At 56.4% G+C, this 57,671-nt stretch carries 52 protein-coding genes, 1 pseudogene and 1 other annotated feature (1 of these 54 cut by a window edge); of the genes and pseudogenes, 17 read left to right on the top strand and 36 right to left on the bottom strand.

The genetic code is table 11. The annotated features are described in order from the left end of the window. Together rapA and rluA are read left to right on the top strand one after the other, a co-directional pair. Window positions 1-743: the 3' portion of an RNA polymerase-associated protein RapA gene (rapA, locus tag ACMWLG_RS09500; protein ID WP_045400978.1), read on the top strand. It extends 2,164 nt beyond the left edge of the window; 743 of the gene's 2,907 nt are visible here — the last part of the coding sequence; its start codon lies off the left edge, out of view; the stop codon is at window positions 741-743. A gap of 12 nt (window positions 744-755) precedes the next feature. Next, complete coding sequence (gene rluA / locus ACMWLG_RS09495; protein WP_008502014.1) at window positions 756-1,415, top strand: bifunctional tRNA pseudouridine(32) synthase/23S rRNA pseudouridine(746) synthase RluA; 660 nt, start codon at window positions 756-758, stop codon at window positions 1,413-1,415. Window positions 1,416-1,443: 28 nt separating this feature from the next. Here rluA and djlA read toward each other — a convergent pair whose 3' ends face one another. Next, window positions 1,444-2,259 carry a co-chaperone DjlA gene (gene djlA / locus ACMWLG_RS09490; protein ID WP_023310366.1) on the bottom strand — a complete coding sequence of 272 codons (816 nt, stop codon included), beginning with the start codon at window positions 2,257-2,259 and terminating at the stop codon, window positions 1,444-1,446. Between the two features lie 239 nt (window positions 2,260-2,498). Between djlA and lptD the strand changes: the two genes are divergently transcribed. From lptD to apaH, 6 genes are read left to right on the top strand one after another with little or no spacing between them, the layout of a single operon-like run. Beyond that, window positions 2,499-4,850, top strand: coding sequence for an LPS assembly protein LptD (gene lptD, locus ACMWLG_RS09485; RefSeq protein ID WP_045400974.1), 2,352 nt, complete (start codon window positions 2,499-2,501; stop codon window positions 4,848-4,850). A 53-nt stretch (window positions 4,851-4,903) separates the two neighbouring features. Further along, complete coding sequence (surA, locus tag ACMWLG_RS09480; protein WP_023310364.1) at window positions 4,904-6,190, top strand: peptidylprolyl isomerase SurA; 1,287 nt, start codon at window positions 4,904-4,906, stop codon at window positions 6,188-6,190. Then, entirely contained in the window at window positions 6,190-7,176 is a 987-nt protein-coding gene (gene pdxA / locus ACMWLG_RS09475) for a 4-hydroxythreonine-4-phosphate dehydrogenase PdxA (RefSeq protein WP_023334475.1), read from the top strand. Before surA ends, pdxA begins: the two co-directional genes overlap by 1 nt. Continuing rightward, on the top strand, window positions 7,173-7,994 hold the full coding sequence (rsmA, locus tag ACMWLG_RS09470) for a 16S rRNA (adenine(1518)-N(6)/adenine(1519)-N(6))-dimethyltransferase RsmA (RefSeq protein ID WP_023334474.1): 822 nt from the start codon (window positions 7,173-7,175) through the stop codon (window positions 7,992-7,994). The genes pdxA and rsmA overlap by 4 nt, the downstream gene beginning before the upstream one ends. Before the next feature lie 3 nt (window positions 7,995-7,997). Then, entirely contained in the window at window positions 7,998-8,375 is a 378-nt protein-coding gene (gene apaG, locus ACMWLG_RS09465; protein WP_032642599.1) for a Co2+/Mg2+ efflux protein ApaG, read from the top strand. Window positions 8,376-8,379: 4 nt separating this feature from the next. After that, window positions 8,380-9,228, top strand: coding sequence for a bis(5'-nucleosyl)-tetraphosphatase (symmetrical) ApaH (gene apaH / locus ACMWLG_RS09460; RefSeq protein ID WP_045400970.1), 849 nt, complete (start codon window positions 8,380-8,382; stop codon window positions 9,226-9,228). Between the two features lie 39 nt (window positions 9,229-9,267). Here the strand turns inward: apaH and folA are convergent, their stop codons facing one another. The 13 genes and pseudogenes from folA to ACMWLG_RS09395 all read right to left on the bottom strand — a co-directional run bounded on the left by folA (window position 9,268) and on the right by ACMWLG_RS09395 (window position 24,566). Next, window positions 9,268-9,747 (bottom strand): type 3 dihydrofolate reductase, encoded by a 480-nt coding sequence (folA, locus tag ACMWLG_RS09455; RefSeq protein ID WP_008502023.1) that lies wholly within the window; start codon window positions 9,745-9,747, stop codon window positions 9,268-9,270. 114 nt (window positions 9,748-9,861) lie between these two features. Beyond that, complete coding sequence (kefC, locus tag ACMWLG_RS09450) at window positions 9,862-11,727, bottom strand: glutathione-regulated potassium-efflux system protein KefC (protein ID WP_045400968.1); 1,866 nt, start codon at window positions 11,725-11,727, stop codon at window positions 9,862-9,864. After that, a complete protein-coding gene (gene kefF, locus ACMWLG_RS09445) occupies window positions 11,720-12,250 on the bottom strand; it encodes a glutathione-regulated potassium-efflux system oxidoreductase KefF (RefSeq protein ID WP_023310358.1) in 531 nt (176 codons plus the stop codon). Before kefF ends, kefC begins: the two co-directional genes overlap by 8 nt. 103 nt (window positions 12,251-12,353) lie before the next feature. Continuing rightward, the gene (locus ACMWLG_RS09440; RefSeq protein ID WP_023310357.1) at window positions 12,354-12,587 is read right to left on the bottom strand and encodes a YgdI/YgdR family lipoprotein; all 234 of its coding nucleotides are present in this window, start codon (window positions 12,585-12,587) and stop codon (window positions 12,354-12,356) included. Between the two features lie 138 nt (window positions 12,588-12,725). After that, window positions 12,726-15,950 (bottom strand): carbamoyl-phosphate synthase large subunit, encoded by a 3,225-nt coding sequence (carB, locus tag ACMWLG_RS09435; protein WP_023310356.1) that lies wholly within the window; start codon window positions 15,948-15,950, stop codon window positions 12,726-12,728. Window positions 15,951-15,968: 18 nt separating this feature from the next. Then, a complete protein-coding gene (gene carA / locus ACMWLG_RS09430; protein ID WP_010427050.1) occupies window positions 15,969-17,117 on the bottom strand; it encodes a glutamine-hydrolyzing carbamoyl-phosphate synthase small subunit in 1,149 nt (382 codons plus the stop codon). A gap of 453 nt (window positions 17,118-17,570) precedes the next feature. Beyond that, window positions 17,571-18,392 carry a 4-hydroxy-tetrahydrodipicolinate reductase gene (gene dapB / locus ACMWLG_RS09425; protein WP_045619425.1) on the bottom strand — a complete coding sequence of 274 codons (822 nt, stop codon included), beginning with the start codon at window positions 18,390-18,392 and terminating at the stop codon, window positions 17,571-17,573. Window positions 18,393-18,597: 205 nt separating this feature from the next. Beyond that, entirely contained in the window at window positions 18,598-19,548 is a 951-nt protein-coding gene (ispH, locus tag ACMWLG_RS09420) for a 4-hydroxy-3-methylbut-2-enyl diphosphate reductase (RefSeq protein ID WP_045355108.1), read from the bottom strand. A gap of 1 nt (window position 19,549) precedes the next feature. Beyond that, window positions 19,550-19,999 (bottom strand): FKBP-type peptidyl-prolyl cis-trans isomerase, encoded by a 450-nt coding sequence (fkpB, locus tag ACMWLG_RS09415; protein ID WP_003856450.1) that lies wholly within the window; start codon window positions 19,997-19,999, stop codon window positions 19,550-19,552. Between the two features lie 52 nt (window positions 20,000-20,051). Beyond that, complete coding sequence (gene lspA, locus ACMWLG_RS09410; protein ID WP_023310352.1) at window positions 20,052-20,552, bottom strand: signal peptidase II; 501 nt, start codon at window positions 20,550-20,552, stop codon at window positions 20,052-20,054. Next, entirely contained in the window at window positions 20,552-23,368 is a 2,817-nt protein-coding gene (ileS, locus tag ACMWLG_RS09405) for an isoleucine--tRNA ligase (RefSeq protein WP_045619426.1), read from the bottom strand. Before ileS ends, lspA begins: the two co-directional genes overlap by 1 nt. 45 nt (window positions 23,369-23,413) lie before the next feature. Continuing rightward, window positions 23,414-24,340 carry a bifunctional riboflavin kinase/FAD synthetase gene (ribF, locus tag ACMWLG_RS09400; RefSeq protein ID WP_023310350.1) on the bottom strand — a complete coding sequence of 309 codons (927 nt, stop codon included), beginning with the start codon at window positions 24,338-24,340 and terminating at the stop codon, window positions 23,414-23,416. A 7-nt stretch (window positions 24,341-24,347) separates the two neighbouring features. After that, window positions 24,348-24,566: pseudogene (locus ACMWLG_RS09395) on the bottom strand (DUF2575 domain-containing protein). Between the two features lie 101 nt (window positions 24,567-24,667). On the opposite strand from ACMWLG_RS09395, the gene rpsT reads away from it, so the two are divergent. Then, entirely contained in the window at window positions 24,668-24,931 is a 264-nt protein-coding gene (gene rpsT / locus ACMWLG_RS09390; RefSeq protein WP_003856458.1) for a 30S ribosomal protein S20, read from the top strand. Window positions 24,932-24,988: 57 nt separating this feature from the next. On the opposite strand, the gene nhaR is transcribed toward rpsT, so the two are convergent. The 4 genes from nhaR to dnaK form a co-directional block, all read right to left on the bottom strand. Next, window positions 24,989-25,888, bottom strand: coding sequence for a transcriptional activator NhaR (gene nhaR / locus ACMWLG_RS09385; RefSeq protein WP_045400961.1), 900 nt, complete (start codon window positions 25,886-25,888; stop codon window positions 24,989-24,991). A gap of 58 nt (window positions 25,889-25,946) precedes the next feature. Next, window positions 25,947-27,122 (bottom strand): Na+/H+ antiporter NhaA, encoded by a 1,176-nt coding sequence (gene nhaA / locus ACMWLG_RS09380; protein WP_045400958.1) that lies wholly within the window; start codon window positions 27,120-27,122, stop codon window positions 25,947-25,949. A gap of 171 nt (window positions 27,123-27,293) precedes the next feature. Further along, on the bottom strand, window positions 27,294-28,439 hold the full coding sequence (gene dnaJ / locus ACMWLG_RS09375) for a molecular chaperone DnaJ (RefSeq protein WP_045400956.1): 1,146 nt from the start codon (window positions 28,437-28,439) through the stop codon (window positions 27,294-27,296). An 87-nt stretch (window positions 28,440-28,526) separates the two neighbouring features. Next, on the bottom strand, window positions 28,527-30,440 hold the full coding sequence (dnaK, locus tag ACMWLG_RS09370) for a molecular chaperone DnaK (protein WP_023310346.1): 1,914 nt from the start codon (window positions 30,438-30,440) through the stop codon (window positions 28,527-28,529). Window positions 30,441-30,736: 296 nt separating this feature from the next. Between dnaK and satP the strand changes: the two genes are divergently transcribed. Beyond that, a complete protein-coding gene (gene satP, locus ACMWLG_RS09365; RefSeq protein ID WP_023334461.1) occupies window positions 30,737-31,303 on the top strand; it encodes an acetate uptake transporter in 567 nt (188 codons plus the stop codon). On the opposite strand, the gene ACMWLG_RS09360 is transcribed toward satP, so the two are convergent. The 3 genes from ACMWLG_RS09360 to tal form a co-directional block, all read right to left on the bottom strand. Further along, window positions 31,280-32,602 (bottom strand): MFS transporter, encoded by a 1,323-nt coding sequence (locus ACMWLG_RS09360; protein WP_023310344.1) that lies wholly within the window; start codon window positions 32,600-32,602, stop codon window positions 31,280-31,282. The genes satP and ACMWLG_RS09360 overlap by 24 nt on opposite strands. A 121-nt stretch (window positions 32,603-32,723) precedes the next feature. Continuing rightward, window positions 32,724-33,311, bottom strand: coding sequence for a molybdopterin adenylyltransferase (gene mog / locus ACMWLG_RS09355; protein WP_045400953.1), 588 nt, complete (start codon window positions 33,309-33,311; stop codon window positions 32,724-32,726). A gap of 110 nt (window positions 33,312-33,421) precedes the next feature. Further along, window positions 33,422-34,375, bottom strand: coding sequence for a transaldolase (gene tal, locus ACMWLG_RS09350; RefSeq protein WP_023310342.1), 954 nt, complete (start codon window positions 34,373-34,375; stop codon window positions 33,422-33,424). A 262-nt stretch (window positions 34,376-34,637) separates the two neighbouring features. Between tal and ACMWLG_RS09345 the strand changes: the two genes are divergently transcribed. Further along, window positions 34,638-36,068, top strand: a complete 1,431-nt coding sequence (locus ACMWLG_RS09345) for an alanine/glycine:cation symporter family protein (protein WP_023310341.1) — start codon at window positions 34,638-34,640, stop codon at window positions 36,066-36,068. Between the two features lie 66 nt (window positions 36,069-36,134). Beyond that, on the top strand, window positions 36,135-36,908 hold the full coding sequence (gene yaaA, locus ACMWLG_RS09340) for a peroxide stress protein YaaA (protein ID WP_045400951.1): 774 nt from the start codon (window positions 36,135-36,137) through the stop codon (window positions 36,906-36,908). A 31-nt stretch (window positions 36,909-36,939) separates the two neighbouring features. On the opposite strand, the gene ACMWLG_RS09335 is transcribed toward yaaA, so the two are convergent. The 7 genes from ACMWLG_RS09335 to yjjY all read right to left on the bottom strand — a co-directional run bounded on the left by ACMWLG_RS09335 (window position 36,940) and on the right by yjjY (window position 43,816). Then, window positions 36,940-37,242, bottom strand: a complete 303-nt coding sequence (locus tag ACMWLG_RS09335) for a DUF2502 domain-containing protein (protein WP_045400948.1) — start codon at window positions 37,240-37,242, stop codon at window positions 36,940-36,942. 303 nt (window positions 37,243-37,545) lie between these two features. Next, window positions 37,546-38,832, bottom strand: a complete 1,287-nt coding sequence (gene thrC, locus ACMWLG_RS09330; protein ID WP_045400946.1) for a threonine synthase — start codon at window positions 38,830-38,832, stop codon at window positions 37,546-37,548. 3 nt (window positions 38,833-38,835) lie between these two features. Beyond that, window positions 38,836-39,765 carry a homoserine kinase gene (thrB, locus tag ACMWLG_RS09325; RefSeq protein ID WP_023310337.1) on the bottom strand — a complete coding sequence of 310 codons (930 nt, stop codon included), beginning with the start codon at window positions 39,763-39,765 and terminating at the stop codon, window positions 38,836-38,838. A gap of 1 nt (window position 39,766) precedes the next feature. Further along, complete coding sequence (thrA, locus tag ACMWLG_RS09320; RefSeq protein ID WP_045355097.1) at window positions 39,767-42,229, bottom strand: bifunctional aspartate kinase/homoserine dehydrogenase I; 2,463 nt, start codon at window positions 42,227-42,229, stop codon at window positions 39,767-39,769. A gap of 24 nt (window positions 42,230-42,253) precedes the next feature. Then, window positions 42,254-42,371: a sequence feature (Thr leader region), on the bottom strand. Next, window positions 42,310-42,378: a thr operon leader peptide gene (gene thrL / locus ACMWLG_RS09315; protein WP_015572623.1), complete on the bottom strand. Its 69-nt coding sequence runs from the start codon at window positions 42,376-42,378 to the stop codon at window positions 42,310-42,312. Its footprint overlaps the feature before it by 62 nt. Window positions 42,379-42,589: 211 nt before the next feature. Continuing rightward, a complete protein-coding gene (locus tag ACMWLG_RS09310) occupies window positions 42,590-43,276 on the bottom strand; it encodes a tRNA/rRNA methyltransferase (RefSeq protein WP_045619430.1) in 687 nt (228 codons plus the stop codon). A gap of 399 nt (window positions 43,277-43,675) precedes the next feature. Continuing rightward, complete coding sequence (gene yjjY, locus ACMWLG_RS09305) at window positions 43,676-43,816, bottom strand: protein YjjY (RefSeq protein ID WP_085928893.1); 141 nt, start codon at window positions 43,814-43,816, stop codon at window positions 43,676-43,678. A gap of 95 nt (window positions 43,817-43,911) precedes the next feature. Between yjjY and arcA the strand changes: the two genes are divergently transcribed. Continuing rightward, a complete protein-coding gene (gene arcA, locus ACMWLG_RS09300; protein WP_003856501.1) occupies window positions 43,912-44,628 on the top strand; it encodes a two-component system response regulator ArcA in 717 nt (238 codons plus the stop codon). 46 nt (window positions 44,629-44,674) lie between these two features. Here the strand turns inward: arcA and creA are convergent, their stop codons facing one another. After that, the gene (gene creA / locus ACMWLG_RS09295; RefSeq protein WP_032660778.1) at window positions 44,675-45,148 is read right to left on the bottom strand and encodes a protein CreA; all 474 of its coding nucleotides are present in this window, start codon (window positions 45,146-45,148) and stop codon (window positions 44,675-44,677) included. 211 nt (window positions 45,149-45,359) lie between these two features. Here creA and robA point away from each other — a divergent pair, with 211 nt between their 5' ends. After that, window positions 45,360-46,229, top strand: a complete 870-nt coding sequence (gene robA, locus ACMWLG_RS09290) for an MDR efflux pump AcrAB transcriptional activator RobA (protein WP_023310333.1) — start codon at window positions 45,360-45,362, stop codon at window positions 46,227-46,229. Here the strand turns inward: robA and gpmB are convergent. Beyond that, window positions 46,226-46,873, bottom strand: a complete 648-nt coding sequence (gene gpmB, locus ACMWLG_RS09285; RefSeq protein ID WP_023310332.1) for a 2,3-diphosphoglycerate-dependent phosphoglycerate mutase GpmB — start codon at window positions 46,871-46,873, stop codon at window positions 46,226-46,228. The genes robA and gpmB overlap by 4 nt on opposite strands. A gap of 50 nt (window positions 46,874-46,923) precedes the next feature. On the opposite strand from gpmB, the gene yjjX reads away from it, so the two are divergent. Next, window positions 46,924-47,439 (top strand): inosine/xanthosine triphosphatase, encoded by a 516-nt coding sequence (gene yjjX, locus ACMWLG_RS09280; RefSeq protein WP_045400938.1) that lies wholly within the window; start codon window positions 46,924-46,926, stop codon window positions 47,437-47,439. A 27-nt stretch (window positions 47,440-47,466) separates the two neighbouring features. On the opposite strand, the gene trpR is transcribed toward yjjX, so the two are convergent. After that, window positions 47,467-47,796 carry a trp operon repressor gene (trpR, locus tag ACMWLG_RS09275; RefSeq protein ID WP_023310330.1) on the bottom strand — a complete coding sequence of 110 codons (330 nt, stop codon included), beginning with the start codon at window positions 47,794-47,796 and terminating at the stop codon, window positions 47,467-47,469. Window positions 47,797-47,851: 55 nt separating this feature from the next. After that, complete coding sequence (sltY, locus tag ACMWLG_RS09270; protein ID WP_023310329.1) at window positions 47,852-49,789, bottom strand: murein transglycosylase; 1,938 nt, start codon at window positions 49,787-49,789, stop codon at window positions 47,852-47,854. A 227-nt stretch (window positions 49,790-50,016) separates the two neighbouring features. Here sltY and ettA point away from each other — a divergent pair, with 227 nt between their 5' ends. After that, window positions 50,017-51,684, top strand: coding sequence for an energy-dependent translational throttle protein EttA (ettA, locus tag ACMWLG_RS09265; protein ID WP_006810191.1), 1,668 nt, complete (start codon window positions 50,017-50,019; stop codon window positions 51,682-51,684). A gap of 91 nt (window positions 51,685-51,775) precedes the next feature. On the opposite strand, the gene ACMWLG_RS09260 is transcribed toward ettA, so the two are convergent. After that, window positions 51,776-52,675, bottom strand: coding sequence for a LysR family transcriptional regulator (locus tag ACMWLG_RS09260; RefSeq protein ID WP_045400935.1), 900 nt, complete (start codon window positions 52,673-52,675; stop codon window positions 51,776-51,778). A 108-nt stretch (window positions 52,676-52,783) separates the two neighbouring features. Here ACMWLG_RS09260 and ACMWLG_RS09255 point away from each other — a divergent pair, with 108 nt between their 5' ends. After that, window positions 52,784-53,785, top strand: coding sequence for a zinc-binding alcohol dehydrogenase family protein (locus tag ACMWLG_RS09255; protein WP_045400932.1), 1,002 nt, complete (start codon window positions 52,784-52,786; stop codon window positions 53,783-53,785). A 96-nt stretch (window positions 53,786-53,881) separates the two neighbouring features. Here ACMWLG_RS09255 and nadR read toward each other — a convergent pair whose 3' ends face one another. From nadR to serB, 3 genes are all read right to left on the bottom strand, one after another. Continuing rightward, window positions 53,882-55,114, bottom strand: coding sequence for a multifunctional transcriptional regulator/nicotinamide-nucleotide adenylyltransferase/ribosylnicotinamide kinase NadR (nadR, locus tag ACMWLG_RS09250; RefSeq protein WP_006810194.1), 1,233 nt, complete (start codon window positions 55,112-55,114; stop codon window positions 53,882-53,884). A 37-nt stretch (window positions 55,115-55,151) separates the two neighbouring features. Beyond that, window positions 55,152-56,537 carry a DNA repair protein RadA gene (gene radA / locus ACMWLG_RS09245; RefSeq protein WP_023293325.1) on the bottom strand — a complete coding sequence of 462 codons (1,386 nt, stop codon included), beginning with the start codon at window positions 56,535-56,537 and terminating at the stop codon, window positions 55,152-55,154. Between the two features lie 74 nt (window positions 56,538-56,611). Beyond that, complete coding sequence (gene serB / locus ACMWLG_RS09240; protein ID WP_023310325.1) at window positions 56,612-57,580, bottom strand: phosphoserine phosphatase; 969 nt, start codon at window positions 57,578-57,580, stop codon at window positions 56,612-56,614. Between the last annotated feature and the right edge of the window lie 91 nt (window positions 57,581-57,671).

Here is a 57,671-nt window from a genome sequence, read left to right as displayed (position 1 = left end):
TGTTCGACATCGTCGGCATCAACCAGGACGATCGCGGCGAGAACCTGATTGTCCTGACCCCGTCCGATCACATGCTGGTTCCGGATTTCCCGGGCCTGCCGGAAGATGGCTGCACCATCACCTTCGAGCGTGATGTGGCGCTGTCCCGTGAAGATGCCCAGTTCATCACCTGGGAACACCCGCTGATCCGCAATGGGCTGGACCTGATTCTCTCCGGCGATACCGGCAGCAGCACTATCTCCCTGTTAAAAAACAAGGCGCTGCCGGTGGGAACGCTGCTGCTGGAGCTGATTTACGTTGTGGAAGCGCAGGCGCCGAAACAGCTGCAGCTCACCCGCTTCCTGCCGCCAACGCCCGTCCGCCTGCTGCTGGACAAAAACGGCACTAACCTGGCAGGACAGGTTGAATTCGAGAGTTTCAACCGACAGCTGAGCGCGGTAAACCGCCATACGGGCAGCAAGCTGGTGAACGCGGTACAGCAGGATGTGCACGCGATTCTGCAACTGGGCGAAACCCAGATTGAAAAAGCGGCCAGAGCGCTGATTGACGCCGCGCGCAGTGAAGCCGACGAGAAACTGTCTGCGGAGCTGTCCCGTCTGGAGGCGTTAAAAGCCGTCAACCCGAACATCCGCGACGACGAACTGGCAGCGATTGAAAGCAACCGTCAGCAGGTGCTGGAAAGCCTCAATCAGGCTAGCTGGCGCCTGGATGCCCTGCGTCTTATCGTTGTGACGCATCAGTAACCGGAGCGCAAGATGGTGATGGAGCCGTACAATCCGCCGCAGGATCCCTGGCTGGTCATTCTGTATCAGGATGAACACATTATGGTGGTCAACAAGCCCAGCGGGCTGTTGTCCGTGCCGGGTCGTCTGGACGAGCACAAAGACAGCGTGATGACGCGCATTCAGCGCGATTATCCTCAGGCGGAGTCTGTCCATCGCCTGGATATGGCCACCAGCGGCGTGATTGTGGTGGCGCTGAACAAAGCGGCGGAACGCGAGCTGAAGCGCCAGTTCCGCGAGCGCGAGCCGAAGAAGCAGTATGTCGCCCGCGTCTGGGGTCACCCGGCGCAGGCCGAAGGGCTGGTGGATTTACCGCTGATCTGCGACTGGCCGAACCGGCCAAAGCAGAAGGTGTGTTATGAAACCGGCAAGGCCGCGCAGACCGAGTACGAAGTGCTTGAGTACGCGCCGGATAATACCGCGCGCGTCCTGCTAAAGCCGATTACCGGACGCTCGCACCAGCTGCGCGTGCATATGCTTGCGCTGGGTCATCCGATTCTGGGCGACAGGTTTTACGCGCCGCCTGAAGCGCTGGCCTTAGCGCCACGTCTGCAGCTGCACGCGCAGACGCTCACCATCACCCATCCGGCCTTCGGTAACGCGATGACGTTTAAAGCCCCGGTGGACTTCTAAAAAAAAGCCCGACATCGTCGGGCTTTTTCTATTTGAAACCTTTCTTCTCTTTAATCAGTTCGTACGCTTTCTGAATTTCCTGCGCTTTTTGCTTTGCCATCTCCATCATTTCTGGCGGTAAGCCTTTCGCGACCAGCTTGTCCGGATGGTGCTCGCTCATAAGCTTACGATAGGCACGTTTGATCGTGGTCTGATCGTCAGAGGGCTTAACGCCAAGCACATTGCAGGCATCTTCCAGCGTTGGACCACGCTGCGCCTGCTGCCAGGCACCGCCGGACGACTGCTGGTGATAGCCACCGCCAAACTGTGCCCCGCCCTGCATCATGCGCAGGAACTGGTCGAACTGCATGCGGGAGATGCCCAGCTCTTCCGCAATGACGTACAGCACGTCACGTTCGTTAGGGTGAAGTGAGCCGTCTGCGAAGGCCGCCTGGATTTGAATTTCCAGAAACATCCGAATTAAATCAAAACGTCCAAAGCAGATGCTGCGGAACTGACGCATTTTTTCGCGAAGCGGATAATTATCCGACTTACCGATGCGAAACGCATTTTGCGCTGCCAGACGGGAGTCGCCGTGCAGGTTCATGCGATCCATAAAAACGCTGGCAATCTGAATATCGGCTTCTGTGACACGCCCTTTGGATTTGGTTAAGTGCCCCATGACCTCAAAGGTGGTGGAGAAAAAGAGTGACTGACGCTCGCGCTGATTGGCAAACCAGGCCATTTTGCGGCTGCGCGCCTTATCAAACATATGGCCGATAATAAGCCCAAGCACAATCCCCCAGAACCCGGCACCCATGATGATGGCGAACGCAACGCCGATTATTTTACCCCAATACTGCATATACTCCCCGGATAGTCATATTCCTGGCCGACGCAACGTCATCATCACTGTGTTCAAGTCACGGTCAATTGAAGGACATCGCCTATAATTTGCTTTATCATACTCGTCATTCGATAGCGAGCCTAACACTCTGGCACGCAAACGGGCAGGATTAACGCTGGTACTGCGCAGATGAGTAAGATAGTCTCTGAGCGTTTGTAAGCCGTAGCCACTGATGACGGAACAATAAAATACAACGTATGAAAAAACGTATCCCCACCCTCCTGGCCACAATGATTGGCTCCGCCCTGTACAGTCAACAGGGGCTGGCGGCCGATCTCGCCTCGCAGTGTATGCTTGGCGTCCCAAGTTATAATCGCCCACTGGTGAGTGGCGATACAAATAGCTTGCCGGTAACCATTACTGCCGACAGTTCGAAAGGGACTTACCCTGACAATGCCACGTTTACGGGCAATGTAGATATTAACCAGGGCAATAGCCGCCTGCAGGCAGACGAAGTGCAGCTGCACCAGAAGCAGCCGGAAGGTGCGGCCGAGCCGGTACGAACGGTGGATGCGCTGGGTAATGTGCACTATGACGACAATCAGGTCATCCTGAAAGGTCCGAAAGCCTGGTCAAACCTGAATACTAAAGATACTAACGTCTGGAAAGGTGATTACCAGATGGTGGGTCGCCAGGGGCGCGGCGACGCTGACCTGATGAAACAGCGCGGTGAAAACCGCTATACGATCCTGGAAAACGGTACGTTCACATCATGTCTGCCGGGTTCAAATACCTGGAGCGTGGTCGGGAGCGAGGTTATCCATGACCGCGAAGAACAGGTCGCAGAGATCTGGAACGCCCGCTTTAAGCTGGGTCCAGTACCCATATTCTACAGCCCTTATCTGCAGCTTCCCGTCGGTGACAAACGTCGCTCCGGTTTCCTGATCCCGAATGCCAAGTACAGCACGTCGAACTACTTTGAGTTCTACCTGCCGTATTACTGGAACATCGCGCCAAACATGGATGCGACGATCACGCCGCACTATATCCACAAGCGCGGCAACATCATGTGGGAGAACGAGTTCCGCTATCTGACCCACGCCGGTGCGGGTCTGATGGAGCTGGATTATCTGCCGTCCGATAAAGTCTTCCAGGACGAGCATCCGACCGAAGGCGACAAGCACCGCTGGTTATTCTACTGGCAGCATGCCGGGGTAATGGATCAGGTATGGCGCTTTAATGTTGACTACACCAAAGTTAGCGATTCGTCTTATTTTAATGACTTCTCGTCCAAATACGGCTCAAGTACCGATGGCTATGCCACGCAGAAATTCAGCGTAGGCTATGCGGTACAGAACTTTGACGCAACCGTCTCGACCAAGCAATTCCAGGTATTTTCTGACCAGTCCACGCCTACATATGGGGCAGAGCCACAGCTGGACGTTAACTGGTATCAGAATGACGTGGGTCCATTCGACACCCGGGTTTACGCTCAGGCGGTACATTTCGTTAACACGGATTCGGACATGCCTGAAGCGACGCGTGTTCACCTTGAGCCGACGATCAATCTGCCGTGGTCTAACGACTGGGCGAGCCTGAATACCGAAGCCAAGCTGATGGCGACTCACTATCAGCAAAAAAATATCGATAATTACAATGCCAGTAGAAATGCCAACCTTGAGGAGTCGGTCAACCGAACGCTTCCGCAGTTCAAAATGGACGGGAAGCTGATCTTCGAGCGTGATATGGCTCTGCTGGCGGATGGTTATACCCAAACGCTTGAACCGCGTATGCAGTATTTGTACGTGCCGTATCGCGATCAGAGCAAAATCCAGAACTACGACTCCTCTTTACTGCAGTCTGACTACAGCGGCCTGTTCCGTGACCGTACTTACGGCGGTCTTGACCGCATCGCGTCTGCTAACCAGTTAACGACCGGCGTCACAACACGTGTTTATGATGATGCTGCCGTTGAACGTTTTAACGTTTCTGTTGGTCAAATCTACTATTTCACCGAGTCACGCACCGGTGATGACAACATTAACTGGGAGAAAGATAACAAAACGGGATCGCTGGTCTGGGCGGGAGATACTTACTGGCGTATGACCGATCGTTGGGGTCTGCGCGGTGGTGTGCAATATGACACTCGCCTCGATAATATTGCCACAAGTAGTGCGGCTATTGAGTACCGTCGCGATGAAGACCGTATGGTGCAGTTGACTTATCGTTACGCCAGCCCGGAATATATTCAGGCAACATTGCCATCATATGCTGGTGCAGAACAGTATAAAGACGGTATCTCGCAGGTGGGTGGCGCAGCGAGTTGGCCAATCGCCGACCGCTGGTCAATCGTAGGCGCATACTACTTCGACACTAACGCCAATAAACCTGCTGACCAGATGGTGGGTCTGCAATATAACTCCTGCTGTTACGCGCTGCGTGTCGGCTACGAACGCAAGCTTAACGGCTGGGATACTCAAAACAATCAGAGCAAATACGATAACGTGATTGGCTTTAACTTCGAGTTACGCGGCCTGAGTTCCAACTACGGTCTGGGTACGCAGAAAATGCTGCGCTCGAATATTCTGCCGTACAGTAGCGCCTTGTAATGTGCTTGATTTGCAACGTAATCCGCTTTGCGGTTAATTGAAATGGAAAAAGTATGAAGAACTGGAAAACGCTGCTGCTCGGTGTCGCTATGGTTGCGAATACCAGCTTCGCGGCCCCCCAGGTTGTTGATAAAGTCGCTGCTGTGGTGAACAACGGCGTCGTGCTTGAAAGTGACGTTGACGGTCTGATGAAATCGGTGAAGCTCAATTCGGGCGAAGCCGGTCAACAGCTTCCGGATGACGCCACGCTGCGCCACCAAATCCTGGAGCGTCTGATCATGGATCAGATCGTTCTGCAGATGGGGCAGAAAATGGGTGTGAAGGTCACTGACGAGCAGCTCGATCAGGCGATCGCTAACATCGCGAAGCAGAACAATATGTCTTTAGACCAGATGCGCAGCCGCCTGGCCTATGACGGCATCAGCTACGCCACCTACCGTAACCAGATCCGTAAAGAGATGCTGATTTCGGAAGTGCGTAACAACGAAGTGCGTCGCCGCGTTACCATCCTGCCTCAGGAAGTTGACGCGCTGGCAAAACAGGTGGGTAACCAGAACGATGCGAGCACAGAGCTGAACCTGAGCCACATTCTGATCCCACTGCCAGAGAACCCAACGTCCGATCAGGCTGCGGAAGCCGAAAGCCAGGCGCGTTCTATTGTTGAACAGGCGCGTAACGGCGGCGACTTTGGCAAGCTGGCGATCACCTACTCCGCTGATCAACAGGCGCTGAAAGGCGGCCAGATGGGCTGGGGCCGTATTCAGGAGCTGCCATCCATCTTTGCCCAGGCGCTGAGCACGGCGAAGAAAGGGGATATCGTCGGTCCTATTCGTTCAGGCGTGGGCTTCCACATTCTGAAGGTGAACGATCTGCGCGGCCAGAGCCAAAATATCTCCGTCACCGAAGTTCACGCTCGCCACATTCTTCTGAAACCGTCACCGATCATGACTGACGATCAGGCGCGTGTGAAGCTGGAACAGATCGCAGCTGACATTAAGAGCGGTAAAACCTCATTTGCGAAAGCAGCAAAAGAGTTCTCTCAGGATCCAGGCTCTGCTAACCAGGGCGGCGACCTGGGCTGGGCGGCTGCGGATATCTACGATCCTGCCTTCCGCGATGCGTTGATGAAGCTGAACAAAGGCCAGATCAGCGCGCCGGTCCACTCTTCATTCGGCTGGCATCTGATCGAGCTGATGGACACCCGTAACGTTGATAAAACGGATGCGGCACAGAAAGACAGAGCCTACCGTATGCTGTTTAACCGTAAGTTCTCTGAAGAAGCAGCAACCTGGATGCAGGAACAACGCGCCAGCGCTTACGTGAAAGTTCTGAGCAACTAATGAAACAGCATCGTGTTGTTATCACGCCCGGCGAACCCGCCGGGATTGGGCCTGACCTCGTTGTCCAGCTCGCCCAGCGCAGCTGGCCGGTAGAACTGGTTGTCTGCGCCGATGCAACACTGTTACAAGACCGGGCAACGCTGCTCGGTCTGCCTTTAACGCTCATCCCTTACGTTGAAGGCCAACAGCCTGCACCCCAGCAAGCCGGTACGCTCACCCTTCTTTCAGTTCCCCTTCGTACGCCGGTCATCCCGGGCCAGCTCAGCACGGAAAACGGTCACTATGTCGTTGAAACCCTTGCGCGCGCCTGCGACGGTTGCCTGAAGGGCGAATTTGCCGCTCTGATCACCGGCCCCGTCCACAAAGGCGTCATCAACGAAGCGGGTATACCCTTTACCGGGCATACGGAATTCTTCGAAGAGCGCTCGCACAGCCCGAAAGTGGTGATGATGCTGGCGACGGAGGAGATGCGCGTTGCGCTGGTGACCACCCATCTGCCGATCAAAGCCATTCCTGACGCGATCACCCCTGAACTCCTGCGCGAGATCATCGGGATTTTGCATCACGATCTGCAGACAAAATTTGGGATCCCGCAGCCGCACGTGCTGGTCTGCGGCCTGAATCCGCACGCCGGAGAAGGCGGGCACATGGGGACCGAAGAGATCGACACCATTATTCCGGTGCTCGACGAAATGCGGGCGAAGGGGATGAACCTCAGCGGGCCGCTGCCTGCGGATACCCTTTTCCAGCCGAAATACCTGGATAATGCCGACGCCGTGCTCGCGATGTACCACGATCAGGGCCTGCCCGTGCTAAAATACCAGGGCTTTGGCCGCGGAGTGAATATCACCCTCGGTTTACCCTTTATTCGAACGTCCGTTGACCACGGTACTGCGCTGGATCTGGCAGGCCAGGGGAAAGCGGATGTCGGCAGTTTTATTACGGCGCTTAATCTCGCCATCAAAATGATTGTTAATACTCAATGACTAATCGAGTCCACCAGGGCCACTTAGCCCGTAAACGTTTCGGGCAAAACTTCCTTAACGATCAGTTCGTGATCGAAAGCATTGTCTCGGCTATTAATCCGCAAAAAGGTCAGGCGATGGTCGAAATCGGCCCGGGCCTTGCCGCGCTGACCGAGCCGGTAGGCGAACGCCTCGACGCGCTGACCGTCATCGAACTGGACCGCGATCTGGCCGCACGCCTGCAAACGCACCCGTTCCTCGGGCCGAAGCTGACCATCTATCAGCAGGACGCCATGACCATGAACTTTGGCGAACTGTCGGAAAAAATGGGCCAGCCGCTGCGCGTCTTCGGCAACCTGCCGTACAACATCTCCACGCCGCTTATGTTCCACCTCTTTAGCTATACTGATGCCATTGCCGACATGCACTTCATGTTGCAAAAAGAGGTTGTTAACCGTCTGGTTGCAGGCCCGAACAGTAAAGCGTATGGTCGTTTAAGCGTGATGGCACAGTATTACTGCAACGTGATCCCGGTACTCGAAGTACCGCCGTCAGCGTTCACACCGCCACCGAAAGTGGATTCAGCTGTTGTGCGCCTTGTGCCGCACAAGACGAAACCGTATCCGGTTAAAGATCTGCGCGTACTGAGCCGCATTACCACTGAAGCCTTTAACCAGCGCCGTAAAACGATCCGTAACAGCCTGAGCAATTCGTTTACCGTTGAGGTGTTAGCCGAGCTGGGGATCGACCCGGCAATGCGTGCGGAGAATATTTCCGTAGAGCAGTACTGCAAGCTGGCTAATTACATCAGCGATAATGCGCCGCCGAAGGAGAGTTAAGCCATGATTGATTCGCCCCGCGTATGTGTCCATGTACAAAGCGTCTATGTTGAATCACAGTCCTCTCCGGAGGAAGAACGTTTTGTTTTCGCTTACACCGTGACCATTCGTAATCTGGGGCGGATGCCCGTGCAGCTGCGCGGGCGCTACTGGCTTATCACTAACGGCAATGGCCGCGAAATCGAAGTTCAGGGTGAAGGTGTGGTCGGTGAGCAGCCCCATATCGCCCCTGGCGAAGAGTACCAGTACACCAGCGGCGCGGTGATTGAAACGCCGATGGGTACCATGCAAGGCCATTATGAAATGGTCGACGTCGATGGCAATGATTTCCGCGTTGCCATTCCTGTGTTCCGTCTCGCCGTAACCACACTCATTCATTAATCTAATGTCTACATATCTGATTGGCGACGTTCACGGTTGCTACGATGAACTGATCGCATTATTAAAACAGGTCGACTTTACGCCAGGACAGGACACGCTCTGGCTGACGGGCGATTTAGTCGCGCGTGGCCCCGGCTCCCTTGAAGTATTACGTTTCGTCAAATCGCTGGGCGACAGCGTGCGCATGGTGCTAGGCAATCACGATCTGCATCTGCTGGCGGTTTTCGCCGGGATCAGCCGCAACAAACCTAAAGATCGCCTCACCCCACTGCTGGAAGCGCCGGACGCGGACGATCTGATTAACTGGCTGCGCCGTCAGCCCCTGCTGCAGATCGACGAAGAGAAAAAGCTGGTCATGGCGCATGCCGGGGTCACCCCACAATGGGATCTTGAGACGGCAAAAACCTGCGCGCGTGACGTTGAAGCGGTGCTGGCGAGCGACTCGTATCCTTTCTTCCTTGATGCCATGTACGGCGATATGCCGAACCACTGGAGCGAGGAACTGAGCGGTCTGGCCCGTCTGCGCTTTATCACCAACGCGTTCACCCGCATGCGTTTCTGCTTCCCGAACGGACAGCTGGATATGTATTCCAAAGAGACGCCGGAAAGCGCGCCCGCTCCGCTCAAACCGTGGTTTGCCATTCCGGGGCCGGTGACAAGCGAGTACAGCGTGGTGTTTGGTCACTGGGCTGCGCTGGAAGGAAAAGGAACACCGGAAGGGATTTACGGTCTGGATACCGGATGCTGCTGGGGCGGAGAGTTAACCTGCTTACGCTGGGAAGATAAAGCTTACTTTGTGCAGCCGTCCAACCGACAGCTGGACTTAGGAGAAAGTGAGGCCGTTGCCTCCTGATACGCTATTCCCTCTCCCGGCCGGGAGAGGGAAAATCACTTAACGACGTTCCAGAATCTCGAAGCAGTAGCTGTGGGAGTTCTGTGCATCCGCGTCGTGGAATTCGCTGAATACCGATTCCCACTCGTCCGGATCGTAGTCCGGGAAATGGGTATCCCCTTCCACTTCTGCATCAATGTGGGTCAGATACAGCTTCTGCGCTTTTGGCAGGAACTGCTCGTAGACGCGCCCACCGCCAATCACCATGATCTCTTCGGCATTGCCGCATGCAGCAATCGCCTCGTCTACTGATTTTACCCATTCGACGCGATCGTCAGTGCCCGGCTGGCTGCTGATAACGATATTCTTACGGCCCGGCAATGGACGACCAATCGACTCCCAGGTCAGGCGGCCCATCACTACCGGCTTGTTTAACGTAGTACGTTTAAACCATGCGAGATCGGCAGGCAGGTTCCACGGCATGGCATTTTCCATACCGATAACGCGGTCCACCGCCAGCGCTGCAATCAGACTGATCATTGAAAATTTCCCGGATGCAAAAAATTGCCGCCACTATACGGAAAGCTTAATCTTTCGTCGACTGGCGGCAGGGTAAAGATAAAGAAATTTTTTAATATTGCTGGCAACTCCACTTCACGCGGAAGGTTTACTCTCGGGCTCGTCAGCCGGATCGCCGGTATGCTTGCCCTCTTCCGTGCCCTGCCAGCCATGGCGCTGGATCAGCGACAGGTGGTTACGGTCCTCGTTAATGATTTCCGTCAGCATCGCGCTGGTGCGTTTGAACACCGCCGCGCGCTCGGTGGCCGTACTGCCGGCCATCGCCGCCATCTCTTCAACCATCTCGGTATTAAAGCGGCGGAACAGGTCTGCACGCTCACGCGCTTCATACGCCCCGAGCCCCAGGTTTTCCAGCGCCACGCGGCCAGACTTCAGCGCACCTTCAAACGTTTCACGCTCGGGCGCCTCTACGCCAGCCTGTCGCAACCGGATGTAGTGATCCACATCGCGCGCGCGGGAAATTATGGTCAGCGCCGGGAAATGTTCTTTTACCAGCTCCACCATCTGCATGCTGGTTTCCGGATCGTCAATGGCGTTAATCAACACCTCGGCTTTTGCCGCCCCGGCGGATTCCAGCAGATCGACGCGGGTTGCATCCCCGTAAAACACCTTCATATCAAATTTACGCAGGGTATCGACATGGTCGGGATCGTGATCGAGGATGACCATTTTCACTCCGCTCGACAGCAGTAAACGACCCACGATCTGCCCGTAGCGGCCAAATCCGGCGATGATGACGCGCGGCTGCTCCTCGTCGATCTCGTCGGCCTCGCGCTCATGCTCGCTGCCCGATTTTTCCAGGCGCGTCAGCATCACCAGCAGCACAGGCGTCGCCGCCATCGACAACGCGACCGCCAGCGTCAGCGCTTTCGCCCACTCCGGATCGAGGACGTTTGCCATCTGCGCGGCGCCAAAGACCACGAACGCAAATTCACTCCCCTGCCCCAGCAGCACGGCGAACCAGCGGCGCTGCTTATTCGGCACCTTCAGCGGACGCGCAATCAGCCACAGCATCGCCATCTTAATAACCAGGAACCCGACGAGCAGGATGACGATCCGCAACGGGTGCGTCACCAGCGTGCCGAAGTCGACGGACATCCCGACGCCGATGAAAAACAGACCCAGCAGCAGTCCTTTGAACGGCTCGATATCGCTTTCCAGCGCGTGACGGTATTCAGAGCTCGCCAGCAGAACGCCTGCGAGGAACGCCCCCATCGCCATCGACAGCCCGGCCTCCTCCAGCAGCAGACCGAAGCCAAACACCAGGAACAGCGCCACGGCGCTGAACACTTCGCGCAGGCCAGAGCGGGCAACAAACCGCAGCAGCGGGCGGGTGACGTAGCGACCAAGCAGCACCACCAGCGCCAGCGCGCCCGCCACCTTCAGCGCCGACAGCGCGAAAGCGCCCAGCGTGGTAGAGGAACCGCTGGCCGCCAGCAGCGGGATCATCGCCACCAGCGGGATAGCGGCAATGTCCTGGAACAGCAGCACTGAGAACGCGCTGCGTCCCATCTGGGAGACCGTCAGATTTCGCTCGTTCATCGCCTGCATGGCAATCGCCGTCGAGGAGAGCGCCAGCGTCATGCCGATGAGCTCTGCCACTTTCCAGTCCATACCCAACAGGATGCAGAACCCACCCAGCAGCAGGCCGCAGGCCACCATCTGCAGCGCGCCGCCGCCAAATACCGAGGCGCGAAGCTTCCACAGCCGCTGCGGGTCGAGCTCCAGGCCAATCACAAACAGCATCAGCACCACGCCGATTTCAGCGAAATGGAGAATCGCCTCGGCATCCGTGACCAGCCGAAAGCCCCACGGCCCAATGACGCAGCCCGCAATCAGGTAGCCGAGCACCGAGCCCAGCCCCAGGCGTACCGCCACGGGTACAATCAGCGCCGCCGCGCCGAGGTAAATCAGCGCCTGTATCAGCGTATGGCTATCCATGGTGCGTCTCCTGCCACTCAAGTAAGCGTTGTTTATAATGACGAGCCTGCGCCTGCAGCGTTTCATCGTCGCAAACAAACGTGCAGTGCATCGCAAAAGGCGGGAGCCAGTTCAGGCCGCAATAGAGCGCAGTCGCCTGCAGCGGCTGCGCCAGGACGTCAAAACCCGGGAAGGAACCGATATCAAAATGGCTTTCACCACCGCCGGTGGTGACCGCCCACATCAGGCTTTTTCCTTTTAGCGCATTGCCGTTGTGTCCGTACGCCCAGCCGTGGGAGAAGACTTTATCAATCCACAGCTTCAGGAGCGGAGGCGTGCTGTACCACTGCATGGGGTGCTGCCAGATAATCAGATCGGCACGGGAGAGCGCCTCCTGTTCGGCGGCGATATCGATATTAAAATCGGGATAAAGTTGATAGAGGGAACGTATCTCTACGTTATCAAGCGTCCTTACCTGCTCAAGCATCCGCTTATTCGCATGCGAGTGCTGCGGATAAGGATGGGCATAAATTATCAGAATCATTGATTAGCCTGTTGTTACTGCTTTCTTTTAACAAAAGAGTGTAGTCAGTAATTCAACAGGCTAATAGTGAATATTATTGACGGGCTTACGTCAGAATTCTGAATTAGTTATCCAGCTCGCCCATGGATTTCACCTGGTCACGGTTGATCTGCTCGGTTTGACCGGTTTCGGCGTTTTTATACGACACCAGACCGGTATCGTCATCTACCTGCGGTTTGCCGTCGGTGACAATGGTTTTGCCATCGGTGGTTTTTACGGCCTGATTAGACGAACAGCCCGCAACGGTAAACATTGTCGTTGCAGCCAGAACGGAAGCGATCAGTAATTTATTTTGCATGGTGTTTTCCCCTGCTCTCAGTTGAATTTCGTTATCGACCTAACCATTTTAGGCTAACTGACTGAATGCGGATGAAAAACCAGAAGGTTCTGAAGATGGGAGAATGCCCGGCAACCGAACGGCACCGGGCATTTTTACTTACTTGCTAATCTGCGCGTGCATTTCCTGAACCGAAATCACCTTCTCGGTGGCATCCGCGTTCAGCGCCATGGCCGTCGCGAAACCGCCGTTCAGGGTGGTGTCGTAGTGCACTTTGTACTGCAGCGCGCTGCGGCGAATCAGCTTGGAGTCTTCAATCGCCTGGCGGCCTGCGGTGGTATTGATGATGTAGGTGTACTCGCCATTCTTGATACGGTCCTGAATGTGCGGACGACCTTCATGCACCTTGTTCACCAGACGCGGGTTGATGCCGGCTTCGCCCAGCACAATCGCCGTACCGTGGGTTGCGTCCAGCTCGAAGCCCTGTTTCAGCAGCTTGGCGGCCAGGTCAACCACGCGCTCTTTGTCGCCTTCGCGAACGGAGAGCAGCGCACGGCCTGATTTTCTCATGGTGGAGCTACTGCCCAGCTGCGCCTTCGCGAACGCTTCGGCGAAGGTGCGGCCCACGCCCATCACTTCCCCGGTAGAGCGCATTTCTGGCCCTAACAGCGGGTCAACGCCCGGGAATTTGTTGAACGGCAGCACCACTTCTTTCACCGAGTAGTACGGTGGAATGATCTCTTTGGTCACGCCCTGCTGCGCCAGCGTCTGGCCCGCCATCACGCGCGCCGCCACTTTCGCCAGCGGTACGCCGGTGGCTTTGGAGACGAACGGTACGGTACGTGCCGCACGCGGGTTCACTTCAATCAGGTAGACTTCGTTGTCTTTCACCGCGAACTGGACGTTCATCAGGCCGCGAACCTGCAGCTCGAAGGCCAGCTTCTGCACCTGCTGGCGCATCACGTCCTGAATCTCCTGGCTCAGCGTGTACGCCGGCAGAGAACAGGCGGAGTCGCCGGAGTGCACGCCAGCCTGCTCGATGTGCTCCATGATGCCGCCAATCAGCACCATTTCGCCGTCGCAGATGGCGTCCACATCCACTTCCACCGCGTCGTCGAGGAAGCGGTCGAGCAGCACTGGCGCATCGTTCGACACGCTCACAGCGGTCTGGAAGTAGCGACGCAGGTCGGCTTCGTCATACACGATTTCCATCGCGCGGCCGCCCAGCACGTACGAAGGACGCACCACCAGCGGGTAGCCAATTTCTTTCGCCTTCTCAACGGCCATTTCAATGGCGGTGACGGTGGCGTTCGCCGGCTGTTTCAGCTTCAGACGGTCAACCGCCTGCTGGAAACGCTCGCGGTCTTCAGCACGGTCAATCGCGTCCGGGCTGGTGCCGATAACCGGCACGCCTGCTGCTTCCAGCGCGCGCGCCAGCTTCAGCGGGGTCTGGCCGCCGTACTGCACGATAACGCCTTTTGGCTTCTCGATGCGCACGATTTCCAGCACGTCTTCCAGGGTAACCGGCTCGAAGTAGAGGCGGTCAGAGGTGTCGTAGTCGGTAGAGACGGTTTCCGGGTTACAGTTGACCATGATGGTCTCGTAACCGTCTTCGCGCAGCGCCAGCGAGGCGTGTACGCAGCAGTAGTCGAACTCGATGCCCTGGCCGATACGGTTTGGACCGCCGCCCAGCACCATAATCTTGTCGCGGTCGACGGACGGGTTCGCTTCGCACTCGTCTTCATAGGTGGAGTACATGTAGGCGGTGTCGGTTGAGAACTCTGCCGCACAGGTGTCCACGCGCTTGTAGACCGGGTGCAGGTCATACTGGTCGCGCAGCTTGCGGATTTCCGCTTCACGCACGCCCGCCAGCTTAGCCAGACGCGCATCGGCGAAGCCTTTACGCTTCAGCACGCGCAGGAAGTCAGCGTCCAGGCCGGTGATGCCCAGCTCCGCGACCTGCTCTTCCAGACGCACCAGCTCCTCAATCTGCACCAGGAACCAGCGGTCAATGTTGGTCAGGTTGAACACGCCGTCGACGGACAGGCCCGCACGGAAGGCATCGGCGATGTACCAGATACGCTCAGCGCCCGCGTCTTTCAGCTCGCGGCGAATTTTGGTCAGCGCTTCCGGGTCGTCCAGGCTCACTTTCGGGTCGAAGCCGGTCGCGCCCACTTCGAGGCCGCGCAGCGCTTTCTGCAGGGATTCCTGCTGCGTGCGGCCAATCGCCATCACTTCACCGACAGATTTCATCTGGGTGGTCAGACGGTCGTTCGCGCCCGCGAATTTCTCGAAGTTGAAGCGAGGAATTTTGGTCACAACGTAGTCGATGGACGGCTCGAAGGACGCAGGCGTGCGGCCACCGGTGATGTCGTTCATCAGCTCGTCGAGGGTGTAACCCACCGCCAGCTTCGCCGCCACTTTCGCAATCGGGAAGCCGGTCGCTTTAGAGGCCAGCGCGGAGGAACGGGACACGCGCGGGTTCATTTCGATAACAATCAGACGGCCGGTTTTCGGGTTCACCGAGAACTGCACGTTAGAACCGCCGGTTTCCACGCCGATTTCACGCAGTACCGCCATCGAGGCGTTACGCATGATTTGATACTCTTTGTCGGTCAGGGTCTGGGCTGGCGCAACGGTGATGGAGTCGCCGGTGTGGATACCCATCGCATCGAAGTTTTCGATGGAGCAGACGATGATGCAGTTGTCGTTTTTATCACGCACCACTTCCATCTCGTACTCTTTCCAGCCAATCAGCGATTCATCAATCAGCAGCTCTTTGGTTGGGGAGAGATCCAGACCGCGCTCGCAAATCTCTTCGAACTCTTCGCGGTTGTAGGCGATACCGCCGCCGGTGCCGCCCATGGTGAACGATGGACGGATGATGCACGGATAGCCCACGTCAGCCGCGACGGCCAGCGCTTCTTCCATGTTATGTGCGATACCGGAACGCGCGGTGTCGAGGCCGATTTTCTTCATTGCCACGTCGAAGCGGCGACGGTCTTCTGCTTTATCAATCGCGTCGGCGGTCGCACCAATCATGGTCACGCCGAACTCTTCCAGCACGCCCTGACGCTCCAGCTCCAGCGCACAGTTCAGCGCCGTCTGGCCGCCCATGGTTGGCAGCACCGCGTCCGGACGCTCTTTCTCGATGATTTTACGCACCACTTCCCAGTGAATCGGCTCAATGTAGGTAGCATCGGCCATTTCCGGGTCGGTCATAATGGTGGCCGGGTTAGAGTTCACCAGGATAACGCGGTAACCCTCTTCGCGCAGGGCTTTACAAGCCTGCGCGCCGGAGTAGTCGAATTCGCAGGCCTGGCCGATGACGATCGGGCCAGCGCCAAGGATCAGGATGCTTTTTATGTCTGTACGTTTTGGCATTGTCTTCTCGGCTCCTGATTATTTAGCGGTCTTACGGTATTGCTCGATAAGTTCGATGAAGTGATCGAACAGCGGCGCGGCGTCGTGCGGGCCCGGGCTCGCTTCCGGGTGGCCCTGGAAGCTGAACGCAGGCTTATCGGTGCGATGAATCCCCTGCAGGGTGCCATCGAACAGCGACTTATGGGTCACGCGCAGGTTAGCCGGCATTGAGGCTTCATCGACGGCGAAGCCGTGGTTCTGCGCGGTGATCATCACCGTGTTGTTATCGATATCTTTTACCGGGTGGTTACCGCCGTGGTGGCCGAACTTCATCTTAACGGTGTTTGCACCGCTCGCCAGCGCCAGCAGCTGATGGCCGAGGCAAATGCCGAATACCGGGATGTCGGTTTCCAGGAAGGACTTGATGGCGGCGATGGCGTAATCGCACGGCGCCGGGTCACCAGGGCCGTTGGACAGGAAAATACCGTCCGGATTCATCTTCAGCACGTCTTCGGCGGACGTTTGTGCCGGCACCACCGTCAGGCGGCAGCCGCGGTCAACCAGCATGCGCAGGATGTTGCGCTTGGCGCCGAAATCGTAGGCCACCACGTGGAACGGCAGCTCGCTCTCTTTTTTCGCTTCCGGCAGGTCGCCTTCCAGCGTCCAGCTACCCTGAGTCCAGCTGTAGGCTTCAGCAGTAGTCACTTCTTTCGCCAGGTCCATGCCGTTCAGGCCCGGGAAGGCTTTCGCTTTTTCCAGCGCCAGCGTCGCATCGAGGTTATCACCCGCGATGATGCAGCCGTTCTGTGCACCCTTCTCGCGCAGCAGACGCGTTAATTTACGGGTATCGATATCGGCAATCGCCACGATGTTATGGCGCTTCAGGTAAGAAGAGAGGTCTTCGGTATTGCGGAAGTTGCTGGCAATCAGCGGCAGGTCGCGGATGACCAGGCCTTGCGCATGTACCTGAGAGGATTCTTCGTCAGCCGCGTTGGTGCCGACATTGCCGATATGAGGGTAAGTAAGAGTAACGATTTGGCGAGAATAGGAAGGATCAGTGAGGATTTCTTGATAACCGGTCATTGAAGTATTGAAAACGACTTCCCCAACCGCCGAACCCGTTGCCCCTATGGCCCGACCGATAAACTGGGTTCCGTCTTCCAGAACCAATAGCGCTGACTTAATCAAAACACCCTCCAGAGAATATTCACTCACTTTATTTGCATATTAATTCATAGCATGTCATGGATCAATGCAAATGTGTTGCCAGCGGATTTTTGGCAAACGGCGGCATTCTGGAGATTTGGTGGGTAAAAGTCAACTTAAAACGGATATTTTGCTTAACCTTTTGCAAGCCTGGCGAGCGGAACAGAGCTTAAGCAACAAAAAGATCAGGTAAATCACTGCAGAAAACGCTTGCGCGCCGGGTTTAATAAAAAATGTCGTGTTGGAGCATGAAAAAGTAGACCGGATGGTCAAAATTTACATTTCAGTAACGTTAAAACGCTATAAGAGATATATTTTTAGAGCATTAAGCAAAAGCACGCGATGAAACAGATAAAATAAAAGGGCAATAAAATATTGCCCTATGCAATCAAACAATTACGACTGCAATAACCACATCACGATGGGTAATAATGCTTACAAATTGTTGAGATCGAGCACGTCTCGCATATCAAAAAGACCATCTTCCTTGTTTTTAAGCCACAAAGCGGAACGTACCGCACCGTTGGCGAACGTCATTCGGCTGGAGGCTTTATGCGTAATTTCGACACGTTCGCCAATATCGGCGAACATCGCCGTGTGTTCGCCGACGATGTCGCCCGCGCGCACGGTTGCAAAGCCAATGGTGCCAGGCACGCGTTCGCCGGTGTAACCTTCGCGGGTATAGACCGCGCAGTCTTTTAAATCTTTATCTAGTGCATGCGCAATTGCTTCGCCCATCGCCAGCGCCGTGCCAGATGGCGCATCAACCTTGTAACGGTGGTGAGCTTCTACGATCTCGATATCGGTATAGTTGCCCATTACCTTCGCGGCCTTCTCCAGCAGCTTCAGCATGACGTTAACGCCGACGCTGAAGTTTGCGGCGAAGACAATCGCAATTTCTTTGGATGCATCCTGGATAGCCTGCTTGCCCGCATCGTCAAAACCGGTGGTGCCGATCACCATCCCTTTGCCGTGCTGACGGCAAAATGCCAGATGCGCGAGCGTCCCTTCCGGGCGGGTAAAATCGATGAAGACATCGAAATCCTCTTTAACCGCCTCCAGGCTGCTTTGCACGGTAACGCCCGTGTGGCCTGCGCCCGCCAGCTCACCGGCATCGGCCCCCAGAAGCGACGAACCTTCACGCTCCAGTGCCGCGCCAAGCGCGACGCCATCCATCTGAAGTGCCGCCTGAATCAGCTGACGGCCCATACGTCCACCCGCGCCCGCAATGGCGACACGGATCTGTGCATCATGCATAGTTATTCTCTTACGTTAAAATGATGTAAACCGTTTTCAGATTAACCAGCCTTGAGAAGCACTGCCAACTGAAAACACCGATAATTAGAATTTAACGTGAAACCGACTTAAATATCAGTAAAAGACATGATTTTGTCGTCACGATAAAGTAACGGGTAAAAAAAAGGCCAGCACAGGAGGTGCTGGCCTTTCATCAGAAAAAGGACTATTCGACTTCGCGGGCGTCGATGCGCAGTTCTTTCGGGACTTCGAAAACGATGTTCTCTTCACGCCCTTCCAGCGGAATAGCCTCGCCACCGCCCAGCTCCTGCAGACGGGTAATCACGTTTTGCACCAGAATATCCGGCGCGGAAGCGCCTGCGGTGACGCCTACACATTTCGCCTCTTTCACCCACGCTTCCTGAATGTCCGTAGCATCGTCGATCAGAAACGCCGCTTTCCCCATACGCTGCGCCAGTTCGGCCAGACGGTTGGAGTTAGACGAGTTTTTGGAGCCGACCACCAGCACCACATCCGCCTGTTCAGCCAGCGCGCGCACCGCTTCCTGACGGTTAGTGGTCGCGTAGCAGATATCATCCTTACGCGGACCGACGATTTTCGGGAAGCGCTGACGCAGCGCGTCAATCACGTCTGAGGTATCGTCTACGGAGAGCGTCGTCTGAGTCATAAACGACAGACGGGCCTCATTTTTAACGTTCAGCGTAAAGACATCTTCAGGCGACTCAACCAGATACATCCCCCCTTCCGGGTTGCTGTACTGCCCCATGGTGCCTTCGACTTCCGGATGGCCGGCATGGCCAATCAGAATCGACTCTTCACCACGACGGCTGGCGCGCGCCACTTCCATATGCACTTTTGTCACCAGCGGACAGGTGGCATCGAAGACGGTCAGGTCGCGGCTTTTCGCTTCGTTACGTACCGCCTGCGAGACGCCGTGCGCGGAGAAGATCAGGATCGCACCGTCCGGCACTTCGCTGATCTGCTCGATAAAGATGGCGCCGCGCTCGCGCAGGCTGTCGACCACGTAGCGGTTGTGCACCACTTCGTGACGCACATAAATCGGCGCGCCGTAAATCTCCAGCGCGTTTTCAACAATGCTGATAGCGCGGTCTACACCGGCGCAGAAGCCGCGCGGGTTAGCCAACAGGATCTGCATTTCAGGCCTCCAGCGCAGGATCGATTTCCAGCACTTCAACATCAAAATGAACGGTACGCCCGGCAAGCGGATGGTTGAAGTCAACGGTAATAGAGTCGCCGTTGATTTCGCGGATCACGCCAGGCATTTCGCTGCCGTCCATAGCGGTAAAGAGCATAATCGCGCCGATTTCCGGTTCACCTGCATCCATAAACTCGCGGCGCGAGAAATACTGGATCAGGTCCGGACTCGGCACGCCAAACGCGGCATCCGGCTCCAGCGAAAAGGCTTTTTTCTCACCCTCTTTCAGGCCCAGAAGCTGCTGCTCAAGACCTTCAGACAGGGAGGTATCGCCCAGGCGAAACAGGGCTGGTTTGCCGTTATTGCGGGTGGATTCGGCCGTGGAGCCGTCATCCAGCTTCAGCGTGAAGTGAACGAGAACCGCGCTGTTGCTCTGTACGGATTTAGACATGCAAATTGCTCACTTGTTTTGCCCGGTGGCGTTACGCCGCCGGGCGAGTGTGTTACGCCTGCTCTTTCGCGGCGGGTTTAGGCAGGAAGCCTTCCAGCACGATTAACGCGGCGCCAACGCAAATTGCGGTGTCGGCCAGGTTAAAGGTCGCGAAGTGCCAGTCGCCGACGTAGAAGTCGATCATATCGACCACAAAGCCGTGCCACAGGCGGTCAAACAGGTTGCCCAGCGCGCCGCCAATGATCAGCGCGTAGGCGATGTTATTCAGCTTTTGCGTCGCCTTCGAGCGGTACATCAGCACCGCGAGGATCACGCAGATACCGAGAGCGATACCCGCAAAGAACCAGCGCTGCCAGCCACCGCTGTCGGCAAGGAAACTAAACGCTGCGCCGTAGTTACGCGCGTAGTGCAGGTTAAGCGACGGGAACAGCGGAACCGTCTCCCCCAGAGCAAAATTCTGGAGGATCAGGAACTTGCTGCCCAGATCGATAATCAGCACCACCACAACCAGCCACAGCCAGCGCAGTCCTGTTGAACAGAGAGTTTTACTCATCAGGCAAACTTACGTTTTTCGCCGTCACCGGCGACGTTGCTTACACAGCGTCCGCAGATGTCTGCGTGTTCCGCCACCAGGCCAACATCGGTGGTGTAATGCCAGCAACGCGGGCATTTCTCACCGTCGGCTTTGCTCAGCGCGACTTTCAGTCCTTTGAGCAGTTCGCTCTGCTGAGCATCAGCAGAAGCATCGGCATAATCCGCAACTTTCGCACCGGAGGTCAACAGGACAAATCGTAATTCATCGCCCAGCGCCGTCAGCTTCGCCGCCAGCTCCGGTTCGGCGTACAGCGTAACTGCCGCTTCCAGAGAGCCGCCGACTTTTTTGTCTGCGCGCGCCTGCTCGATAACCTTGTTCACTTCGCCACGCACTTTCAGCAGCTCGTCCCAGAAGGCATCGTTCATTGCTTCGGTGCTGGAGAGATCGAACAGACCTTCGTACCACTCGCCCGTGAACACATACTTCTCACGATCGCCCGGCAGGTAGCCCCAGATTTCGTCCGCGGTGAAGGACATGATCGGCGCCATCCAGCGCACCAGCGCTTCTGCAATGTGGAACAGCGCGGTCTGGCAGCTACGACGCGCCACGCTGTCCGCCTTCGCGGTGTACTGGCGGTCTTTGATGATGTCGAGGTAGAACGAGCCCATCTCGATGGAGCAGAAGCGCATCAGGCGCTGCACCACTTCGTGGAAGTCGTAAGACTCATAGGCTTTCAGGATATCTTCCTGCGCCGCTTTCGCGCAGCCTACCGCCCAGCGGTCCAGCACCACCATCTCTTCCGGTTTCACCATGTCTTTTGCCGGATCGAACCCGTTCAGGTTCGCCAGCAGGAAGCGCGCGGTGTTACGGATACGACGATAGCTGTCGGCAGCACGCTTCAGGATCTCGTCAGACACCGCCATTTCGCCGGTGTAATCGGTAGAGGCCACCCACAGACGCAGAATGTCTGCGCCCAGCTTGTTCATCACATCCTGCGGAGAAACGGTGTTACCGATAGATTTGGACATCTTGCGGCCCTGACCATCCACGGTGAAGCCGTGAGTCAGTACCTGACGGTAAGGTGCTTTACCCTTCATGGCGGTGGAGATCATCAGAGATGACATGAACCAGCCGCGGTGTTGGTCAGATCCTTCCAGATACATATCGGCAGCGTGACCGGCAAATTCCGGACGCACGTCAACCACGGAGGAGTGAGTAGACCCGGAGTCGAACCACACGTCCAGGGTATCCGGCACTTTCTCGTAGTTGTCTGCGTCAGCGCCCAGGATGTCGCGGGCGTCGAGATCCCACCACGCCTGAATGCCGTCAACTTCGACGCGCTTCGCCACTTCTTCCATCAGTTCCAGAGTGTTCGGGTGCAGCTCCTGCGTCTCTTTATGTACGAACAGAGACATCGGCACGCCCCAGGTACGCTGACGGGAGATACACCAGTCAGGACGGTTAGCCACCATGGATTCGATACGCGCCTGGCCCCAGTCAGGGATCCACTGCACACCTTTGATCTCTTTCAGAGACTGCTCGCGCAGGCCTTTCTGATCCATGCTGACGAACCACTGCGGGGTCGCACGGAAGATGATCGGGGTCTTGTGACGCCAGCAGCACGGATAGCTGTGCTGCATTTTTTCAACGTGCAGCAGCGCGCCGCTGGTGCGCAGCATGTCGACGATGATGTCGTTCGCTTTGAAGACGTTGATACCGTCCAGCGCCGGGTAGGTGCCAGGCAGATAAGATCCGTCCGGGCCAACCGGGTTAGCGATTTCCAGACCGTACTTCAGGCTGATGTTGTAGTCGTCAGGACCGTGGCCACCGGCGGTATGCACTGCACCGGTACCCGCTTCCAGCGTCACGTGGTCGCCCAGGATCGCCGGAACGTCGAAGTCCAGGAACGGGTGTTTGAAGCGCATCAGCTCCAGCGCGTCGCCTTTCACGGTGCCCAGCACGGTGTAGTCGCTGATATGCGCGCGCTTCAGCACGCTCTCAACCAGATCTTTCGCCAGGATAACCGCCTGACCTTCAACCTGAACCAGCGCGTATTCGAACTCACCGGACAGGGAGATCGCACGGTTCGCCGGCAGGGTCCACGGAGTGGTGGTCCAGATCACCAGAGAGATCGGGCCGTTTACCGAGGAGACGCCAAATTTAGCCTTCACCGCATCTTGATCGACGGCATGGAACGCCACGTCGATAGATGGAGAGGTTTTGTCGTAATATTCAACTTCCGCTTCTGCCAGCGCAGAGCGGCAATCCACGCACCAGTGCACCGGCTTAGCGCCTTTGTGCAGGTGGCCATTACCGATGATTTTACCCAGCGCACGGATGATGTTGGCTTCCGTTTTGAAGTCCATGGTCAGGTACGGATGCGACCAGTCGCCCAGCACGCCCAGACGGATGAAGTCAGCGCGCTGACCGTCAACCTGTGTGGCTGCGTATTCGCGGCACTTCGCACGGAACTCGGCGGCGGTGAACTTCTCACCCGGTTTGCCGAACTCTTGCTCCACTTTCAGCTCGATTGGCAGACCGTGGCAGTCCCAGCCTGGAACGTAAGGCGAGTCATATCCCGTGAGGCCTTTGGACTTCACGATAATGTCTTTCAGAATCTTGTTAACCGAGTGACCAATATGAATGCTGCCATTCGCATATGGAGGGCCATCATGCAGAATGAAGGTTTTTTTGCCTTTTTTGGCTGCACGAATGATGCCGTACAGGTCATCATCGGTCCAACGCGCCAGCATTCCCGGTTCGCGCTTGGCGAGATCGCCGCGCATCGGGAACCCTGTTTCCGGCAAATTCAGGGTTGATTTATAGTCACTCATCAGATTCTCGGTTCCGTATTTATCACGTAGGCAGTTAAGCCGGGTTCAAAGCCCAAAAAACTCGCGGGCCGTCAATTCATCTCGCGCAATTTGCGCTTTTAGTTCATCCAGCGAACCAAATCGCTGCTCGTTGCGTATTTTTTTACGCAGTATCACATCTATATGGCGACCATAGAGGTCCATTACAACGTCCAGCAGGTGCACTTCTAACTGTTGACGCACACCGGCGACGGTCGGACGCGTGCCAATGTTGGCGACGCCGTAGAACGGCTTATCGCCCAGTCCTGCTACTTCCACCGCATACACCCCTTTAACCGGGGAAACCTGACGACGCAGCGGTATATTCGCCGTCGGGAAGCCTATCGTGCGGCCCAGCGCATCGCCATGGACCACGCGGCCAGAGATAGTGAACGGATGCCCCAGCAGGGTTTCTGCCGTGTCCAGGTCATCATTAGCCAGCGCCTGACGCACCGCCGTGCTGCTGACGCGTACGCCGCCTTCGCAGAAGGTCATCGCGCTGGTGACGTCAAATCCATACTCCAGACCAGCCTTCTGTAATAGCAAGAAATCGCCCTGACGACCAGCGCCAAAGCGGAAATCATCACCCACGGCGAGAAACTGTACGCCAAGACGCTTAACCAGCAGGTCGCTGACGAAATTTTGTGCTGTCAGCGCGGCAAAGCGACGATCGAAACGTAAACACAATACATAGTCCACGCCGGACTCCGCCAGATAGCGCAATTTCTCGCGCAGGCGAGTGAGTCGGGCGGGAGATTTATCGCCCGCGAACAGCTCCAGCGGCTGCGGCTCGAAAATCATCACTACTACGGGCAGGCCGCGGGCCTCCCCTTCTTTACGCAATCCCTGCAACAGCGCCTGATGACCACGATGCACGCCGTCGAAATTACCAATAGTCAGCACGCACCCGTGTGGCGCGCTGCTGAGATTATGTATGCCGCGTATCAGCTTCATGTCTGGCTCAAAACAGTGAAAATCGCCAAAGTATACCTTGTACAGCGGTTAAGGTTAACCGGCGATTGTTCGCGCAAAACAGAAAGCCGTAATGATTTCATCAGGCTGACCTTTCGCAGCGAAAAAATCTGCTCCTGAACTGCGATTTTTATGCTGAAAGGCTGTATTCAGGGAAGACAAGCTGGTAGAATCCTGCGCCATCACTACGTAACGTAGCGTCGCTAATTAACGGCGCTTATTTGCACAAATCCATTGACAAAAGAAGGCAAAGAGGGCATATTCCTCGGCCTTTGAATTGTCCACATAGAACATATTTGGGAGTTGGACTTGGCTAATATCAAATCAGCTAAGAAACGTGCCGTTCAGTCTGAAAAGGCTCGTAAGCACAACGCAAGCCGTCGCTCTATGATGCGTACTTTCATCAAGAAAGTATACGCAGCAATCGAAGCAGGCGACAAAGCTGCAGCGCAGAACGCATTTAACGAAATGCAACCAATCGTGGATCGTCAGGCTGCTAAAGGTCTGATCCACAAAAACAAAGCAGCGCGTCATAAAGCAAACCTGACCGCGCAGATCAACAAACTGGCTTAATCGCTACTTGTTGTTGCTTGTTTAAAGAACCCGCTTAACGCGGGTTTTTTTATGCCTTCAGATTGCCGGTGGCGTAAACAGCGCCGAGTAGTCACGATTGCAGATTCGCTGCACCGCCGGGTGCTGAATCATTCTTTCGGCAAATATGGCGTGATACTCCTCCAGCACGTTATCCACTCTGCCTATCTCCGTAATCTTGTCGTCTGAATAGAGATCGTGCGCGTACAGCGTCGGCGCAACGAAGATCGCATTATGCGCTTCGCCAAAGGCTTTCATCAGCGCCGCATCGTCGAACTCACCGAGGATTTCTACCTTCAGCCCCTGCGAATTAAACCAGTTCAGCAGCTTGCGTCCGAGCATGGAACGTCTTCCCGGCACCAGCAGACGGCGCTCTTCAAGGCACGCGGGGAACGGTTTCTCCGGCGGTGGATTAATGCACCAGAAGCTCACGCCGCATTCGCCAATCTTCACCGAGAACAGCCCTTCCTGCTGGGTGGAGTCAATCGGGCAGTCCGAGATAATCATGTCCAGCTTGTGCTGGCTCAGCTGTTCCAGCAGCATCTCGTGGGTGGATTCAAAGCAGCGCAGGTGGATTTGCTCGTCTTCGACTACCGCCGCATCCAGCACGCCGCTCACCAGCCGTTTGGACAGCGCATCCGCCACGCCCACGTCAAAGAGCAGGTTCGACTCTTTGCGATAGTTGACGATATCCAGCATCTCCTGGCTCAGGGTGAACATTTTGTCCGCATAGCGGAACACCAGTTCACCCAGTTCGCTGGGTTCAATCCCACGCCCTTTACGCTTGAACAGCTTGCCCTGCAGGCGCTCTTCCAGGGCCTTGATTTGCCCGGTGATGGTTTGCGGAGTCAGGTAGAGCGCCTCTGCCGCCCCCACCACCGAGCCCTGTTTGTAAACGTGCCAGAAGTAGTACAGATGGTTGTAATTTAAATGAGACATCGCGTCTTCTCTCCCTGAGTTTATATCGGAAGGAGGATCGCCTCCTCCCGGTGTTCCGTTATGCCTGTACGGCCTGGCCGGACAACTTCACCATCAACAAGGTATAACCGATTACCGCGGCCAGTAATGATCCGATGAGAATGCCGAGTTTAGCCCAGACGATAAGCTCAGGCGCATGCGCACCAAACGCCAGCGTCGAGATAAAGATCGACATCGTAAACCCGATTCCACACAGCACGCCGACAGCCATAATTTGACCAAAAGTTGTGCCGTGCGGCAATGACGCCAGCTTCAGCTTCGTCGCCAGCCAGCAGAAGAGGCTAATGCCCAACGGCTTACCAATAAACAGCCCGGCAATGATGCCCAGCGGCAGCACGGACGTCAGCCCGTCCAGCGTCACGCCGCCGAGGGAAACGCCCGCGTTGGCAAACGCAAACAGCGGCAGGATCATAAAGGCAACCCACGGGTGCAGCACATGCTCCAGCTGTTTGGCAGGCGACTTGCCGTCCTGCGGTTTAAGCGGCACGAAGAAGCCCACAATCACGCCTGCCAGCGTGGCGTGCACGCCGGATTTCAGCACCGCCGTCCACAGCACCATCCCCACCAGGATATAGATACCGATGCGGCGAACATTGAAGATGTTCAGCAGCGCCAGCACCGCAATCGCCCCGGCGGCGACGCTCAGGGACAGGATCGACAGATCGCTGGTGTAGAACAGCGCGATAATCACAATGGCGCCCAGGTCATCGATGATCGCCAGCGCCATCAGGAAGATTTTCAGGGCCACCGGCACGCGGCTACCGAGCAAGGCTAAGACACCGAGCGCAAAGGCGATATCCGTCGCGGCCGGGATCGCCCAGCCGTCACGCGCAACAGGATCCTGCCAGGTGAACGCCAGGAAGAGCAACGCCGGAACGACCATTCCGCCGATGGCTGCGATCACAGGAAACGCCGCGCGCTGGCGGCTGGCAAGCGAGCCCAGAACCAGCTCACGCTTAACCTCAAGACCCACCAGCAGGAAGAATACCGCCATTAGCGCATCGTTGATCCACAGCAGCATGTTCTTGTTAATTTCCAGCGCCCCGACCTTCAGCTCAACGGGCGTTTCCAGAAATGCATGGTAGAGATCCTGCGTGATGCCAAGGTTAGCCAGCACCATCGCGGCCGCTGCGGCAATAATCAGGATCACCCCACCGGACGCCTCACTACTAAAGAAACGGTGTAGTAATTTCATTTAAGTTCTCTCTTTTACAACAATACCTCGATAAAACCATAATACCAAGCCAAATAGCTCGGCAAAAACAGATTAATGTTGAGTATAGACTCAGTTTAACCGAGCTATACGCGCAAATAAAAAAGCCCGGAATCGCTTCCGGGCTTTCGAAGATGAAAATCAGCTAACGAATTAGCGGGTCAAATCATCGAAGAATTTTTTGACGCCATCGAAGAAGCTTTTGGAACGCGGGCTGTTTTTCTCACCCGTTGGGCCGCCAAAGCTCTCCTGCAGTTCTTTCAGCAGCTGTTTTTGCTTGTCGTTCAGGCCAACCGGCGTTTCGACGACGACGCGGCACAGCAGGTCGCCCTGGGCGCCACCGCGAACGGATTTAACGCCTTTTCCGCGCATGCGGAACAGCTTGCCGGTCTGGGTTTCCCCAGGTACTTTCAGGTTCACGCGACCGTCCAGCGTAGGCACTTCGATTTCACCGCCGAGTGCCGCCATCGCGAAGTTGATCGGCACTTCGCAGTACAGGTTATTACCTTCACGCTCGAAGATAGCGTGCTGTTTCACCTGCACCTGAACGTACAGATCGCCCGCCGGTGCACCGTGCTCACCTGCTTCGCCCTCACCCGCCAGACGGATGCGGTCGCCCGTATCGACGCCAGCCGGGATCTTAACGGACAGAGTTTTGGTTTTCTCAACGCGACCGTGCCCGTGGCATTTGGTGCACGGATCTTTGATCAGCGTGCCGCGACCGTGACAGTGAGGACAGGCCTGCTGTACCGCGAAGAAGCCCTGGCGCATCTGTACCTGACCAGAGCCGTGACAGGTTGGACAGGTCTGAGGCTGTGTGCCCGCTTTCGCGCCGCTGCCGTGGCAAACGTCACACTCTTCCAGCGTCGGGATACGGATCTCTTTGGTGACACCGCGAACGGCCTCTTCCAGCGTCAGCTCCATGTTGTAGCGCAGGTCCGCGCCGCGCGTCGCGCGCTGACGACCACGACCGCCGCCGAAGATATCGCCGAACACATCGCCAAAGATATCGCTGAAGTCAGCGCCGCCGCCAAAGCCGCCACCGCCGAATCCACCGCCGCCCATGCCGCCCTGTTCAAAGGCTGCGTGACCGTACTGGTCATAGGCCGCGCGTTTTTGTGCATCGGTCAGGACTTCGTAGGCTTCTTTGATCTCTTTAAATTTGGCTTCAGCCTCTTTGTCACCCTGGTTACGGTCCGGGTGGAATTTCATGGCCAGGCGCTTGTACGCCTTTTTGATTTCACGCTCTTCCGCAGTTTTCGGAACGCCTAAAATCTCGTAATAGTCTTGCTTTGCCATTGGTTTTTTTAAGCCCCTTAACATGCGAGCACGGGCGTGGAGAGTTCTCCTACGCCCGTGCCGATTAATTACCCTGCATCAGGGCGATTATTTTTTATCTTTAACTTCTTCGAACTCAGCGTCGACAACGTCGTCGTCTTTCGCGTTGTTCGCCGAAGCGTCAGCGCCCGCCTGCTGTTGAGCGTGCTGCTGCTGAGCGATTTCCATCAGCTTCTGAGAAGCCTGCGCCAGTTCCTGCATCTTCGCTTCGATGTCCGCTTTGTCTTCACCTTTCAGTGAGGATTCCAGCGCACTCAGTGCAGCTTCGATAGCAGTCTTGTCTTCCGCTGGCAGCTTATCGCCTGCTTCTTCAACCTGCTTACGGGTGCTGTGCAGCAGATGGTCACCCTGGTTGCGGGTCTGAACCAGCTCTTCGAACTTACGGTCGGATTCCGCGTTAGCTTCGGCATCGCGAACCATTTTTTCGATTTCCGCTTCGTTCAGGCCAGAAGATGCCTTGATGGTGATCTTCTGCTCTTTACCGCTGTTTTTGTCTTTCGCAGACACGTGCAGGATACCGTCAGCATCGATGTCGAAGGTCACTTCGATCTGCGGCATGCCGCGCGGTGCCGGGTTAATACCGTCCAGGTTGAACTGACCCAGAGATTTGTTATCCGCCGCACGCTTACGCTCACCCTGAATCACATGGATGGTTACCGCAGACTGGTTGTCTTCAGCGGTAGAGAACACCTGGCTGTGTTTCGTTGGGATGGTGGTGTTTTTGTTGATGAGCGCAGTCATCACACCGCCCATGGTTTCGATACCCAGAGACAGCGGGGTAACGTCCAGCAGCAGTACGTCTTTAACTTCACCGGTCAGTACGCCACCCTGAACCGCAGCACCGATTGCGACCGCTTCGTCCGGGTTAACGTCTTTACGTGGCTCTTTACCAAAGAACTCAGCCACTTTCTTCTGAACCATTGGCATACGGGTCTGACCACCAACCAGGATAACGTCCTGGATGTCAGATACAGACAGGCCAGCGTCCTGCAGAGCAACTTTCAGCGGCTCGATAGAACGGTTCACCAGGTCTTCTACCAGGCTTTCCAGTTTCGCACGGGTCACTTTGATGTTCATGTGTTTAGGACCGGTCGCGTCTGCGGTGATGTACGGCAGGTTCACGTCGGTCTGCTGAGCGGAAGACAGCTCGATCTTCGCTTTCTCAGCGGCTTCTTTCAGGCGCTGCATAGCCAGCGGGTCGTTACGCAGGTCAATGCCCTGATCTTTCTTGAACTCGTCAACGAGGTAGTTGATCAGACGGGTATCGAAGTCTTCACCACCCAGGTGGGTATCACCGTTGGTTGCCAGAACTTCGAAGGTTTTTTCGCCGTCAACTTCGTCGATTTCGATAATAGAAATATCGAAGGTACCACCACCCAGGTCGTAGACCGCGATAGTACGGTTGCCAACTTCTTTATCCAGACCGTAAGCCAGTGCAGCAGCGGTTGGTTCGTTGATGATACGTTTTACTTCCAGACCTGCGATACGGCCAGCATCTTTGGTTGCCTGACGCTGAGCATCGTTGAAGTACGCAGGAACGGTGATAACAGCTTCAGTTACCGGCTCACCCAGGTAGTCTTCAGCGGTTTTCTTCATTTTTTTCAGCACTTCAGCAGAAATCTGCGGTGGTGCAGTTTTGGTGCCTTTCACATCAAGCCATGCATCGCCGTTATCTGCCGCGATGATTTTGTAAGGCATGATGGAAACGTCACGCTGAACTTCTTCGTCCTGGAAGCGGCGGCCGATCAGGCGTTTAATCGCAAACAGGGTGTTTTGCGGGTTTGTCACTGCCTGACGTTTAGCCGGCTGACCAACCAGAGTTTCACCATCCTGGGTATAAGCAATGATAGAAGGCGTGGTGCGATCGCCCTCGGCGTTCTCCAGCACGCGTGCAGTAGTGCCATCCATAATCGCTACACAAGAGTTGGTAGTACCCAGGTCGATACCAATAATTTTACCCATCTAAACGTCTCCACTAAAAATTCAGTCAACATGTGGTTGTGTACCTGTAATAAGGGCAGAACGTGCTTTTTCAACTGCCCAGATTTGATTTTTTTCAGGTCCACACACTGCGGTTGACTACAAGATGGGGTCGCGACGGCATCCATCAAGGGGCAAGCATAAAAAAAATTTTAATTTCACCCTGATGAGATCATAGACGCCATCGATAGCGCCCATTATGATGCCGCGCCCCGTCAGGGAGTATTGACGCGGGTTTAACCATTTCACCATATTAATGATGATTTTTTTGAGGACTTATGGGCAACACTAAGTTGGCTAATCCGGCTCCGCTGGGCCTGATGGGTTTTGGCATGACCACTATCCTGCTGAACCTGCACAACATCGGGATGTTCCCGATGGATGGCATTATTCTGGCGATGGGCATTTTTTACGGCGGTATCGCGCAAATCTTCGCGGGCCTGCTGGAATATAAGAAAGGCAATACCTTCGGCTTAACCGCCTTCACCTCTTACGGTTCTTTCTGGCTGACCCTGGTTGCCATTCTGCTGCTGCCTAAAATGGGCATGGCAGACGCGGCAAACGCCCACTTCCTGGGCGTTTACCTGGGCCTGTGGGGCGTCTTCACCCTGTTCATGTTCTTCGGCACCCTGAAAGGTAACCGCATGCTGCAGTTCGTTTTCCTGAGCCTGACCGTACTGTTCGCCCTGCTGGCGATTGGTCACCTGGTGGATAACGAAGGCATCGTTCATGTTGCAGGCTGGATTGGTCTGGTTTGCGGCGCAAGCGCTATCTACCTCGCAATGGGTGAAGTGCTGAACGAGCAGTTTGACCGCACCATTCTACCGATTGGTGAAAAACACTGATCCCTCTGTCGTGCCCGCCTCGCGGGCACGACATCCCCCCGCCTGACGAAGCCAAAATCCTAATACCAGCCCCATCAGCGAGAGCGCGAGTACATACCAGGCTGGCGCCATCGGCGACACGCCCATCAGCACCGTCACCGCAATCGGCGTCAGCCCGCCAAAAATGGCATACGACACGTTGTAGGAAAATGAGATCCCGGTGAAGCGTACCTCCGGCGGGAACGCGCGGACCATCACGTACGGTACCGCCCCGACAACGCCCACGCACAGCCCTACCGTGCCGTACAGCAGGAACAGCTGTTCAGGATGGCTGCCCGCCAGATGGTAAAACGCCCAGCTTGATGCGGCCAGTAACAGGCTGCCGACGATAAAGGTAACGCTGGCACCGAAACGATCTGCCGCCAGCCCGGCGGCCAGGCAGCCAAAGCAGAGCATGATTGTCGCGATACTGTTCGCCTGTAGCGTCACGGCAGGAGCGAAACCGTACTGCTTTTGCAGCCACACCGGGGACATCAATATCACCACCACAATGCCCGCCGAGAGCAGCCAGGTGAGCAGCATCGACACCACCACCGCTTTTTTATGGCGTACCACGACCGCCTTCACCGGCAGCTCCTGCGCCAGCGCCTTGCGCTGCTGCATCTCGAGGAAAATCGGCGTCTCCTGCAGCCAGCGACGCAGGTACATCGCGACCAGACCAAACGCCCCGCCCAGCAGGAACGGAATACGCCAGCCCCAGTCGTGCACGGCCTGCTGCGTCATGCTGGTGTTTACAATTGTCGCGACGACGGAACCAAGCAAAATCCCTACCGTTAACCCCGCGGTTAAGGTTCCGCAGGCGATACCAATGCGGCGCGCCGGAACATGCTCCGCGACAAACACCCATGCGCCCGGCACTTCACCGCCAATCGCCGCGCCCTGAAGGACGCGCATCAGCAACAGCAGCAACGGAGCAAGGATGCCCATCGAGGCATAGGTGGGCAGCAAACCAATGGCCAGCGTCGGCACGGCCATCAGCAGAATGCTAAGGGTAAACATCTTCTTGCGCCCGACCAGATCGCCAAAGTGGGCCATGATAATGCCGCCCAGCGGACGCGCCAGATATCCGGCGGCAAAAATGCCGAAGGTTTGCACCTGACGCAGCCATTCCGGGATATCCGCCGGGAAGAAGAGTTCTCCCACCACGGCGGCGAAGAAAACAAAGATGATGAAGTCGTAAAACTCCAGCGCGCCGCCTAAGGCCGCGAGCGTGAGAGTTTTGTAGTCCTGTCGATTCAGAGGTCGGGTGTTATGTGACATAGCGAACCATTTGCGTATATTGTGGATTTATTTTTACAGCAATCGTAAAGAAAAAATTACTATACCGTAAAAGCTTTACCACGCTATCGCCGCTTCAGCTAATGCCACATATTGGTTAATTTCAGGAGATTGTTTCGCGACGTGCGTTTTTCGGGCGAAAAGCTGCTACTACTTTCTCATCGGTTTCCACATAGGGGCCGTCAAGCAGCTGTATACAATACGGTACACTCGCAAAGATGCCGTGAACGAGGACGCTGCCATCTTCCGCCTTCAGCCCTTCCAGCGTCTCTTTAATTGATTTCGGCTGGCCCGGCAGATTAAGTATTAACGCCTGTTTGCGGATCACTCCCACCTGGCGGGAAAGAATGGCCGTCGGAACAAAGTGTAGACCGATCTGGCGCATCTGTTCGCCGAAGCCCGGCATTTCACGATCGGCGATCGCCAGCGTTGCGTCCGGCGTCACGTCGCGGCGCGCGGGGCCGGTTCCGCCCGTCGTCAGAACAAGGTGGCAGCTCATCTCATCCACCAGCTCGCAGAGCGTCTGCTCGATGATCGGCTGTTCGTCAGGGATCAGGCGGGTCTGAATGTCAAAGGGGGTGGTCAGCGCGCTGCCAAGCCACTCTTCCAGAGCGGGGATGCCTTTATCCTGGTAAACGCCGCTGGAGGCGCGGTCAGAAATCGACACTAAGCCGATGCGTAAGGTATTCATATCCATTCCATTCAAAAAGTACTGATTAAAGGGAATGATACACGCAGAGAGGAGATTCAGACAGGGTACGAAAGAAGTCGCGTGACCGGGAACCCGGTCACGCAGAATGATTACAGCAGGTCGCCGATCATTTTTTCCAGTTTGCCCTGGTCAACAGCAAACTTACGGATACCGTCCGCCAGCTTGTCTACAGCCATTGGATCCTGGTTGTGCTGCCACAGGAACTCGGATTCAGTGATGCGCTCTGGGCGTGCTTTCACTTCACCGGTGTAAGACAGCTTACGCTCGATGGTACCTTCGCTTTCTGCCAGCTCTTTCAGCAGCGCAGGGGCGATGGTCAGGCGGTCACAGCCAGCCAGCTCGATGATTTCTCCGACGTTACGGAAGCTTGCGCCCATAACCACTGTCTCATAGCCGTGCTGTTTGTAGTATTCGTAGATTTCAGTAACAGAAACCACGCCTGGATCTTCAGCCGGCGCGTACTCTTTCTTATCGGTGTTGGCTTTGTACCAGTCCAGAATACGGCCCACGAACGGAGAAATCAGGTATACGCCTGCTTCTGCACATGCGCGCGCCTGCGCGAAGGAGAACAGCAGGGTCAGGTTACAGTTGATACCGTCTTTTTCCAGCTGCTCTGCCGCGCGGATACCCTGCCAGGTAGAAGCCAGTTTGATCAGGATACGGTCGTTGCTGATGCCAGCGTCGTTGTACATTTTGATCAGGCGTTTCGCTTTCGCGATAGACGCTTCGGTGTCGTAGGAGAGACGTGCATCCACTTCGGTAGAGATACGGCCAGGAACCAGCTTCAGGATTTCCAGACCGATGTTCACTGCCAGCTTGTCGGTAGCGTCCACAACCTGCTGCGCGCGGTCATTGCTCTGCGCTTTCGCCCAGGTCACTGCGTCGTCAATCAGTTTGCGATACTCAGGGATCTGTGCGGCGTTAAGGATCAGAGAAGGGTTGGTTGTGGCATCCTGCGGCTGGTACAGCTTCATTGCCGCGATATCTCCGGTGTCAGCTACGACAGTGGTGAACTGACGAAGGGAGGTCAATTTATCCGTCATGATAGTGTTTCTCTTTTAACGTGCCCTGGATAATTCACGCTACCGACAGCATGCCTGCAGCGGAAAAATGACAGGTTTACTTGTTAGGGGGATGTAACCGGTCTGCCCTGATGATAACACGACGGAGGGGTAGCGCAACCGCAGACAGTGCGCTTAGGCAGAGTATGGTAAACTCGGAAGATTAACAGGCTGCTAAGCAACAGCATGCCCAATCAGTGGTAGCGCTTACATATTCACTTTGGCATCAACAAGAGGGACGTTAATGCCTGATTTCTTTTTCTTTATTAACGAAGTCCTGTGGGGTTCGATAATGATTTACCTGCTTCTGGGAGCAGGTATTTGGTTTACGCTACGCAGTGGGTTTATCCAGTTTCGTTATATTCGCAAGTTTGGCAGAAGTCTGAAAAACAGCGTTACGCCCCAGCCGGGCGGATTAACGTCGTTCCAGGCACTCTGTACCAGCCTGGCGGCACGCCTCGGCAGCGGGAATCTGGCGGGCGTTGCGCTGGCCATCAGCGCCGGTGGGCCAGGCGCGGTCTTCTGGATGTGGGTAACGGCGCTACTCGGGATGGCCACCTCCTTTGCGGAAAGTTCGCTCGCCCAGCTGTATAAAGAGAAAGATAAAAACGGCCAGTTTCGCGGCGGTCCTGCCTGGTACATGGCGCGTGGCTTAGGGATGCGCTGGATGGGCGTTCTGTTCTCGCTTTTTTTACTGCTCGCGTACGGCCTTATTTTTAATACCGTCCAGGCAAATTCTGTCGCCAATGCCCTGCGCTATGCCTTCTCCTGCCCGGAGTGGATCGCCGGTATCGTGTTAGCTCTCGTCGTTTTGCTCACCATTTCAGCCGGTCTCAGGGGCATCGCCCGCCTGATGCAGTGGCTGGTTCCCGTTATGGCGCTGCTTTGGGTTGTCGCGAGCCTGTTCGTCGCCGCACTGCATATCGACCAGGTGCCGGGCGTGATTGCGACCATCGTCAAAAGCGCTTTTGGCTGGCGCGAGGTGGCCTCCGGGGCGCTGGGCTACACCTTCAGCCAGGCGCTGATGGCGGGTTTTCAGCGGGGCATGTTCTCCAATGAAGCCGGAATGGGGTCAACCCCCAACGCGGCCGCTGCCGCCTCTTCCTGGCCGCCACACCCGGCGGCACAGGGCATTGTGCAGATGATTGGCGTCTTTACCGATACCATTATCATCTGCTCCGCCAGCGCCATGATTTTGCTGCTGGCAGGCCCCGTCCCGCATTCTTCTGGTACCGCCGGGATACAGCTTCTCCAGCAGGCGCTGGTGAACCTGACCGGCGGCTGGGGAGCAGGATTTGTCTCGCTCGTCCTGGTGCTGTTTGCCTTCAGTTCGATTGTGGTGAATTACCTCTACGCCGAAAATAACCTTATTTTCCTGAAACTCGACTCCCGCGCCGCAATCGGAACCCTGCGTCTCGCGGTCATTCTGATGATCATCGCTGGCTCCTTCCTCAGTATGCCGCTGGTCTGGCAGCTGGCCGATATCATTATGGCGCTGATGGCGATCACGAACCTCACCGCTATCCTGCTGCTCTCACCCGTTGTGACCCTGATTGCCAGAGACTATCTGCGTCAGCGCAAACTCGGCGTTCCGCCGGTATTTGATCCCGCCCGCTATCCCGACGTTAAGGCGCAGCTTGCCCCCGGCACGTGGGATGATTTGCCGCGGCAATAACAGCTATCGATCAATTCAGGGCGATTTTTTGCTAAAGTCGCTCTAAATTTCCTGCAAGGACTGGATATGCTGATTCTAATTTCACCTGCAAAAACGCTCGACTACCAGAGCCCGCTCGCCACCGAGCGCTATACCCAGCCTGAACTGCTGGACTACTCGCAACAGCTGATCCGCGAAGCGCGTAAGCTCTCTGCGCCGCAAATCGCCTCGCTGATGAGCATCAGCGACAAGCTGGCCGATCTTAACGCGACCCGCTTTCACGAGTGGCACCCGGATTTCACCCCGGCAAACGCTCGCCAGGCGATTCTGGCGTTTAAAGGTGATGTCTACACCGGCCTGCAGGCGGAAGATTTTAGCGAAGCCGATTTCGATTTTGCCCAGCAGCATCTGCGCATGCTGTCGGGTCTGTACGGCGTACTGCGCCCGCTGGATCTGATGCAGCCGTATCGTCTGGAGATGGGGATTCGCCTGGAAAATGCCAAAGGCAAAGATCTGTACCATTTCTGGGGCGATATCATTACCGACAAGCTTAATGCGGCGCTGCACGCCCAGGGCGACAACGTGGTGATAAACCTGGCATCCGATGAATACTACAAGTCGGTGAAGCCGAAAAAGCTGGATGCGGAGATTATCAAACCGGTATTCCTCGACGAGAAGAACGGTAAGTTCAAGGTGATCAGCTTCTACGCCAAGAAAGCGCGCGGCCTGATGAGCCGCTACATCATCCAGAACCGCCTGACGAAGCCGGAGCAGCTGACCGCCTTCAACAACGAAGGCTATTTCTTTGACGAAGAAGCGTCAGGGAAAGGCGAGCTGGTGTTTAAGCGCCACGATCAGTAAAACAAACCCCGCCAGCTGGCGGGGTTTTGCATTAATGGTGTTTCCAGTCCGGGCCGCGATCGTTGCGGTGGTCATCGTGGTGATGGTCATCGTGACGATCGTCGTGTTTACGATGCTCATCATGTGGACGCCAGTGGTTATCACGCCAGTCATAATGCGCCTTCCACCAGTCGTGGTCGCGCCAGCGGCCGCCGTCCCAGTAATGACCGTTGTTATCCTGGTCGCCAATCTGCAGTTTAACCGCCGGTACGAGGGTAATTTCTGATGCCTGAACCGCCATGGGGGCGGCCAGCACCAGTGAAAGCGCGATGAGTGCAGGTTTCAGTGTAGACACAGGTGACTCCTTATTCTTCTTGCCCAACGTGGGCCGATGTAAGGAGATTACGCGAGGGGAGCGGGGGATGTTATTCTCTGCAATCCTAAAGGCTAAGTGACCGCATTTATTGGGAATTTCTGCTTTTTTCCTGCTTTTTCTCTCCTTAATTTCTCCATAAAAAAGCCGGGTGGCGGCTTCGCCTTACCCGGCATAGAGATCGGTGTTGCGATTGCCGGGTGGCGCTGCGCTTACCCGGCCTACGATTAGGTCGTCGTGGTCGTTGTAGGCCCGGTAAGGCGTAGCCGCCACCGGGCAACACAATCACGCGCGAGTCATCATCAGCTTACGCAGCGCGGCAAAATCTGCCGGCAGCTCATGTGACAGCAGAGGCAGGTCGGCGCGCTCGGCCAGCTCTTTCGGCAGCGGCAGCGTTTCGCCCAGGATCGCTTCTACGCTCTCTTTGAACTTCGCCGGATGCGCGGTGCCCAGGAAAAGGCCATATTCACCCGGGTTAAGCTGGTCGCGCAGCGCGCGGTAGGCAATCGCCGCGTGCGGTTCAGAGGTATACCCCACCGCCTTCAGCTCGCGCATGGTCTCTTTGGTGGTTTCATCCGTCACCGCGGCGTAACCCAGGTCACCCAAACGCCAGATCTTACGGCGGAACAGCTCTTCCACGCGCGGCCAGTTGTTCGGCTGTGACACATCCATCGCGTTGGAGAGCGTCGCCTGCGTAGCGTTCGGCGCCCACTTCCCGTCTTTCAGGAAGCGCGGCACGGTGTCGTTGGCGTTGGTCGCGGCGATAAAGCGTTTCACCGGCAGACCCAGGGATTTCGCCAGCAGACCTGCCGTCAGGTCACCGAAGTTACCGCTCGGCACGGAGATCACCAGCTGGTTGCGCGCTTCCTGCGGCAGCTGCGCCACCGCTTCGAAGTAGTAGCAAATCTGCGCCAGCAGACGGCTGATGTTGATGGAGTTAGCAGAGTTCAGACCCAGAGCCACCTTCAGCTCTTCGTCGTCGAAAGCCTTCTTGACCAGCGCCTGGCAGGCATCGAAATCGCCGTCAATTGCCACGGTTTCAATGTTGCCGCCGAGCGTACAGAACAGTTTTTCCTGCAGCGGGCTGATTTTGCCTTTCGGATAGAGGATCACCACGCGGACGTTTTTCAGGCCGTAGAAGGCATGCGCCACCGCCGCACCGGTATCGCCGGAGGTCGCGGTCAGGATGGTCACCGGTTTGTCGCCGCTGATGTGGGTCAGCATCTGCGCCATAAAGCGGCCGCCGAAGTCTTTAAACGCCAGCGTCGGGCCGTGGAACAGCTCCAGGCAGCCAACGTCAGGCTCAACCTGCTTAACCGGCGCCGGGAAAGCGAACGCCGCACGCACGCGCTCTTCCAGCAGCTCCTGCGGAATTTCGTCGCCGATAAACGCAGACAGAATTGTGGTGCTGCGGGTGACGAAGTCCTGTTTCAGCAGCTCGTCGATGTCGGTCAGCTGGAATTCCGGCAGGTCATGCGGGAAGAACAGCCCCTGATTTTTGCCCAGTCCCTGAGTCACCGCCTGCGCGAAGCTGACCTGCTCGTTATGATCTTTAAGATTGTAGAGTTTCATTAATTATCCCAGTACTCGTGCGCCAGCCGTGTCCAGACGGCAAATATGAACAAAGCCTTCCTGATTTTGCAGGTAGTGTTTAGAGAGCCAGTCCGCCACGCGCTGCGCGGTGTCAGGCTTGTCGCACAGGGCGAACAGCGTCGGGCCGGAGCCGGAGATGCCGCACGCCTGCGCGCCGATATCCATGGATGCCTGTCGCGCCTCGTTAAAGCCCGGCAGCAGCTTCGTGCGGTACGGCTCGGCAATGACGTCCTTCATCAGCTTCGCCGCCAGCTGCGGCTGACGGGTGTAGCAGGCGTGGATAAAGCCCGCCAGATGACGCCCGTGGGCGATACAGTCCTGACGACGATACTGCGCGGGCAGGATCGCACGCGCTTCCGCGGTAGAGACCTTAATGCCCGGATAGGCCAGCACCCACAGCCACTCATCAAACCCTGGCACCTGCTGGCTGATGATGCCATTTTCTTCGATCATCAGCTGCATGCCGCCGAGGAAGCACGGCGCCACGTTGTCATAGTGAATGCTGCCGGAGATGCGCCCTTCCAGCTCGCCCATCAACCCCAGCAGGCGGTTGTTGTTTAGCGGCTTGCCGCAGTGCTCGTTCATCGCCACCAGCGCGGCGACCACCGAGCAGGCGCTGGAACCCAGACCCGAGCCAATCGGCATACTTTTTTCCAGCGTCATGGCAACCGGCACGTTTTTACCGATCTCCTGACAGAAGCGTTCCCAGCACTGATAGACGATATTCTCGCGCGGGTCGGACGGCAGTTTGCTGGCGAAGCGGCCCACGTTGTTCAGGCTGAAGCTGTCTGCCGCTTCCACCGTGACCGTATCGCCCAGCAGTGAACCATCCACCGGCGTCACCGCCGCGCCCAGCACGTCAAATCCGACGCTCATATTCGCGCTGGAAGCCGGGGCATAAACTTTGACCATGTTAAACTCCTAACTTCCATGACAGGGTACGCAGCAGATCGGCAAACACACCCGCCGCCGTAACATCGTTCCCTGCGCCATAGCCGCGAAGCACCAGCGGCAGTGGCTGATAATAGTGGCTGTAAAACGCGAGGGCGTTTTCGCCGTTTTTGACTTTGTACAGCGGGTCGTTGCCATCCACTTCGGCAATCTTCACCCGGCACACGCCATCTTCTTCAATGTTGCCAACATAGCGCAATACCTTACCTTCATCACGGGCTTTCGCAACGCGAGCGGCAAAAGCGTCGTCAAGCTGCGGCAAATTTGCCATGAATGCAGCGACATCACCGCTGCTGTCAAATTCTGCTGGCAGCACGGGTTCAATCACGATATCGGAAAGCTCAAGCTCACGGCCCGTTTCACGGGCGAGGATCAGCAGCTTGCGCGCCACGTCCATACCGGAGAGATCGTCACGCGGATCCGGCTCGGTATAGCCCAGCTCGCGCGCGGCGCGGGTGGCTTCCGACAGGCTCATCCCCTCATCCAGCTTGCCGAAGATAAACGACAGCGAGCCGGAGAGAATGCCGGAGAAACGCTGCAGTTCGTCGCCGGCGTTCAGCAGGTTCTGCAGGTTCTCGATAACCGGCAGGCCCGCGCCCACGTTGGTGTCGTACAGGAACTTGCGGCGCGACTTGCTCGCCGCCAGACGCAGCTGGTGATAGTAATCCATCGACGAGGTGTTGGCCTTTTTGTTCGGCGTCACCACGTGGAACCCCTCGCGCAGGAAGTCGGCGTACTGATCGGCCACCGCCTGGTTCGAGGTACAGTCGACGATCACCGGGTTAAGCAGATGATACTCTTTCACCAGGCGGATCAGGCGCCCCAGGTTGAACGGCTCTTTCGCCTCGTTCATCTCGGCCTGCCAGTTTTCCAGGTTAAGGCCATGCACATTGGTCAGCAACGCTCTGGAGTTGGCAATCCCACAGACGCGCAGATCGATATGTTTCTTCTTCAGCCACTCCTGCTGACGCTTCACCTGCTCCAGCAGCGCGCCGCCCACCCCGCCGACGCCAATCAGGAACAGTTCGATAACCTGGTCGGTGTTGAACAGCATCTGGTGAACCACGCGTACGCCGGTGGTGGCGTCATCGTTGTCCACAACAACGGAAATTGAACGCTCTGACGAGCCCTGGGCAATCGCCACGATATTGATATTGGCGCGCGCCAGCGCGGCAAAGAACTTGGCGGAGATACCGCGCAGCGTGCGCATGCCGTCGCCGACCACGGAGATAATCGCCAGACGCTCCTGAATGGCGAGCGGCTCCAGCAGCTCTTCTTTCAGCTCCAGGTAGAACTCGTCCTCCAGCGCGCGGCGGGCGCGCAGGCAGTCGGCCTGCGGCACGCAGAAGCTGATGCTGTATTCGGAAGAAGACTGGGTAATCAGCACCACCGAGATACCGTTGCGGGACATAGCAGCAAAGACGCGCGCCGCCATGCCAACCATCCCCTTCATCCCCGGACCGGAGACGCTGAACATCGCCATGTTGTTGAGGTTGGAGATGCCTTTGACCGGCAAACCGTCTTCATCGGTACTCGCGCCAATCAGCGTACCCGGCGCCTGCGGATTACCGGTGTTTTTAATCAGGCAAGGGATCTGGAACTGGGCAATCGGGGAGATGGTACGCGGGTGAAGCACTTTGGCGCCGAAGTAGGAAAGCTCCATCGCTTCCTGGTACGACATCGACTTCAGCAGTCTGGCATCGGGTACCTGGCGTGGGTCGCAGGTATAAACGCCGTCGACGTCAGTCCAGATTTCACAACAGTCCGCACGTAAACAGGCGGCCAGCACGGCGGCGGAGTAGTCGGAGCCGTTACGGCCCAGCACCACCAGCTCGCCCTTCTCGTTACCGGCGGTGAAGCCTGCCATCAGGATCATGTGGTCAGACGGAATTTTGCTAGCGGCGATACGGCGGGTTGATTCGGCAATATCAACGGTGGATTCGAGGTAGTGGCCCACCGCCAGCAGTTTTTCAACCGGATCGATTACGGTCACGCTATGGCCGCGCGCTTCCAGCACGCCGGCCATGATGGCGATAGAAAGTTTTTCGCCCCGGCAGATCAGCGCCGCGTTGACGCTGTCCGGGCACTGGCCGAGAAGGCTGATGCCGTGCAGGACGTGTTTGATTTGCGCGAACTCCTGCTCAACGAAGGACTTCAGCTGAGCGTGCGGGAAGCCAGGCAGCGCCTCTGCCAGCCCTTGCAGTAAGTCAGCGAAGATACGCTCTGCGTCGCTGATGTTCGGGAGTGCATCCTGGCCACCGATGGTTTTTTCAATCATCGCCACCAGATGGTTCGTGATTTTTGCCGGGGCAGAGAGCACGGTAGCAACCTGCCCCTGCCTGGCGTTGCTTTCCAGGATATCGGCAACACGCAGAAAACGTTCTGCATTTGCCACTGATGTACCGCCGAACTTCAACACTCGCATGGTTCTACCTCGTTTCCTTTAGCCGAAAAAAAAGCCCGCACTGTTCAGGTGCGGGCTTTTTTTTGTTTTTCCTGTACGCGTCAGCCCGCATCGTTACCTGTGGTAATGATGATGGTTGTAGTAATGGTGGTGATGCTGATGCGTTTCATGGATGTTGTGTACTCTGTCATTATTATCTGTCTGTCCTGTATTCTTTTAGGGTTAAAGGATCGGGCACCTTAAGTCAACGAATTTTTAATTTGATCACAATTCGGGAGACTCTCACGTCCCGCTGTGTGCAGATTTATTTTCATCCGATTCGCCCAGATGCAACCCATCAGGACAGACTTATTCTCCATAGTAAAAACTTATGACAGGATTTTACTCCGCTAATTTTTTTTCAATATCGTGCAGCAAACGGTGCAGCATTGCGGTGTCCCGCTGCTCAAGACGGCCCAAACGCTGCTGCAGCCAGTCAGCCATTTTCTGATCGTCCGCTACCCCCAGCTGAGACAACAGTTGCTCAACGCGAGCGCGCAGCGCAGCCAGCTGATTTTCATTTGCCCCTTCTGCCTGAGGTTGAGGGATTTGTATTAGGGAGGCTAATTGATAGCAATAGACCATGACCGCCTGGCCTAAATTCAGGGAGGGATAATCGGCGACCATCGGCGCACCGGTAAGAACGTCCGCCAGCTCCAGCTCTTCGTTGGTTAATCCGGAATCTTCGCGACCAAACACCAGCGCGGCCTTCTCCAGCCACTGGCTTTTCTCGCTCAGCATCGGCACCAGCTCCGCTGGCGTGGCATAGTAATGGAACTTCGCACGGCTGCGCGCGGTGGTCGCAACGGTAAACGAAATGTCGTGCAGCGCATCAGCAAGCGTAGCGTAAGTGGTTATATTATCGAGGATATCGCCCGATCCGTGCGCTACCCAACGAGCCGCAGGCTCCAGGTGGGCAGTGCTGTCCACGATACGTAAATCTGTGAACCCCATGGTTTTCATGGCACGCGCGGCAGCGCCTATATTTTCGGCTCTGGCTGGGGCAACCAGTACAATCGACAGATGCATTTATGCTCTCTTTTTAATCAGTTAGCGGGTAAAAATGTGATGCACTTCAACATATTACGCAGCGCGAATTTACAAAATTGCAACACAAATCACCGAAATAGCGTTTCATAACAAATTAAAAACGCTAAACTATTCCTTGTCTGAACAATCAGTTAGAATGTTAACAGAACACTATTATCCCTATGTTTTATAATGATAATAGCAACATGAATACCCTATTCTGATTGGATTCGCTTCGTTTATAAATCAATGTCCGCAACTAGTTGGTTTATTGAAAAATTGTGACAAAGGCTAGCATTCCGCTACGATGATTTCATCAAACTGTTAACGTGCTACAATTGAACTTGATATATGTCAACGAAGCGTAGTTTTATTGGGTGTCTGGTGTCACTTAGCCTGTTATGTTGCTGTTAAAATGGTTAGGATGACAGCCGTTTTTGACACTGTCGGGTCCAAAGGGAAAGTACCCAAGACCAAGCTAATGATGTTGTTGACGTTGATGGAAAGTGCATCAAGAACGCAATTACGTACTTTAGTCACGTTAAGCCGATCATGTTAATTTGCGACATGCATCAGGCAGGTCAGGGACTTTTGTACTTCCTGTTTCGATTTAGTTGGCAATTTAGGTAGCAAACATGCAGACCCCGCACATTCTTATCGTTGAAGACGAGTTGGTAACACGCAACACGTTAAAGAGCATTTTCGAAGCAGAAGGCTACGATGTCTTTGAAGCGACCGATGGCGCAGAGATGCATCAGATCCTTTCTGAAAATGATATCAACCTGGTGATCATGGATATTAACCTGCCGGGCAAAAACGGTCTTCTTCTGGCGCGCGAACTGCGCGAGCAGGCGAACGTCGCGTTAATGTTCCTGACGGGCCGTGATAACGAAGTTGATAAAATTCTTGGCCTGGAAATCGGTGCGGATGACTACATCACCAAGCCGTTCAATCCTCGCGAGTTAACCATTCGTGCACGCAACCTGCTGTCCCGCACCATGAACCTGGGTACGGTCAGCGAAGAGCGTCGTAGCGTAGACAGCTACAAATTCAACGGCTGGGAACTTGATATCAATAGCCGTTCGCTGATTAGCCCGAACGGTGAGCAGTATAAACTGCCGCGCAGTGAATTCCGCGCGATGCTGCACTTCTGCGAAAACCCGGGCAAAATTCAGTCCCGTGCAGAGCTGCTGAAGAAAATGACCGGCCGTGAGCTGAAACCGCACGACCGTACCGTAGACGTGACCATTCGTCGTATTCGTAAGCATTTCGAATCTACGCCAGATACGCCGGAAATCATCGCCACGATCCACGGCGAAGGGTATCGTTTCTGCGGCGATCTGCAGGAGTAATCCCGCAGTTAACGCATTAAAAAACGGCGCCTTTGCGCCGTTTTTTTTATTCCCGCCACGGCATAATCGGCACCGCGCTGATTGCGTTTTTCGGCGAGCCTTCCACCACTTTGTCAGAGTAGGCAAGGTACGCCAGGGTGTTGCGTTTGGCATCATAGAAACGCACCACCTGCAGTTTTTTGAATACCAGCGAAGTCCGTTTCTGGAATACAACGTCGCCCTGCGCTTTGCCGTTTTTAATTTTATCGCTCAACTCAACCGGCCCCACCTGCTGACAAGAAATCGCCGCATCGGAAGTATCTTCCGCCAGTCCCAGCCCGCCTTTGATACCGCCCGTTTTCGCGCGGCTGACGTAGCATGTGACGTTTTTCACGTCCGGATCGTCAAACGCCTCCACCACGATTTTGTGGTCCGGGCCGAACATTTTGAACACGGTATCGACGGAGCCAATCTGTTCTGCCTGCGCCACGCGCCCGACCATCAGCATCAACGCGGTGAAGATCAAAGTCTTGTATTTCATATTGTTACCATTCTTTAAAATTACACTGAGCAATTATTCAACACTTTAGACAAAAATGTAGCAAGATCACAGGATTAGAATATATCTGCCTGTAACGTGCTCTAAAAAGCATGAATGCGCAAAAAAAACACTGAATGCTAAAACATCAAAAAATGCTATTATCCGCTAACCTGTTATCAGGCACCTGCTGTTTTAAGGATGAGGATAGTATATGGATCAGGCTGGAATTATTCGCGACCTGCTCACCTGGCTGGAAGGTCATCTCGACCAGCCTTTGTCACTGGATAATGTGGCGGCTAAAGCAGGCTATTCCAAGTGGCATCTGCAAAGGATGTTCAAGGATGTCACCGGTCATGCTATCGGGGCCTATATTCGCGCACGTCGTTTATCAAAATCTGCGGTGGCTTTGCGCCTGACCGCGCGGCCGATTCTGGATATTGCCCTGCAATATCGTTTCGATTCGCAGCAGACCTTCACCCGCGCCTTTAAAAAACAGTTTTCGTTGACGCCAGCGCTGTATCGTCGCTCGCCTGACTGGAGCTCGTTTGGCATGCGTCCGCCGCTGCGTCTGGGCGAGTTCGCGATGCCGAAATATGAAATTGTCGCGCTGCCGGAAACCCATCTGATCGGCACGACGCAGAGCTACTCCTGTTCACTGGAGCAGATTTCTGAGTTCCGTCATCAGATGCGCGTCCAGTTCTGGCGCGACTTCCTGAGCCACGCACCGACGATCCCGCCAATCCTTTATGGCCTCAACGAAACGCACCCAAGCCAGGAAAAAGACGACGAGCAGGAGGTGTTCTACACCACCGCGCTGACGCCAGAGATGGCGAATGGGTATATTCAGGGTTCGAAGCCTGTCGTGCTGGAAGGCGGCGAATACGTGATGTTCGCCTATGAAGGGCTGGGAACGGGGGTTCAGGAGTTTATCCTGACCGTTTACGGAACCTGCATGCCGATGCTGAATCTGAATCGCCGTAAAGGTCAGGACATTGAGCGCTACTACCCGGCGCAGGATGCCAAACCGGAAGAAGGCCCAATCAATCTGCGTATGGAATTCTTGATTCCGATACGTCGTTAACGCTGCAGTTCGTCAAGCGCAGGGGCATCAAGATGCGAAATGTCCCCTGCCATCTCCACTACCCAGCCCGACGCCAGCCACGCGCTTTCCTGATAATCAATCCGGGAAATGGAGCAGTTGCGCAGACGCAAACGGCGCTCAGCGTAAGCCGGTAACCCCAGAATCGTGCTCACCAGGCAACCCAACGCAATCCCGTGACTCACCAGCAGCGGACGGCTTCCCGCCGGCAACTTCAGGCATTCCGCCAGGGCGGCATGCATGCGTACGCTAAGCTCCTGCATGGATTCGCCTTCAGGAATTCGACCATCTTCGGTACCGTTCACCAGCGTGCGGCGCCAGCCCTCCTCCGCTTCCGTCAGCGTATCGATATGGCGTTTCTCCAGCACGCCCATATCCAGCTCGCGCAGGCGCGGCTCCAGCATGACGTCGCAGCCGCAGGCATCTGCGATGATGCGCGCCGTCTGCTGTGTGCGACCTAAATCGCTGGTAATCACGTGGGTAATGCCCAGCGTTCTGGCGCGTTCCGCCACCTGCCACGCTTGCTGCACCCCCTTCTCGGTGAGAGGACTGTCTGACTGGCCTTGAATACGTCGCTCGGCGTTCCACTGCGTTTCACCGTGGCGAACAAGGTATACCTGTAACATGCTTTTTTTCCGTTATACTGCGATGAGTTTTTTTTGAATCGAGCTTAATTATGCACCATGTTGTCTCTGCTACCACTAATCCTGCCAAAATTCAGGCAATTCTAAGGGCATTTGACGAGATCTTCGGCGCAGGATCCTGCCATATTGAGGCCATCGGCGTCGAGAGTGGCGTTCCTGAACAGCCGTTTGGCAGCGAGGAAACGCGCGCTGGCGCACGAAATCGCGTGGCAAACGCTAAGGCTGCCGCACCAGATGCTGACTTTTGGGTAGCGATTGAAGCAGGTATCGACGAAGGCGCAACCTTTAGCTGGGTTGTCATCGAAAGCCGCGAGCAGCGCGGTGAAGCGCGTTCGGCCACCCTGCCGCTGCCGGAAATCATTCTGGAAAAAGTCCGTGCGGGTGAAGCGCTCGGGCCAGTGATGTCGCAGTACACCGGCATCGATGAGATTGGCCGTAAAGAAGGGGCTATTGGCGTCTTTACCGCTGGCAAGCTGACGCGTTCAGGCGTTTACAACCAGGCCGTGATTCTGGCGTTAAGCCCGTTCCATAACGCGATTTATCGGTAAGTTTGTTGGCCGGATAAAGAAAAGCCGTCATCCGGCATTTTTCAGCAATACCGCTTCCAGCCACTGGCGCAGCTCAACCGGCGCCGACTTCAGGCTGTTCGAGCCGCGGGTGATCGTTGCAATGCCCGCGCCGAGCTCATTTTTCAGCTCGCGCTGGCTCATCTCGCCGCGCAGCAGCTCTTCAATGATCCGCACGCGCGTGCCCAGCGCCTCACGCTCGTCTGGCGTGAGCATCAGCTGCATCAGGGGTAAATGCAGATCCTGTTCGTAAGACTGACGCAGCAGCTCCACAAAACGAAGCCACTCCAGATGACGTTGTTCGGCCATTGCCGAGGAATACGGGGAATGCTGGGTCATGTTATGCTGCCTCTTGTACTCTTTAGCGAGTACAGCATAACACAACCCACGCCGATCAGTAACGCCTCTGCCACTCGGCATCGCTCATCAGGGTATCTTTCTGCCCCATGAAGTAGCGATAGTAAGCGTCATAGGCCAGCACGTTCTTCACGTAGCCGCGCGTTTCCGAGAACGGGATGCTCTCCACAAACGCTACCGCGTCGATGCGTCCGGCGCTGTTGCCGAGCCAGGTGCGCACGCGTCCTGGCCCCGCGTTATACGCCGCCGAAGAGAAGATGCGGTTATTGCCGAACTGCTGATACACGTACTGGAGATAGCTGGTACCGATATTGATGTTGGTATCCGGATCCAGAAGCTGCGACGGACTGCTGTACCCCGGAATATTAAACATCTTCACCGTGTGCGTCGCCGTGCCTGGCATAATCTGCATCAGGCCGCTGGCGCCCACCGGGGAACGGACTTTCGGGTTCCAGGCGCTCTCCTGACGGGCAATCGCCATCGCGTAGCTTTGCGGGATATCTTTGCCGCTGGTGTAGCGATCGAAAAGATCTTTGTACGCCAGCGGGAAACGCTCTTCCAGATGATCCCAAAGCTTGCCGGCGATCGTCGCCTGCACGCTGAGATCCCACCAGTGATTATCAAACGCATAGCGGGCAAGCTGGGCTTTCTCATCGGTGGTGCGGCTGGTCACCAGATTCGCCCACTCGCTGCGCGCGGTGTTATCCATATTCCAGTACATCAGCTCGCGAACGCGCGCCATTTCTGGCCCCTGCGTCAGCGCCGGGTTCGCGTTGGCAGGCGCTTTATCAATGCGGAAGGTGTACTCCTCGCCCAGACGCTGCGCGGCTGCCATCGGGTAAAACCCGCGCTGCTGCATCAGCGTATGGAGGATCTCTTTGGCTTCATCATCACGGCCGCGCTCCATCAGCAGATCGGCCTGCCAGTAGCGCCATTCGTCTTTCTCTTTGGCCTCCATTGGCAAACGCGCGAGCCAGGTATTGAGCCCACGACGATCGCCCGTGCCCAGCGCCATGCGCACGCGGCGTTCCACCAGAGACGTAGAATTCGAACGCATAATCGCATCGTCACGCCAGCGCGCCTGTTCATCGGTCACATCGGTGCCCATCAGTCGCCACGCCACAATGTCGCGCAGCTCCTGGGTTTGCTCCTCATTGAGCTGCTGCGCCTGCACCAGCTGCGGGATCATCAGCCGCGCGTTTTCCACATCGTCACGCGCCACGCTGGCAAAGGCCACCGCCGCCATCTGGCGGGTGAAATCGGTCGCGCCCGTACTGCGGGCAAAGGTCAGCACGCTGTTGGGATCGTTTGCAAGCCCGATAACCGCCGTGGAGATCGTCTGGTAATCGGACGGCATCTGCCCCGCCAGCGTGGTCACCAGACGCGTGTTACCGGCTTTCATCGCCAGACGGATGCGCTCAAGGTAGGAGAGCGGGTCCTGCTTGCCGGAAGCACGCCACGCGCTAAACAGGGAATCACAGGCGTTCGGCTGGTTTTTTCCGGTCAGCCAGAGCTCTTTCGCCCCGGCCCAGGCCTCTTCCTGCTGGCCGGTCGCCCATTTTGCGTAGTAATAGTTACACTGGGCTTCGGTGGCATTCGGCTTCTCAGGGCTAAACGCCAGCAGGCCGCGCCAGTCTTCGCGACGCGCCAGCTCATTCACAAAGCGAGACTGGAGATTTCGGGCAGGCGGCAGGGTCGGGTTCGCCTGAATGAAGTTATTCACGGTGACGGTAGGTTGGTTCATCAGGTCGTCCGTGATCTGGCGATACTCCAGATACGGATACAGCGGATAATCCTTTAGCGTCGGCATCAGCGCCTGCACGGTATCCATCTGCTTGTTGTCCCACGCCTGTTTAATCTGGGCGTAGCGGTTACGTTGTTCATCCAGTGAATCGGCATGCACCGCCTGGCTTACCGCCATTACGCATACGCTGGCAGCCAGCAGACGCCAGACCACCCGTTTGGCTTTTTCCACAAGCTCTTCCTCATTGTTTTTTCGTCAATTGCAGCGTCTTGCTACGTCAAAGTCTAATTAACTTATGCTAACCAGGCATCCTTCAACGCGCCACGTCATGGACACTTTTTTACCTTTCTTGCGCGTTTTAACACTCCCGACGTTCCTGGCTGGGATTAGGACGTGAAAAAGGCTACACTTCGAGGCTGAAATTCCTTCTCATTACGATAAAAGAGGCGAAGTCCAACGTGGCTCAATTCGTTTATACCATGCATCGTGTCGGCAAAGTTGTCCCGCCGAAACGTCATATTCTTAAAAATATCTCGCTGAGCTTCTTCCCGGGCGCAAAAATCGGTGTTCTGGGTCTCAACGGTGCCGGTAAGTCCACCCTGCTGCGCATCATGGCCGGCATTGATACAGACATCGAAGGTGAAGCCCGTCCGCAGCCTGGCATCAAGATTGGTTACCTGCCGCAGGAACCTCAGCTGAACCCGGAACACACCGTTCGCGAATCCGTTGAAGAAGCGGTATCCGAAGTGGTTAACGCGCTGAAAGGTCTGGACGAAGTGTATGCCAAATACGCCGAGCCGGATGCGGACTTCGACAAGCTGGCCGCACAGCAGGGCAAGTATGAAGAGATCATCCAGGCGCACGACGGCCACAATCTGAACGTGCAGCTGGAGCGCGCGGCTGATGCCCTGCGTCTGCCGGACTGGGATGCGAAAATCGCTAACCTCTCCGGTGGTGAACGCCGCCGCGTGGCGCTGTGCCGCCTGCTGCTGGAAAAACCAGACATGCTGCTGCTCGACGAACCGACTAACCACCTGGATGCAGAATCCGTGGCGTGGCTGGAGCGCTTCCTGCACGACTTCGAAGGCACCGTTGTGGCGATTACCCACGACCGTTACTTCCTCGACAACGTCGCTGGCTGGATCCTGGAGCTGGACCGCGGCGAAGGTATTCCGTGGGAAGGCAACTACTCTTCCTGGCTGGAGCAGAAAGATCAGCGTCTGGCGCAGGAAGCTTCACAGGAAGCGGCGCGTCGTAAGTCTATCGAGAAAGAGCTGGAGTGGGTTCGTCAGGGCGCGAAAGGCCGCCAGTCTAAGGGCAAAGCCCGTCTGGCACGCTTCGAAGAGCTGAACAACACCGAATACCAGAAGCGTAACGAAACCAACGAACTGTTTATTCCACCTGGAGCACGTCTGGGGGATAAAGTGGTTGAAGTGACCAACCTGCGTAAGTCCTACGGCGACCGTCTGCTGATCGACGATCTGACCTTCTCCGTACCGAAAGGCGCTATCGTTGGCATCATCGGTCCGAACGGCGCGGGTAAATCGACCCTGTTCCGCATGATGTCCGGCCAGGAACAGCCTGACAGCGGCTCTATCACCCTGGGTGAAACCGTGAAGCTGGCCTCCGTTGACCAGTTCCGTGACGCGATGGATAACAGCAAAACCGTGTGGGAAGAAGTCTCCGGCGGTCTGGATATCATGCGTATCGGCAACACCGAGATGCCAAGCCGCGCCTATGTTGGCCGCTTTAACTTTAAAGGCACCGACCAGGGTAAACGCGTGGGCGAACTGTCCGGCGGTGAGCGCGGTCGTCTGCACCTGGCGAAGCTGCTGCAGGTGGGCGGTAACGTTCTGCTGCTCGATGAACCAACCAACGACCTGGATATCGAAACCCTGCGCGCGCTGGAAAACGCCCTGCTGGAGTTCCCGGGCTGCGCGATGGTTATCTCGCACGACCGCTGGTTCCTGGACCGTATCGCGACCCACATCCTGGACTACCAGGACGAAGGTAAAGTGGAGTTCTTCGAAGGTAACTTCACCGAATACGAAGAGTACAAGAAACGCACGCTGGGCGCCGACGCGCTGGAGCCGAAGCGTATTAAGTACAAGCGTATCGCGAAATAAAAGCAAAACGGCAACCTCGGTTGCCGTTTTTTATGTTTGTACCCTCTCCCCGTGGGAGAGGGTCAGGGTGAGGGCATCAGGCCGCACAAATTCAGCCACCCACGTAATACCGCTTCACCTCGTCAAACTGCATCGCAAAGTCGATATAGCTCATCAGCGCGGGCGAGTTCAGCTTGCGGCTTGGATACGCCAGCCACAGATCGTTACCTTCAACATTCCACTCCGGCAGCACCTGAACCAGCGCACCTTTTTCAATTTTATCTTCCAGCAGAAATGCGGGTAAGAGCGTGATCCCCGCACCGGCAATCGCACACTCGCGGGCGTATACCAGATTATCGGTCATGTGCGCGTTATCCGGCAGGTAGCGGTAATCCTCGCTCTCGCTTCGCAGAAGCCACTCCGACCACGCCCTGTGCGTAATGCAGCGGTGCTCCACCAGCTGGCGGGGATGCGTCAGCGACTCCCGACGCGCCAGATAGTCCGGCGAAGCCAGCATATAACGCGGGCAGTGCCCGATCATCCGGCCAATCAGGGAGGAGTCCTGCGGCTTACCGGTGCGCAGCGCTACGTCAAAACCGGCCTCGACCAGATCCACCACGTCATCAGAAATTGACACATCCAGCGAAACGTCAGGATAGCGAAGCTGGAACTCGGCGTTCATGTGCGCCAGCAGCGTCGCCCCTATCCCCGCCGGACAGGTGATCCGCAGCCGCCCGCTGGGGTTTTCGCGCAGGCGCTGAATGGCGTACTCTGCCCGCTCGCTGGCCGCCAGCATCTCACGACAGTGCACCAGATAGTGCTCGCCCGCAAACGTGAGGCTAATCCTGCGCGTGGTGCGGTTCAGCAGGCGGATACCCACCTGCTGCTCCAGCTGGCTAATTCGCTGACTAACGCTGGATTTCGGCAGTTCGGCTTTCTGCGCGGCAGCGGTAAAGCTGCCCATCTCCGCCACCAGCGCGAACAGCGCCATATCCTGCAGCTGTTTAAACATGATTGTTCACCCTGTACGAACGCTGAGTTCTTGATTGTCCATCTTATCACGCAGCTGGCCACTTTATAGACTAGCCTCAACAAAACGCATTCCATTGAGGAGCACACCATGTCTGTTAAAGCCATTGCCGTTAACCCAGAAAATCCGTCCACCTTCATTGAAATCACCCCGCCGATGCCGCAGCCCGGCGATCACGATCTGCTGGTGGAGGTGAAGGCCGTCTCCGTTAACCCGGTCGATACCAAAGTCCATGCGGGTATTGCCAAAAACGGGCTGAATGAGCCGCGCATCCTCGGGTGGGATGCCAGCGGGCTCGTCAAAGCCGTTGGGGGTGGCGTCACCGGATTCAAACCGGGGGATGAAGTGTGGTACGCGGGCGACATCACCCGCCCGGGCAGCAACACCACGCACCAGCTGATCGACGCGCGCATTGTCGGGCACAAGCCTGCCAGCCTCGGCTGGGCCGCGGCTGCCGCGTTGCCACTGACCGCCCTTACAGCCTGGGAAGGATTATTCGAGCGGCTGAACATTCAGGATGCCGGGGCGGATAAAACGCTGCTGATCATTGGCGGCGCGGGCGGAGTGGGATCGCTGGCGATCCCCTTTGCGAAGCACAACAGCAAGGTGAAGATCGTCGCAACCGCTTCACGAGAAGATTCCGCCCGGTGGTGTCGCGATCGCGGGGCTGATATTGTCGTCAACTACCGCGACCTGAAAGGCGAGCTGGCGAAACACGGGCTCACCTTCGTGGATTACATTTTCATCCTCAACGACACCGACGGGCACTGGGATGCGGTCTGCGACCTGATTGCGCCGCAGGGGCATATCTGTTCCATCGTTGAGAATGAACGTCCGCTGAACCAGGACAAGCTGAAGTCCAAATCCGCCGCCCTGCACTGGGAATTTATGTACACCCGCAGCATGTATCAGACCGCGGATATGGCGCGTCAGGGTGAGATCCTCAATGAGGTGGCAAAGCTGGTGGATAACGGCGTGGTGGAAAGTTCGCTCAGCAAAACGCTGCACGGGCTGAGCGTGGAAAGCATTACCGAGGCGCACCGTAAAGTGCTGGAGGGGCATATGCGCGGAAAAGTGGTGGTTGAGTTCTGAGTGGCTTGATGCCCTCACCCCGACCCTCTCCCACAGGGAGAAGGAGGTTAACGTCCCCTCTCCCTGTGGGAGAGGGTTAGGGTGAGGGGTAAGTTTTTACCCCTGCTCCCCCATCATCTCCTTCACCAGCTCGACGCAGCGCAGAAAACGGGAGTCATAGTCCGACTCTTCCACATGGACAAACTCAACGTTGTTTTCGTTGAGCATCTCAACCAGCATGGACTGGAATTCCCGCCTGTCCACGGAGCTGCCGAGGCTGCGCATGCCGTCGGCCACCCACGGGGTGTTGTTCTCCAGCAGGATCACCAGGTCAAAGCGGTATTCGTCAATCAGCGCCTGCACGAACGGGTGCTCGCGCCCTTCGTATTTTTTACAGAACGCCTGCGTGGTGACAAAATCGGTATCGATAAACGCCACTTTGTTGGCGTATTTGACCGCAAAATCAATGTACTGGGCATGACCGAGCGCGATTTTGTCGTAGTCGGAATACTGCAGCGCCATCTCGTCGCCGCCAAGGTGCGAGAAGACGTAATCGCGGCCGTACTCCCACGCGCTGGTGGTGTTGAAGATGTTCGCCAGCTTGTTGACCAGCGTTGATTTCCCGCTCGACTCGCCGCCCAGGATCGCGACGGTACGCACGAAGAACGGCTTCACCTCGGTCGGGATGTAATCCCAGTAGCGGAACGGGTTCTCGCGGATCTGCGCCCCGCTGATGTTCATAAAGGTACGTTTCGGGTCGATAAGCACCGTCTCGATACCCAGATGCTCGCGGAACTGCGGCGCGTCGGACTCTTCAGAGGTGTAGATCCAGTTAGGCGCAATGCCCTTCTCTTCCATAAACGCTTTGATGCCGTTGCTCCACACGTCCCAGCCGTGCGGATACGGCTCCATGCCCTCTTCGTTAAAGGCATGAATACGAATATTTTTCTGATACTTAAAGGTCTGGAGCAGCCAGCGCAGGCGGTCCGGCACGGTCGGCTGCTGCGACATGGCGCTGTCTTCAAACAGCTGACGGTCACGGGTTTCGTCGTATCCCATGATGATATGCAGCTCGTCAACCTGGCTACAGGCGCGCTGGATCAGATAGATATGTCCGGTATGCAGGGGGTAAAACTTGCCGAACACCACGCCGATGTTCTTTTGCATACGCGGGAATTCCAGCCCCAGAAAGCGGTGCAGCGCTTCCAGCTTCTGCGCGCTGGGGCTTTTGATTTTGGCGTTCAGCAGCTGGCTCAGGTAGCCTTTGGTCATGCCGCTGGCATCCGCCACCTGCTGCAGCGTGCAGCCCTTCTGGCGGATTGCGGTCTTGATGTAGTCAAATGATGACATAAATTACGGTGCCTCCTGCAAAATCAAATTTACGTAATTATAAGTCGTCAAAGACATTTAACGCATCTGCGAGTTTTTTCACGCCAAATACCTGCATCCCTTCCGGGATCTTTTTCGGCACGTTGGCGGCGGGAACGATCGCCCGGCGGAAACCGTGTTTTGCCGCCTCGGAGATACGCTCCTGGCCGCTGGGTACCGGACGGATTTCCCCGGCGAGGCCCACTTCGCCGAATACCACCAGATCCTGCGGCAGCGGTCTGTCTCGCAGGCTGGAGACCATCGCCAGCAGCAGCGCCAGGTCTGCGCTGGTCTCCGTGACTTTGACGCCGCCGACCACGTTAACGAAGACGTCCTGATCCGCCATCTGCAGCCCGCCGTGACGGTGCAGCACCGCCAGCAGGATCGCCAGACGGTTCTGTTCCAGACCGACCGCCACGCGCCGCGGGTTGCCCATCATCGAGTGATCCACCAGCGCCTGAATTTCGACGAGCAGCGGGCGCGTCCCCTCCCACAGCACCATCACCGAACTGCCGGAGGTGATCTCATCGCCGCGGCTCAGGAAGATGGCCGACGGGTTGCTGACTTCGCGCAGCCCCTGTTCGGTCATGGCAAATACGCCTAGCTCATTCACCGCCCCAAAGCGGTTCTTGTGGCTGCGCAGGGTACGGAAGCGAGAATCCGCGTCGCCATCGAGCATTACGGAGCAGTCGATACAGTGTTCAAGCACCTTCGGCCCGGCCAGCGAGCCGTCTTTGGTCACGTGGCCGACCATCACAATCGCCACGCCGCGCGTTTTGGCAAAGCGCGTCAGGTAAGCCGCGGTTTCACGCACCTGCGCGACGCTGCCCGGCGAAGACTGAATGTCCGCCATGTGCATCACCTGGATGGAGTCGATCACCATCAGCTTCGGCTGCTCTTCTTCAGCGATCATGCAGATCTGCTCGATGCTGGTTTCGGAGAGCATGTTCAGGTTGCCGGTCGGCAGGCCCAGACGGTGCGCGCGCATCGCCACCTGCTGCAGTGACTCTTCGCCCGTGACGTACAGGGTTTTCATCTGTTCGGCGAGCTTGCAGAGCGTTTGCAGCAGCAGGGTCGATTTACCCGCGCCCGGGTTACCGCCGATCAGGATCGCGCTGCCCGGCACCACGCCGCCGCCGAGCACGCGGTCAAACTCTTTGAACCCGGTGGAGAAGCGCGGCAGCTCTTCGAGGCTGATGTCCGAAAGTTTTTGCACCTTCGCCACGCCCGCGTTACCGGCATAGCCGCTCAGGCGCTCATTACGCGCCACGCTCGGCGAAGCCGCCACACCACGCACTTCGGTGATGGTGTTCCAGGCATGACAGGCGCTGCATTGCCCCTGCCAGCGCGGATAATCCGCACCACATTCATTACAAACAAATGCGCGTTTTGGAGCTTTCGCCACGGTTTACCTCGTTATTTCTGTGCGGCCTGCGTGCCGGGCGGCGCTTACGCTTACCCGGCCTACAAAGCAGACCGTTATTTCTGATTAATGCTGCCGGAGAGAATGCAGAACACCCCCATCAGGTCAGCGTGACGGATAGTGACTTCCGTCTTTTCATTCACTTTTGGCTTGGCATGGTAGGCAATGCCCAGCCCGGCGGCTTTGATCATCGGCAGGTCGTTCGCGCCATCGCCGATGGCGACGGTCTGGACGACCGGAATTTCATATTTTTCCGCCAGACGCGTCAGCGTATTGGCTTTGTACTGGGCATCTACGATATCGCCGATCACCTGGCCGGTCAGCTTGCCGTCCATGATCTCCAGCTCGTTGGCCACCACGGTGGTCAGATGCAGTTTTTCCCGCAGGTAATCCGCGAAGAAGGTGAAGCCACCGGAGGCGATCGCCACTTTCCAGCCGAGGGACTGCAGCTTCAGCACCAGCTGCGTCAGCCCAGGCATCAGCGGCAGCACGTCGCGCACCTGACGCAGAATGTTGGCATCGGCCCCTTTCAGGGTCGCCACGCGCTGGCGCAGGCTGGCGGTGAAGTCCAGCTCGCCGCGCATCGCACGTTCGGTGACTTCCGCCACCAGCTCGCCGCTGCCCGCCAGCTTCGCAATCTCGTCAATACACTCGATCTGAATGGCGGTTGAGTCCATGTCCATCACCAGCAGGCCCGGGGTTTTCAGATGCGGAATTTTGCCCAGCGGCGCGACGTCCAGCCCCGCGTCATGCGCCAGACGCGTTGCGCGCTGCGTCAGGGAACCCGCCAGGCGAATAACCTGGTAGTCTTCCACGCACCAGGCGGCGACGATGACCATTGCCGCACCGAGCTTGCTTTGATACTGAGTCAGGCGTTGCTTATCCAGACCGCGTCCGTAGAGGAGCCAGCCGCTACGACCGGCGTGGTAATCCAGAGGCATCACCTCATCGCCACTTAAAGAGAGCGGCAATCCTGGCCATAAAGAGACATCCGTTGGCAGGTCACACCAGGTAATGTTCGGCATTAAAGCTCCTGTAATTTCGTTCGCGCCGGAAGGTTGCAGAGGGAAAATAACGCATGAGGCTACCCTGTAACCATCACTTCTGGCAACATTA

It is taken from the genome of Enterobacter sp. 01-M-02-SI-ECC (genome assembly GCF_047530595.1).
Lineage (GTDB): Bacteria > Pseudomonadota > Gammaproteobacteria > Enterobacterales > Enterobacteriaceae > Enterobacter > Enterobacter cloacae_M.
This window is presented reverse-complemented; position numbering and strand designations above follow the sequence as displayed.

Bases quoted from the DNA above. Each gene is read 5' to 3' on its own strand.
- djlA (WP_023310366.1), bottom strand. From the start codon at position 2,259: ATGCAGTATTGGGGTAAAATAATCGGCGTTGCGTTCGCCATCATCATG.
- serB (WP_023310325.1), bottom strand. From the start codon at position 57,580: ATGCCGAACATTACCTGGTGTGACCTGCCAACGGATGTCTCTTTATGG.
- robA (WP_023310333.1), top strand. From the start codon at position 45,360: ATGGATCAGGCTGGAATTATTCGCGACCTGCTCACCTGGCTGGAAGGT.
- rsmA (WP_023334474.1), top strand. From the start codon at position 7,173: ATGACTAATCGAGTCCACCAGGGCCACTTAGCCCGTAAACGTTTCGGG.
- surA (WP_023310364.1), top strand. From the start codon at position 4,904: ATGAAGAACTGGAAAACGCTGCTGCTCGGTGTCGCTATGGTTGCGAAT.
- nhaA (WP_045400958.1), bottom strand. From the start codon at position 27,122: ATGAAATTACTACACCGTTTCTTTAGTAGTGAGGCGTCCGGTGGGGTG.
- thrA (WP_045355097.1), bottom strand. From the start codon at position 42,229: ATGCGAGTGTTGAAGTTCGGCGGTACATCAGTGGCAAATGCAGAACGT.
- ispH (WP_045355108.1), bottom strand. From the start codon at position 19,548: ATGCAGATCCTGTTGGCTAACCCGCGCGGCTTCTGCGCCGGTGTAGAC.
- ribF (WP_023310350.1), bottom strand. From the start codon at position 24,340: ATGAAGCTGATACGCGGCATACATAATCTCAGCAGCGCGCCACACGGG.
- tal (WP_023310342.1), bottom strand. From the start codon at position 34,375: ATGACGGATAAATTGACCTCCCTTCGTCAGTTCACCACTGTCGTAGCT.
- rluA (WP_008502014.1), top strand. From the start codon at position 756: ATGGTGATGGAGCCGTACAATCCGCCGCAGGATCCCTGGCTGGTCATT.
- trpR (WP_023310330.1), bottom strand. From the start codon at position 47,796: ATGACCCAGCATTCCCCGTATTCCTCGGCAATGGCCGAACAACGTCAT.
- creA (WP_032660778.1), bottom strand. From the start codon at position 45,148: ATGAAATACAAGACTTTGATCTTCACCGCGTTGATGCTGATGGTCGGG.
- lptD (WP_045400974.1), top strand. From the start codon at position 2,499: ATGAAAAAACGTATCCCCACCCTCCTGGCCACAATGATTGGCTCCGCC.
- ACMWLG_RS09310 (WP_045619430.1), bottom strand. From the start codon at position 43,276: ATGCATCTGTCGATTGTACTGGTTGCCCCAGCCAGAGCCGAAAATATA.
- ACMWLG_RS09360 (WP_023310344.1), bottom strand. From the start codon at position 32,602: ATGTCACATAACACCCGACCTCTGAATCGACAGGACTACAAAACTCTC.
- yjjX (WP_045400938.1), top strand. From the start codon at position 46,924: ATGCACCATGTTGTCTCTGCTACCACTAATCCTGCCAAAATTCAGGCA.
- carB (WP_023310356.1), bottom strand. From the start codon at position 15,950: ATGCCAAAACGTACAGACATAAAAAGCATCCTGATCCTTGGCGCTGGC.
- satP (WP_023334461.1), top strand. From the start codon at position 30,737: ATGGGCAACACTAAGTTGGCTAATCCGGCTCCGCTGGGCCTGATGGGT.
- ACMWLG_RS09440 (WP_023310357.1), bottom strand. From the start codon at position 12,587: ATGCAAAATAAATTACTGATCGCTTCCGTTCTGGCTGCAACGACAATG.
- mog (WP_045400953.1), bottom strand. From the start codon at position 33,311: ATGAATACCTTACGCATCGGCTTAGTGTCGATTTCTGACCGCGCCTCC.
- ACMWLG_RS09345 (WP_023310341.1), top strand. From the start codon at position 34,638: ATGCCTGATTTCTTTTTCTTTATTAACGAAGTCCTGTGGGGTTCGATA.
- ileS (WP_045619426.1), bottom strand. From the start codon at position 23,368: ATGAGTGACTATAAATCAACCCTGAATTTGCCGGAAACAGGGTTCCCG.
- apaH (WP_045400970.1), top strand. From the start codon at position 8,380: ATGTCTACATATCTGATTGGCGACGTTCACGGTTGCTACGATGAACTG.
- nhaR (WP_045400961.1), bottom strand. From the start codon at position 25,888: ATGTCTCATTTAAATTACAACCATCTGTACTACTTCTGGCACGTTTAC.
- folA (WP_008502023.1), bottom strand. From the start codon at position 9,747: ATGATCAGTCTGATTGCAGCGCTGGCGGTGGACCGCGTTATCGGTATG.
- ACMWLG_RS09255 (WP_045400932.1), top strand. From the start codon at position 52,784: ATGTCTGTTAAAGCCATTGCCGTTAACCCAGAAAATCCGTCCACCTTC.
- kefF (WP_023310358.1), bottom strand. From the start codon at position 12,250: ATGATTCTGATAATTTATGCCCATCCTTATCCGCAGCACTCGCATGCG.
- lspA (WP_023310352.1), bottom strand. From the start codon at position 20,552: ATGAGTAAAACTCTCTGTTCAACAGGACTGCGCTGGCTGTGGCTGGTT.
- arcA (WP_003856501.1), top strand. From the start codon at position 43,912: ATGCAGACCCCGCACATTCTTATCGTTGAAGACGAGTTGGTAACACGC.
- thrB (WP_023310337.1), bottom strand. From the start codon at position 39,765: ATGGTCAAAGTTTATGCCCCGGCTTCCAGCGCGAATATGAGCGTCGGA.
- dnaJ (WP_045400956.1), bottom strand. From the start codon at position 28,439: ATGGCAAAGCAAGACTATTACGAGATTTTAGGCGTTCCGAAAACTGCG.
- dapB (WP_045619425.1), bottom strand. From the start codon at position 18,392: ATGCATGATGCACAGATCCGTGTCGCCATTGCGGGCGCGGGTGGACGT.
- yaaA (WP_045400951.1), top strand. From the start codon at position 36,135: ATGCTGATTCTAATTTCACCTGCAAAAACGCTCGACTACCAGAGCCCG.
- thrC (WP_045400946.1), bottom strand. From the start codon at position 38,832: ATGAAACTCTACAATCTTAAAGATCATAACGAGCAGGTCAGCTTCGCG.
- ACMWLG_RS09260 (WP_045400935.1), bottom strand. From the start codon at position 52,675: ATGTTTAAACAGCTGCAGGATATGGCGCTGTTCGCGCTGGTGGCGGAG.
- gpmB (WP_023310332.1), bottom strand. From the start codon at position 46,873: ATGTTACAGGTATACCTTGTTCGCCACGGTGAAACGCAGTGGAACGCC.
- fkpB (WP_003856450.1), bottom strand. From the start codon at position 19,999: ATGTCTAAATCCGTACAGAGCAACAGCGCGGTTCTCGTTCACTTCACG.
- nadR (WP_006810194.1), bottom strand. From the start codon at position 55,114: ATGTCATCATTTGACTACATCAAGACCGCAATCCGCCAGAAGGGCTGC.
- dnaK (WP_023310346.1), bottom strand. From the start codon at position 30,440: ATGGGTAAAATTATTGGTATCGACCTGGGTACTACCAACTCTTGTGTA.
- apaG (WP_032642599.1), top strand. From the start codon at position 7,998: ATGATTGATTCGCCCCGCGTATGTGTCCATGTACAAAGCGTCTATGTT.
- pdxA (WP_023334475.1), top strand. From the start codon at position 6,190: ATGAAACAGCATCGTGTTGTTATCACGCCCGGCGAACCCGCCGGGATT.
- kefC (WP_045400968.1), bottom strand. From the start codon at position 11,727: ATGGATAGCCATACGCTGATACAGGCGCTGATTTACCTCGGCGCGGCG.